The organism is Shewanella indica, assembly GCF_033842865.1.
In the GTDB taxonomy this organism is placed as follows: Bacteria; Pseudomonadota; Gammaproteobacteria; order Enterobacterales; family Shewanellaceae; genus Shewanella; species Shewanella indica.
On the sequence record NZ_JAWXXR010000001.1, the window covers coordinates 342,899 to 400,569 of the forward strand.

The 57,671-nt window shown below is 52.5% G+C and carries 52 protein-coding genes, 1 tRNA gene and 3 pseudogenes (1 of these 56 cut by a window edge); 34 read left to right on the forward strand and 22 right to left on the reverse strand.

What is annotated here, in order from left to right:
• Positions 1 to 1,044 precede the first annotated feature (1,044 nt).
• Positions 1,045 to 1,305, forward strand: a pseudogene (locus SIL79_RS01630) (integrase core domain-containing protein); the annotation flags it as partial.
• Positions 1,306 to 1,597: 292 nt separating this feature from the next.
• Here the strand turns inward: SIL79_RS01630 and SIL79_RS01635 are convergent.
• Positions 1,598 to 2,587 carry a transposase gene (locus tag SIL79_RS01635; protein ID WP_319618918.1) on the reverse strand — a complete coding sequence of 330 codons (990 nt, stop codon included), beginning with the start codon at positions 2,585 to 2,587 and terminating at the stop codon, positions 1,598 to 1,600.
• 103 nt (positions 2,588 to 2,690) lie between these two features.
• Between SIL79_RS01635 and SIL79_RS01640 the strand changes: the two are divergent.
• A pseudogene (locus SIL79_RS01640) lies at positions 2,691 to 2,888 on the forward strand (transposase); the annotation flags it as partial.
• Positions 2,889 to 3,146: 258 nt separating this feature from the next.
• Here the strand turns inward: SIL79_RS01640 and SIL79_RS01645 are convergent.
• The 3 genes from SIL79_RS01645 to SIL79_RS01655 all read right to left on the reverse strand — a co-directional run bounded on the left by SIL79_RS01645 (position 3,147) and on the right by SIL79_RS01655 (position 6,370).
• The gene (locus SIL79_RS01645; RefSeq protein ID WP_039036193.1) at positions 3,147 to 3,749 is read right to left on the reverse strand and encodes a CPBP family intramembrane glutamic endopeptidase; all 603 of its coding nucleotides are present in this window, start codon (positions 3,747 to 3,749) and stop codon (positions 3,147 to 3,149) included.
• 307 nt (positions 3,750 to 4,056) lie between these two features.
• Entirely contained in the window at positions 4,057 to 5,262 is a 1,206-nt protein-coding gene (locus SIL79_RS01650; RefSeq protein WP_117199825.1) for an IS256 family transposase, read from the reverse strand.
• Positions 5,263 to 5,380: 118 nt separating this feature from the next.
• Positions 5,381 to 6,370 (reverse strand): transposase, encoded by a 990-nt coding sequence (locus tag SIL79_RS01655; RefSeq protein ID WP_162207346.1) that lies wholly within the window; start codon positions 6,368 to 6,370, stop codon positions 5,381 to 5,383.
• Positions 6,371 to 6,463: 93 nt separating this feature from the next.
• Between SIL79_RS01655 and SIL79_RS01660 the strand changes: the two are divergent.
• Positions 6,464 to 7,090 (forward strand): annotated as a pseudogene (locus SIL79_RS01660) (IS256 family transposase); the annotation flags it as partial.
• A 95-nt stretch (positions 7,091 to 7,185) separates the two neighbouring features.
• Here SIL79_RS01660 and SIL79_RS01665 read toward each other — a convergent pair.
• The 4 genes from SIL79_RS01665 to SIL79_RS01680 all read right to left on the reverse strand — a co-directional run bounded on the left by SIL79_RS01665 (position 7,186) and on the right by SIL79_RS01680 (position 9,900).
• Entirely contained in the window at positions 7,186 to 8,175 is a 990-nt protein-coding gene (locus SIL79_RS01665; RefSeq protein ID WP_233962698.1) for a transposase, read from the reverse strand.
• 223 nt (positions 8,176 to 8,398) lie between these two features.
• Entirely contained in the window at positions 8,399 to 8,749 is a 351-nt protein-coding gene (locus SIL79_RS01670) for a GIY-YIG nuclease family protein (protein WP_162207362.1), read from the reverse strand.
• A 112-nt stretch (positions 8,750 to 8,861) separates the two neighbouring features.
• Positions 8,862 to 9,284 carry a hypothetical protein gene (locus SIL79_RS01675; RefSeq protein WP_152608406.1) on the reverse strand — a complete coding sequence of 141 codons (423 nt, stop codon included), beginning with the start codon at positions 9,282 to 9,284 and terminating at the stop codon, positions 8,862 to 8,864.
• Positions 9,285 to 9,387: 103 nt separating this feature from the next.
• The gene (locus tag SIL79_RS01680) at positions 9,388 to 9,900 is read right to left on the reverse strand and encodes a hypothetical protein (RefSeq protein ID WP_162206794.1); all 513 of its coding nucleotides are present in this window, start codon (positions 9,898 to 9,900) and stop codon (positions 9,388 to 9,390) included.
• A gap of 530 nt (positions 9,901 to 10,430) precedes the next feature.
• Here SIL79_RS01680 and SIL79_RS01685 point away from each other — a divergent pair.
• Positions 10,431 to 10,622, forward strand: coding sequence for a hypothetical protein (locus tag SIL79_RS01685; RefSeq protein WP_162206795.1), 192 nt, complete (start codon positions 10,431 to 10,433; stop codon positions 10,620 to 10,622).
• 1,803 nt (positions 10,623 to 12,425) lie between these two features.
• Here the strand turns inward: SIL79_RS01685 and SIL79_RS01690 are convergent.
• Positions 12,426 to 14,258, reverse strand: coding sequence for a flotillin family protein (locus tag SIL79_RS01690; RefSeq protein WP_123116802.1), 1,833 nt, complete (start codon positions 14,256 to 14,258; stop codon positions 12,426 to 12,428).
• A gap of 26 nt (positions 14,259 to 14,284) precedes the next feature.
• Positions 14,285 to 14,917, reverse strand: a complete 633-nt coding sequence (locus tag SIL79_RS01695; RefSeq protein WP_039033177.1) for a YqiJ family protein — start codon at positions 14,915 to 14,917, stop codon at positions 14,285 to 14,287.
• Positions 14,918 to 15,311: 394 nt separating this feature from the next.
• Here SIL79_RS01695 and SIL79_RS01700 point away from each other — a divergent pair, with 394 nt between their 5' ends.
• The 5 genes from SIL79_RS01700 (at position 15,312) to SIL79_RS01720 (ending at position 18,515) form a co-directional block, all read left to right on the forward strand.
• Positions 15,312 to 16,802, forward strand: a complete 1,491-nt coding sequence (locus tag SIL79_RS01700; RefSeq protein ID WP_319618919.1) for a carboxypeptidase M32 — start codon at positions 15,312 to 15,314, stop codon at positions 16,800 to 16,802.
• A gap of 66 nt (positions 16,803 to 16,868) precedes the next feature.
• Positions 16,869 to 17,354 (forward strand): GNAT family N-acetyltransferase, encoded by a 486-nt coding sequence (locus tag SIL79_RS01705; protein ID WP_319618920.1) that lies wholly within the window; start codon positions 16,869 to 16,871, stop codon positions 17,352 to 17,354.
• A 3-nt stretch (positions 17,355 to 17,357) separates the two neighbouring features.
• Positions 17,358 to 17,708, forward strand: a complete 351-nt coding sequence (locus tag SIL79_RS01710) for a DMT family protein (RefSeq protein ID WP_025889282.1) — start codon at positions 17,358 to 17,360, stop codon at positions 17,706 to 17,708.
• 26 nt (positions 17,709 to 17,734) lie between these two features.
• The gene (locus SIL79_RS01715) at positions 17,735 to 17,986 is read left to right on the forward strand and encodes a DUF2960 domain-containing protein (RefSeq protein WP_025011397.1); all 252 of its coding nucleotides are present in this window, start codon (positions 17,735 to 17,737) and stop codon (positions 17,984 to 17,986) included.
• 25 nt (positions 17,987 to 18,011) lie between these two features.
• Positions 18,012 to 18,515 (forward strand): RDD family protein, encoded by a 504-nt coding sequence (locus SIL79_RS01720; protein ID WP_039033176.1) that lies wholly within the window; start codon positions 18,012 to 18,014, stop codon positions 18,513 to 18,515.
• A gap of 182 nt (positions 18,516 to 18,697) precedes the next feature.
• Here SIL79_RS01720 and lptG read toward each other — a convergent pair whose 3' ends face one another.
• Together lptG and lptF are read right to left on the reverse strand one after the other, a co-directional pair.
• Entirely contained in the window at positions 18,698 to 19,756 is a 1,059-nt protein-coding gene (gene lptG / locus SIL79_RS01725; RefSeq protein ID WP_028781603.1) for an LPS export ABC transporter permease LptG, read from the reverse strand.
• Positions 19,753 to 20,865, reverse strand: a complete 1,113-nt coding sequence (gene lptF / locus SIL79_RS01730) for an LPS export ABC transporter permease LptF (protein ID WP_039033175.1) — start codon at positions 20,863 to 20,865, stop codon at positions 19,753 to 19,755. Before lptF ends, lptG begins: the two co-directional genes overlap by 4 nt.
• A gap of 238 nt (positions 20,866 to 21,103) precedes the next feature.
• Here lptF and pepA point away from each other — a divergent pair, with 238 nt between their 5' ends.
• The 6 genes from pepA to SIL79_RS01760 all read left to right on the forward strand — a co-directional run bounded on the left by pepA (position 21,104) and on the right by SIL79_RS01760 (position 29,988).
• Entirely contained in the window at positions 21,104 to 22,612 is a 1,509-nt protein-coding gene (pepA, locus tag SIL79_RS01735) for a leucyl aminopeptidase (RefSeq protein WP_039033174.1), read from the forward strand.
• Between the two features lie 489 nt (positions 22,613 to 23,101).
• Positions 23,102 to 23,707 (forward strand): TetR/AcrR family transcriptional regulator, encoded by a 606-nt coding sequence (locus SIL79_RS01740; protein WP_039033204.1) that lies wholly within the window; start codon positions 23,102 to 23,104, stop codon positions 23,705 to 23,707.
• Between the two features lie 92 nt (positions 23,708 to 23,799).
• Positions 23,800 to 24,837, forward strand: a complete 1,038-nt coding sequence (locus SIL79_RS01745) for an NADP-dependent oxidoreductase (protein ID WP_039033203.1) — start codon at positions 23,800 to 23,802, stop codon at positions 24,835 to 24,837.
• 501 nt (positions 24,838 to 25,338) lie between these two features.
• Entirely contained in the window at positions 25,339 to 25,803 is a 465-nt protein-coding gene (locus SIL79_RS01750; RefSeq protein ID WP_039033202.1) for a DNA polymerase III subunit chi, read from the forward strand.
• A gap of 15 nt (positions 25,804 to 25,818) precedes the next feature.
• On the forward strand, positions 25,819 to 28,698 hold the full coding sequence (locus tag SIL79_RS01755) for a valine--tRNA ligase (protein ID WP_039033173.1): 2,880 nt from the start codon (positions 25,819 to 25,821) through the stop codon (positions 28,696 to 28,698).
• Positions 28,699 to 29,028: 330 nt separating this feature from the next.
• Positions 29,029 to 29,988 (forward strand): TerC family protein, encoded by a 960-nt coding sequence (locus tag SIL79_RS01760; RefSeq protein WP_039033201.1) that lies wholly within the window; start codon positions 29,029 to 29,031, stop codon positions 29,986 to 29,988.
• A 139-nt stretch (positions 29,989 to 30,127) separates the two neighbouring features.
• Here SIL79_RS01760 and SIL79_RS01765 read toward each other — a convergent pair whose 3' ends face one another.
• Both SIL79_RS01765 and SIL79_RS01770 read right to left on the reverse strand, forming a co-directional pair.
• Positions 30,128 to 30,661, reverse strand: a complete 534-nt coding sequence (locus SIL79_RS01765) for a GNAT family N-acetyltransferase (RefSeq protein ID WP_233962694.1) — start codon at positions 30,659 to 30,661, stop codon at positions 30,128 to 30,130.
• A 13-nt stretch (positions 30,662 to 30,674) separates the two neighbouring features.
• On the reverse strand, positions 30,675 to 31,850 hold the full coding sequence (locus SIL79_RS01770; RefSeq protein WP_071475827.1) for an acyl-CoA dehydrogenase: 1,176 nt from the start codon (positions 31,848 to 31,850) through the stop codon (positions 30,675 to 30,677).
• A gap of 320 nt (positions 31,851 to 32,170) precedes the next feature.
• Here SIL79_RS01770 and SIL79_RS01775 point away from each other — a divergent pair, with 320 nt between their 5' ends.
• The 4 genes from SIL79_RS01775 to SIL79_RS01790 are packed head-to-tail and all read left to right on the forward strand — an operon-like array spanning position 32,171 to position 35,361.
• Complete coding sequence (locus SIL79_RS01775) at positions 32,171 to 32,926, forward strand: MipA/OmpV family protein (RefSeq protein ID WP_233962693.1); 756 nt, start codon at positions 32,171 to 32,173, stop codon at positions 32,924 to 32,926.
• Positions 32,927 to 32,931: 5 nt separating this feature from the next.
• Positions 32,932 to 33,351 carry a DUF3019 domain-containing protein gene (locus SIL79_RS01780; RefSeq protein ID WP_039033170.1) on the forward strand — a complete coding sequence of 140 codons (420 nt, stop codon included), beginning with the start codon at positions 32,932 to 32,934 and terminating at the stop codon, positions 33,349 to 33,351.
• Positions 33,351 to 34,064 carry a response regulator gene (locus SIL79_RS01785; RefSeq protein WP_039033169.1) on the forward strand — a complete coding sequence of 238 codons (714 nt, stop codon included), beginning with the start codon at positions 33,351 to 33,353 and terminating at the stop codon, positions 34,062 to 34,064. The genes SIL79_RS01780 and SIL79_RS01785 overlap by 1 nt, the downstream gene beginning before the upstream one ends.
• Positions 34,065 to 34,083: 19 nt before the next feature.
• The gene (locus tag SIL79_RS01790; RefSeq protein ID WP_039033168.1) at positions 34,084 to 35,361 is read left to right on the forward strand and encodes an ATP-binding protein; all 1,278 of its coding nucleotides are present in this window, start codon (positions 34,084 to 34,086) and stop codon (positions 35,359 to 35,361) included.
• On the opposite strand, the gene SIL79_RS01795 is transcribed toward SIL79_RS01790, so the two are convergent.
• A complete protein-coding gene (locus tag SIL79_RS01795) occupies positions 35,348 to 35,659 on the reverse strand; it encodes a DUF1289 domain-containing protein (protein WP_039033167.1) in 312 nt (103 codons plus the stop codon). The genes SIL79_RS01790 and SIL79_RS01795 overlap by 14 nt on opposite strands.
• Positions 35,660 to 35,809: 150 nt before the next feature.
• Between SIL79_RS01795 and SIL79_RS01800 the strand changes: the two genes are divergently transcribed.
• Positions 35,810 to 36,337: a DUF4136 domain-containing protein gene (locus SIL79_RS01800; protein ID WP_162206797.1), complete on the forward strand. Its 528-nt coding sequence runs from the start codon at positions 35,810 to 35,812 to the stop codon at positions 36,335 to 36,337.
• Here SIL79_RS01800 and SIL79_RS01805 read toward each other — a convergent pair.
• Entirely contained in the window at positions 36,328 to 37,794 is a 1,467-nt protein-coding gene (locus tag SIL79_RS01805) for an AAA family ATPase (protein WP_162206798.1), read from the reverse strand. The two genes, SIL79_RS01800 and SIL79_RS01805, sit on opposite strands and share 10 nt — an antisense overlap.
• A gap of 184 nt (positions 37,795 to 37,978) precedes the next feature.
• Between SIL79_RS01805 and purT the strand changes: the two genes are divergently transcribed.
• Positions 37,979 to 39,154: a formate-dependent phosphoribosylglycinamide formyltransferase gene (gene purT / locus SIL79_RS01810; protein ID WP_039033164.1), complete on the forward strand. Its 1,176-nt coding sequence runs from the start codon at positions 37,979 to 37,981 to the stop codon at positions 39,152 to 39,154.
• Positions 39,155 to 39,165: 11 nt separating this feature from the next.
• Positions 39,166 to 39,723, forward strand: coding sequence for a class IV adenylate cyclase (locus tag SIL79_RS01815; RefSeq protein WP_039033163.1), 558 nt, complete (start codon positions 39,166 to 39,168; stop codon positions 39,721 to 39,723).
• Position 39,724: 1 nt separating this feature from the next.
• On the opposite strand, the gene SIL79_RS01820 is transcribed toward SIL79_RS01815, so the two are convergent.
• The 5 genes from SIL79_RS01820 to SIL79_RS01840 all read right to left on the reverse strand — a co-directional run bounded on the left by SIL79_RS01820 (position 39,725) and on the right by SIL79_RS01840 (position 43,972).
• Positions 39,725 to 40,678, reverse strand: coding sequence for a D-2-hydroxyacid dehydrogenase (locus SIL79_RS01820; RefSeq protein ID WP_071475824.1), 954 nt, complete (start codon positions 40,676 to 40,678; stop codon positions 39,725 to 39,727).
• Between the two features lie 22 nt (positions 40,679 to 40,700).
• Positions 40,701 to 41,315 carry an outer membrane beta-barrel protein gene (locus tag SIL79_RS01825; RefSeq protein WP_071475823.1) on the reverse strand — a complete coding sequence of 205 codons (615 nt, stop codon included), beginning with the start codon at positions 41,313 to 41,315 and terminating at the stop codon, positions 40,701 to 40,703.
• Positions 41,316 to 41,373: 58 nt separating this feature from the next.
• Complete coding sequence (djlA, locus tag SIL79_RS01830; RefSeq protein WP_039033160.1) at positions 41,374 to 42,147, reverse strand: co-chaperone DjlA; 774 nt, start codon at positions 42,145 to 42,147, stop codon at positions 41,374 to 41,376.
• A gap of 86 nt (positions 42,148 to 42,233) precedes the next feature.
• Positions 42,234 to 42,917, reverse strand: a complete 684-nt coding sequence (gene murU / locus SIL79_RS01835) for an N-acetylmuramate alpha-1-phosphate uridylyltransferase MurU (RefSeq protein WP_144361559.1) — start codon at positions 42,915 to 42,917, stop codon at positions 42,234 to 42,236.
• Positions 42,914 to 43,972 (reverse strand): aminoglycoside phosphotransferase family protein, encoded by a 1,059-nt coding sequence (locus tag SIL79_RS01840; protein ID WP_071475821.1) that lies wholly within the window; start codon positions 43,970 to 43,972, stop codon positions 42,914 to 42,916. Before SIL79_RS01840 ends, murU begins: the two co-directional genes overlap by 4 nt.
• Before the next feature lie 160 nt (positions 43,973 to 44,132).
• On the opposite strand from SIL79_RS01840, the gene lptD reads away from it, so the two are divergent.
• The 11 genes from lptD (at position 44,133) to SIL79_RS01895 (ending at position 56,353) form a co-directional block, all read left to right on the forward strand.
• Complete coding sequence (gene lptD, locus SIL79_RS01845) at positions 44,133 to 46,445, forward strand: LPS assembly protein LptD (RefSeq protein ID WP_039033158.1); 2,313 nt, start codon at positions 44,133 to 44,135, stop codon at positions 46,443 to 46,445.
• 114 nt (positions 46,446 to 46,559) lie between these two features.
• A complete protein-coding gene (gene surA / locus SIL79_RS01850) occupies positions 46,560 to 47,864 on the forward strand; it encodes a peptidylprolyl isomerase SurA (protein ID WP_071475820.1) in 1,305 nt (434 codons plus the stop codon).
• Between the two features lie 5 nt (positions 47,865 to 47,869).
• Positions 47,870 to 48,856: a 4-hydroxythreonine-4-phosphate dehydrogenase PdxA gene (gene pdxA / locus SIL79_RS01855; protein ID WP_071475819.1), complete on the forward strand. Its 987-nt coding sequence runs from the start codon at positions 47,870 to 47,872 to the stop codon at positions 48,854 to 48,856.
• Positions 48,857 to 48,871: 15 nt separating this feature from the next.
• Positions 48,872 to 49,678, forward strand: coding sequence for a 16S rRNA (adenine(1518)-N(6)/adenine(1519)-N(6))-dimethyltransferase RsmA (gene rsmA, locus SIL79_RS01860; protein ID WP_071475818.1), 807 nt, complete (start codon positions 48,872 to 48,874; stop codon positions 49,676 to 49,678).
• 59 nt (positions 49,679 to 49,737) lie between these two features.
• Positions 49,738 to 50,118 (forward strand): Co2+/Mg2+ efflux protein ApaG, encoded by a 381-nt coding sequence (apaG, locus tag SIL79_RS01865; RefSeq protein ID WP_101095426.1) that lies wholly within the window; start codon positions 49,738 to 49,740, stop codon positions 50,116 to 50,118.
• A 13-nt stretch (positions 50,119 to 50,131) separates the two neighbouring features.
• A complete protein-coding gene (locus tag SIL79_RS01870; RefSeq protein WP_071475817.1) occupies positions 50,132 to 50,953 on the forward strand; it encodes a symmetrical bis(5'-nucleosyl)-tetraphosphatase in 822 nt (273 codons plus the stop codon).
• Between the two features lie 97 nt (positions 50,954 to 51,050).
• A complete protein-coding gene (locus tag SIL79_RS01875) occupies positions 51,051 to 53,072 on the forward strand; it encodes a methyl-accepting chemotaxis protein (protein ID WP_162206801.1) in 2,022 nt (673 codons plus the stop codon).
• A gap of 301 nt (positions 53,073 to 53,373) precedes the next feature.
• Positions 53,374 to 54,414, forward strand: coding sequence for an NADP(H)-dependent aldo-keto reductase (locus SIL79_RS01880; protein ID WP_162206802.1), 1,041 nt, complete (start codon positions 53,374 to 53,376; stop codon positions 54,412 to 54,414).
• Between the two features lie 79 nt (positions 54,415 to 54,493).
• Positions 54,494 to 55,708 carry an aminotransferase class V-fold PLP-dependent enzyme gene (locus SIL79_RS01885; protein ID WP_319618924.1) on the forward strand — a complete coding sequence of 405 codons (1,215 nt, stop codon included), beginning with the start codon at positions 54,494 to 54,496 and terminating at the stop codon, positions 55,706 to 55,708.
• A 3-nt stretch (positions 55,709 to 55,711) separates the two neighbouring features.
• Positions 55,712 to 56,164: a SufE family protein gene (locus tag SIL79_RS01890; protein ID WP_039033149.1), complete on the forward strand. Its 453-nt coding sequence runs from the start codon at positions 55,712 to 55,714 to the stop codon at positions 56,162 to 56,164.
• 112 nt (positions 56,165 to 56,276) lie between these two features.
• A tRNA-Pro gene (locus SIL79_RS01895) sits at positions 56,277 to 56,353 on the forward strand.
• Between the two features lie 74 nt (positions 56,354 to 56,427).
• On the opposite strand, the gene SIL79_RS01900 is transcribed toward SIL79_RS01895, so the two are convergent.
• Positions 56,428 to 57,027, reverse strand: a complete 600-nt coding sequence (locus tag SIL79_RS01900; RefSeq protein ID WP_082014226.1) for a HupE/UreJ family protein — start codon at positions 57,025 to 57,027, stop codon at positions 56,428 to 56,430.
• Between the two features lie 335 nt (positions 57,028 to 57,362).
• Here SIL79_RS01900 and trpS point away from each other — a divergent pair, with 335 nt between their 5' ends.
• Positions 57,363 to 57,671, forward strand: partial view of a tryptophan--tRNA ligase gene (gene trpS, locus SIL79_RS01905; RefSeq protein WP_101095433.1) — the start only. 693 nt of this gene lie beyond the right edge of the window; only the first 309 of its 1,002 coding nucleotides appear in the window; the start codon lies at positions 57,363 to 57,365; its stop codon lies beyond the right edge, outside the window.

Consider the following 57,671-nt stretch of genomic DNA (forward strand, 5'->3'; position numbering starts at 1 on the left):
AGGATTTGGATGCCGAAGCAGCGACAGTCGAATCAGGGATGAGCGTCTGAAGCGGTAGTTATTTGCGCCATTAGGCCGAGGGGCTTTCGACAGCGTGTGGGGCGGCGAGGGAGATCCAAGAGGGGATTGCTGTTGATCCCTTCTTGGTCGGGTGTGGGGCGAAGCGACACGACTTTACGCCGCTGGCACAGCGGCTAGCATAGCTTCCAGCTAAAAGCTCCTAAGTTAGTATTGGCGAGCTTCCGGCCACTATGTAGTCCATCACCTGTGGTGCACCTTTCGCACAGGCGATCCTGTGACTCGCTGCAAGTACGTCCTTGTAAGCTCCGCCTCGCCATCCCTGGCTCGGAAGGTCACAGTTCCGCCTGTGCCTAGAATTAGGCGTATATCTGCAGATCTCTCAAATATTTCAAGCTACTCCATTGTCACAGAATTGCACCGGCTCCCGCTCGAAGCGGCCGCAGGGCGTTGATGACAATCGCGTAGCGAGGCATGGATGCCGAAGCAGCGCCAGTCGAATCAGGGATGAGCGTCTGGCGCGATAGCGAATTGACATCATAAGCACAAGGGGTTGTCCGCTGCGTCGCGGGTCGCTGGGGGTTTGGAAAGGGGGCGAGTCGATACAGCCCCCTTTCCTCGGGTGTGGGGCGAAGCTCCACGACTTTACGCCGCTGGCACAGCGACAATCATGGCTTTAAGCCAAAACTCACTAATGAACTTGATCCTAGCGGCTAGCTAAGTTGTAACTCATCACCTGCGGTGCACCTTTCGCACAGGCGATCCTGTGACTCGGCGTGAATACGTCCATGTAGCCTCGACGAAAACGTCCCTGTTTTCGACGGTCACAGTTCCGCCTGTGCCTGGAAAATAGGTGTATGTCTGCAAACTCTTCAGATATTTCAAGCTACTCACAGCTAATAATGGGTGTCTTTGTTGTTTTACGGGCAACGGTCATAACTAACCTCGACTGAGCTTTGATGGGTATTTCAAAGCCTAGTCAAAGCTGTGTAAAGCATCAAAAAGGTATGGCTGTCCTATCTTTCTTATCAGATAAAGCAAAGCATGAGCAGACGAGGAAACTGCTGGGACAATAGTCCGATGGAGCGTTTCTTCAGAAGCTTGAAAACAGAATGGATACCGATGACCGGCTACCGAAGTATCAGTGAGGCTCGGGTTGAAATATCACGATACGTGACGGGGTATTACAGTCAGCTTAGACCGCATCAATATAACGGTGGGCTTACACCGAACGAGTCAGAGCGAAGATACTGGCTTGAATACAAAACCGTGGCCAATTTAACTTGACCACTACAGACTTATATGTATCGGATGTTCAATTCTATATTATATGTTTCACAGGTATTAACTAATTCCTGAAAATATCATTAGCTAAGAAAGAATATACAGGACATCCTAAACACTTTCTGAGCCGCAAGGAAGCTCGTTGCAGGGGTCAGTCTCTGATAAATAACGACGTATTTTTGGAAGTAGACTCTCTAAGACGAGTAATCTGCATGCTTCATACAAAAACTGCAGTTACCAGGCAGGCCAACGGCAGGCTTAAGCCTGTTTCTGCAAAATCACCAAGGGTTTAAGGTTAATGGGGATGTATTGCTTGGCTTTGTTGCTTACCCCGGCACCATTTACCGCCATATTTGGCCTTCATGGCACACATTGCATCCCATCGGCCACTCATGCCACTGTACTGACGGCGAAACTCCTTAGCGGAAGTTATCCAGGCATCGTCACTGATACCAAGCTCAAGCAGTAGTTTGGGCCTGGTAGAGGCAATAAAGCCACGCTTGTCTTCCCGCACCGCCCGGCCTGTCCAATCAATCAGCTCCAGATAGTCGGCAAAGTGAAATGGGATGCCGCTTTGTTCGGCGGTAGTGGCTGCACCATCAAATTGCAGCAGTGGCTTAAGTGAAGCGTTGGCAGTTGCTGGCTCAGCAACTTCTTCTATGCGCTCCTGAATGGATGTGTAATCAGAAGTTTGCAGCGAATCTGCAATACCGGCGCGAATGGGATTTAAATCCACGTACATCATGCAGGCCAGCAGCGCCTGTTCATCGAGCAGCGCCTGCGACTTAAAGCGCCCTTCCCAGAATACACCCTTGCAACTATCTTCTCGATTGGCCTTGCGGGCGATATCTTCGTTTAAACAGCGCATAAACCAACTGATACTGCCAAGGCGTTCCTGCCAATCGCTAATCAGCGTATCCAACAGTATTCGCTCGCCTTCTGAGAGACTATCGCCCTTGAGGAACTTTGCCGCCACAGGATTGCCACTAAAGAGCCCGGTCCAACGCTCGATGACTTCAAATGGCGACAATGATTGTTGCGCAGCAAGGTCGATTTTGAGCACCAAATGGTAGTGATTACTCATGACCGCATAAGCGCAAACGTCGATGCAGAATATTGACGACAACTGCCTGATTTTATCCACTATCCAGCCACGTCTATGCTCGTAACTGCGCCCCGACAGTGCATCTTCACCACACAAAAATGCCCTTCTCACGCAACGGTTAATCACGTGGTAAAAGGGCGTACTTTCAGCATCTATCAACTGGCGACGGGCAGTGGTCATAACCAACCTCGACTGAGCTTTGATGGGTATTTCAAAGCCTAGTCAAAGCTGTGTGAAACATCAAAAAGATATGGCTGTCCTATCTTTTTCGATCTTTTTTCTTTATTCGTCCTGGGAACGCGGACTGAATGAAAACTTCAACGGTTTGCTGCGGCAATACATACGGAAAGGCACCGATTTGCGGACGGTAACAGATAGGCAAATTAGTGAGATTGAACGGGCATTAAATGCCAGACCGAGAAAGTGCCTCGGCTTCAGGCAACCTATTGCGGTATTCAATGAATTACGCAAGGCAGCCTAATTTAGCGAGTGGTGCACTTCGGAGTTGAATTCGCGATTAACTAATTCCTGAAAATATCATTAGTTAAAACTAATTCAGGGATACTTAAGACTCACACATCCCTTTTGCATTTTAATAACTATTAACGTGCAAGTTTAGCGTGTTTATGTGCATATTTGAGCTGTGTCCGGAGCAATTGATTGCAAATAGCTGTTCTGATCTTGTCACGCATGTAAAAATGCATGAATAGTCAAAATTAAATGAGTCATTCCACTACCTCTACTTGTTTGTTTTTTCAGACCAGTACCCTAATTTATCTTTTTGAGCTGATATTAATAAACCTGGTTCAATTAACGCAGAGATGAAAAAATGAGCCGCAATACATGGCGCTAAGCTTCGATCACCTACCCAGTAAACAACCCCTAAAGCTAACCCCAGCATAAATGTAGAGAAAGCGGCATTGATACCGGCTTTGATATTCCTCAAACCCCAAATCAAATGAACAACACCAAAAGCTAGGCCAGATGCAATAATTTGGATAAAGAAAGAGAAGTTTTCAGAAGCTAGGTAATCCATTACCCACTTTCTAAATACTATTTCTTCTACGATTCCTGCACATAAAGCCGCAACGACTACAACCATTTTTAACAAGTCTACTTTGAACATGTATTGTTTAACGTCAGAGATTTTCGAAGCACTGTAGCAGTATAAGACAGTCACAAATAGGGCTAAATTCCAGCTTAAAAAAGTGCCATACCCTTCACTAGTGAAGCCTAAGTATGCAACAAACCCAGGAAAATCTGAAAATACATTAATTACAACAAATGTCCCCATCGTTGATATGATGATGGCTAAAGTTAAATATATAGGTTTATGATTCATGACATATCTATTGAACTATGATGATTTATGGTGCATGGAGGTAGAAAAGGTTGCAGTGATACACTGGTGATTGATCTATCCAAATCAACAATCAAACAGAAGTACACCGCAAAAAACATACAAGAAAAAACATACAAGACATCCTAAACACTTTTCGAGCCACGAGGAAGCATATCATTCGGTCTCAATTGTTTATAAATGACGATGAAATATTGGAAGTAGACTCTCTAAGACGAGTAATCTGCGTGCTTCATACAAAAACAGCGGTTGCCAGGAGGGTGTTCAAAATTCTGTGTCACGTTAAAAATCACAGATCGATGTGAGCATCCAGTCGTCCTTCAAAATGGATGGACAGCTGAGATAGCGTTAAATTCCAGTTTTGAATCGGGTGTGACCACCGCTCCTGAGCCTTCAATATACCGGCGTAGAGCAGTTTGAGTAAACTGTTCTCGTTGGCAAAACCACCCTTGGTTTTCGTCAGTTTACGAAACTGACGATGTACGGCCTCAACCGCGTTCGTGGTGTAGATAGCCTTACGCACGTATTCCGGGTACTTAAAATAGGTCGATAACAGCGCCCACTTGTTGCGCCAGGACTTGATGACCACAGGATATTTGTCGCCCCATTTGGCTTCCAGCTCGTCCAGCGCCATCTCAGCTGCATTGAGGGTTGTGGCTTTATAGACACACTTTAAATCAGCCATAAACGCCTTCTGGTTTTTAGACGCTACGTATTTCATTGAGTTACGAATTTGATGAATGATGCATGACTGCACCTCTGTATGTGGGTAAATGGTTTCAATGGCTTCAGGGAAGCCTTTAAGGCCATCAACACAGGCAATCAGGATGTCTTTAATACCGCGACTATGAAGATCGGTTAGTATACTTAGCCACTGATGTGCACCTTCAGTGTCTGAGATATACAAGCCCAACAGCTCCTTTTTTCCTTCTACATTGAGCGCCAGAATGGTGTACACAGCTTTGCTGACAAAGCGGCCATTCTCTTTGATTTTATAGTGAATAGCATCAAGCCAGAGGATGGGATACAGGGCTTCTAAATCACGTTCACGCCAAGCCTGAAGCTCAGGTAGCAGTTTATCAGTAATGGCGCTGATGGTGCCATTGGGGACTTCAATGCCGTAGATATCGGCGATATGGGCACGAATATCCTGATAACTTGTGCCCAGTGAAAATAGCGCAATGATTTTCCGCTCCATCTCATCGGTCAGGTATGTCTGGTTCTTTTTTACAACCTGAGGCTCGAAGGTGCCATCTCGGTCACGCGGAGTATGCAGCTCAAAGCTACCGGTAGCGGTCTTCAGTGTCTTACTGGTCTTGCCATTTCTGCGATTACCAGGCTGCTTATCTTCAAGATGTTGGTCGAGCTCAACATTGAGGGCCGCTTCAGTAAGCTGTTTAATGAGTGGTGTGAGAATACCATCTTTGCCGGTCAGGTCTTTACCTGCACGCAGAGCTTCAATGGCGGCTTCCATGTCAAATGTAGGTTTGGTCATTTGAATATCCTTTTGGGTGTATATTACTCAAATGACACAGATTTATGAACACTACCGTTGCCAGGTAGGCCAACGGCAGGCTTAAGCCTGTTGCTGCAATATCACCAAGGGGTTAAGGTTAATGGGGATGTATTGCTTGGCTTTGTTGCTTACCCCGGCACCATTTACCGCCATATTTGGCCTTCATGACACACATCGCATCCCATCGGCCACTCATGCCACTGTACTGACGGCGAAACTCCTTGGCGGAAGTTATCCAGGCATCGTCACTGATACCAAGCTCAAGCAGTAGTTTGGGCCTGGTAGAGGCAATAAAGCCACGCTTGTCTTCCCGCACCGCCCGGCCTGTCCAATCAATCAACTCCAGATAGTCGGCAAAGTGAAATGGGATGCCGCTTTGTTCGGCGGTAGTGGCTGCACCATCAAATTGCAGCAGTGGCTTAAGTGAAGCGTTGGCAGTTGCTGGCTCAGCAACTTCTTCTATGCGCTCCTGAATGGATGTGTAATCAGAAGTTTGCAGTGAATCTGCAATACCTGCGCGAATGGGATTTAAATCCACATACATCATGCAGGCCAGCAGCGCCTGTTCATCGAGCAGCGCCTGCGACTTAAAGCGTCCTTCCCAGAATACGCCCTTGCAACCATCTTCTCGATTGGCCTTGCGGGCGATATCTTCGTTTAAACAGCGCATAAACCAACTGATACTGCCAAGGCGTTCCTGCCAATCGCTAATCAGCGTATCCAACAGTATTCGCTCACCTTCTGAGAGACTATCGCCCTTGAGGAACTTTGCCGCCACAGGATTGCCACTAAAGAGCCCTGTCCAACGCTCGATGACTTCAAATGGCGACAATGATTGTTGCGCAGCAAGGTCGATTTTGAGCACCAAATGGTAGTGATTACTCATGACCGCATAAGCGCAAACGTCGATGCAGAATATTGACGACAACTGCCTGATTTTATCCACTATCCAGCCACGTCTATGCTCGTAACTGCGCCCCGACAGTGCATCTTCACCACACAAAAATGCCCTTCTCACACAGCGATTAATCACGTGGTAAAAGGGCGTACTTTCAACATCTATCAACTGGCGACGGGCTGTGGTCATAACCAACCTCGACTGAGCTTTGATGGGTATTTCAAAGCCTAGTCAAGCCTGGGCGAAACATCAAAAAGATATGGCTGTCCTCATAGACAGTTACTGTTGGGCTTGTATATCTCAGACACTGAAGGTGCACATCAGTGGCTAAGTATACTAACCGATCTTCATAGTCGCGGTATTAAAGACATCCTGATTGCCTGTGTCGATGGCCTTAAAGGCTTCCCTGAAGCCATTGAAACCATTTACCCACATACAGAGGTGCAGTCATGCATCATTCATCAAATTCGTAACTCAATGAAATACGTAGCGTCTAAAAACCAGAAGGCGTTTATGGCTGATTTAAAGTGTGTCTATAAAGCCACAACCCTCAATGCAGCTGAGATGGCGCTGGACGAGCTGGAAGCCAAATGGGGCGACAAATATCCTGTGGTCATCAAGTCCTGGCGCAACAAGTGGGCGCTGTTATCGACCTATTTTAAGTACCCGGAATACGTGCGTAAGGCTATCTACACCACGAACGCGGTTGAGGCCGTACATCGTCAGTTTCGTAAACTGACGAAAACCAAGGGTGGTTTTGCCAACGAGAACAGTTTACTCAAACTGCTCTACGCCGGTATATTGAAGGCTCAGGAGCGGTGGTCACACCCGATTCAAAACTGGAATTTAACGCTATCTCAGCTGTCCATCCATTTTGAAGGACGACTGGATGCTCACATCGATCTGTGATTTTTAACGTGACACAGAATTTTGAACACCCTCGTTGCTAGGCATGCCTACGGCAGGCTTAAGCCTGTTTCTGCAAAATTTCCAACGGCTTAAAGTTAATGGGGATGTATTGCTTGGCTTTGTTGCTTACCCCGGCACCATTTACCGCCATATTTGGCCTTCATGGCACACATTGCATCCCATCGGCCACTCATGCCACTGTACTGACGGCGAAACTCCTTAGCGGAAGTTATCCAGGCATCGTCACTGATACCAAGCTCAAGCAGTAGTTTGGGCCTGGTAGAGGCAATAAAGCCACGCTTGTCTTCCCGCACCGCCCGGCCTGTCCAATCAATCAGCTCCAGATAGTCGGCAAAGTGAAATGGGATGCCGCTTTGTTCGGTGGCAGTGGCTGCACCATCAAATTGCAGCAGTGGCTTAAGTGAAGCGTTGGCAGTTGCTGGCTCAGCAACTTCTTCTATGCGCTCCTGAATGGATGTGTAATCAGAAGTTTGCAGCGAATCTGCAATACCTGCGCGAATGGGATTTAAATCCACATACATCATGCAGGCCAGCAGCGCCTGTTCATCGAGCAGCGCCTGCGACTTAAAGCGCCCTTCCCAGAATACACCCTTGCAGCCATCTTCTCGATTGGCTTTGCGGGCGATATCTTCGTTTAAACAGCGCATAAACCAACTGATACTGCCAAGGCGTTCCTGCCAATCGCTAATCAGCGTATCCAACAGTATTCGCTCACCTTCTGAGAGACTATCGCCCTTGAGGAACTTTGCCGCCACAGGATTGCCGCTAAAGAGCAATGTCCAACGCTCGATGACTTCAAATGGTGACAACGATTGTTGCGCAGCAAGGTCGATTTTGAGCACCAAATGGTAGTGATTACTCATGACCGCATAAGCGCAAACGTCGATGCAGAATATTGACGACAACTGCCTGATTTTATCCACTATCCAGCCACGCCTATGTTCGTAACTGCGCCCCGACAGTGCATCTTCACCACACAAAAATGCCCTTCTCACGCAACGGTTAATCACGTGGTAAAAGGGCGTACTTTCAGCATCTATCAACTGGCGACGGGCTGTGGTCATAACCAACCTCGACTGAGCTTTGATGGGTATTTCAAAGCCTAGTCAAAGCTGGGCGAAACATCAAAAAGATATGGCTGTCCTATCTTTTTCTTGGTAAAAGGGCGTACTTTCAGCATCTATCAACTGGCGACGGGCTGTGGTCATAACCAACCTCGACTGAGCTTTGATGGGTATTTCAAAGCCTAGTCAAAGCTGGGCGAAACATCAAAAAGATATGGCTGTCCTATCTTTTTCTATAGGATTCTATTGCTTGAACGAACATTTCAGGCATACCCCCAAAGCACCAATAGTGTGTGAATGGCACTCTGTTTTTATAATGCTGTATGAGCCTGCGATATATAGCGTTTGATACTCCTACATACGCAACCCTATTTTGGTCAATTAAGAAATACACGCCCCCTTTATTTGGTCCATCATTCAGTTCATAGGGCACAGAATTTTGAACAATGTGCTCAGGGGGATATATAAACTTTGGGAAGTTTTCTTTAAACCATTCAATAGGAGCCTGCCCCTTCTGCTTCCATTGTCCCGGAACAAAAGTCAGATATTCATGCCCTTCGATATCAATATCCATTTAGTTATCCATATGTCACGGTAGCTCTAAACGCACCAATAACCGGCAGCTAGAATGAAGCGAAGCGTAGTGTAAGCTGTCCGGCGCCGTAGGCGCGAAGTTGATTGACTTTTTAGGCATTAATTAATTTCACTGTTGGAGGACTTTCAGAAACAACATCTATGATTTGGTTTAAGCAGCAAAAGCCATAGTGAACAAATGGGCCAGGATACTCTGCTGTAGCGAATGTACCTTGGCCAATATAGTTTAGAAACGCTGACTCCGAGTAAACTCGTGCAAGCCTACCCTCGAACTTTTCTTCGATGCCTCCAGCATAGCTTTCATTTGTAACTGCATATGCTATGTAATCATCGAAGATGATTTCATAGTGAGCACTGCTGTCGGTTACCTCTATGGGCTTGCTCGTGTTCAATAACTCTCGCAGTGCCTCATTTGGCTCTTCTTCTGATGTTATTCCCGGTGACGCATCAGATACACCAGCCTCCGCTATTACTATTCTGAGACAGTCTTTATAGGTTTCTTGTATCTCAATCATATCGAGATACTTATGCTGATTCATTGTACTGAACATAGATGCCTAACGCCGTTATAAATTGCCGATAGAAGCGTAGCGTATTGAGGTCAATTTGATAACTTTGTTATGCATTATCTGACTCCTCAAATATCTTATTTGGAAATAGATTTCTAGAAATAATCTTTTCAGATAGCTTTGTCCCTTTAACCCCTGGTGCATTCATATAGAGCCTGAGGCTTTTCCCCTTAGGAGCGACAACAATAACAGTATATACATCTTCCTCAGAACCCTTCTCTCTTATCCTTGCTTCAATCATTTCCATTAGATCAGATCTGGAGAAAAGACATATCTCTCTATCTTGAACGCACACCAATGATATTAATGCTTTTTTTGAGCGTTTTTCAATTTCTTCTATTTCTTCCAAGTGCTCTTTTCTGAAATTAAAAATATATTCTTTATACCTCCCTGTCGGCTTCGATGCGTACTTAAGATAAACAGCGATATCTTGATTAATCAAAAAACTACTTCTAGATATCTTCTTTCCATCCCTGAATGCGTTTATAGCAGTAAACTGAGGGTGTTCAGCTATCTGAGTTAAAGCTGCCCCGTGATAGAGATGATCGTCATTTATACTCATAATTCTCTAACTCCTTGATTCATTGCCTAACAGCTGTATAGTGCGCATGCGCGTTTTAGTCCTCAGATGAGTGTAAACGCGCATCGCTATCTGTTTGTATTAGCTGGATATAATAGAGTTTAGTCCTAATATCCCTTGCAGCTAAACGCGCATGCGTGGTTTCCAAACCTATTATCTACCAGCTGTATTTTTTAACATTATGAATTTGATGCTATTTTCTAAAATGTTACAGAAATAACGCGCAAACTTAGCTACAAATTCCCGGCATTTTTCCTGGAACGGCAATAATACTGTATAAAAATCAGTTCTGAGGTGTTTGTCATAAGCGCGCCAAGCCGTACAACCGAGAGCCCTACAACCCAGGCCTTACAAAAAAAAGTTAAGTAAAGCCATGGCTACCGCACGGGTCCAAACTCTGTTTGTCCCTACATTCCGCTGAAAACGGAAAAGTGCTACTGCTTTCGGCCTTAAGCTTAAGGAAGTGCTAAATCTAAGCTTTTGAATTGGTTATACAATAGCCAGCATTGAATGTGAAAACAATTAGCCAAAGGTCAAGTTTTGACAAAGGCAACAAAACCCTGATTTGGTTTATTTTTGAAGTAGAATTGACTGGGTTTGAAACCCAAAGCGACACGACTTTAAGCCGCTGGAACAGCGGCTATCATAGCTTCCAGCCAAAAGTTCCTAAGTTAGTACTGGCCGAGCTTCCGGCCACGGTGTAGCCAATCACCTGCGGTGCGCCTTTCGCACAGGCGATCCTGTGACGCGCTGTGAACCCATCCCTGGGCGCTCGACGAAAACGTCCCTGTTTTCGACGGTCACAGTTCCGCCTGTGCCTGGAAATGAGGTGTATGTCTGCAGATCTTTCAAATATTTCAAGCTACTCAGCGCTAACAGAATTGCACCAATGCCCCCTTCGGAGCCGCCGCTGGCGTTATTGCAAATTGGCGTAGCCGAGACAGGGATGTCGAGACTCGAAGGTCGAGCAAGGATGCGAGTCCTGAGTGTAGCCAATTTGTTTCATAAGCCAGCGGGGATTTCGGCTACGTCGGGGTGTCCTTGGGGATGCAAGGGGCTTTGGACAAGCAAAGCCCCTTGCCCGGTGTGGTGTGGAACACCACGACTTTAGGCCGCTGCCACAGCGGCTAGCATGGCTTTCAGCCCCAAATAGCCAAATAACGTTGATTGAGCTTCCAGCGACGGACGTCTCCCATTGCCTGCCGCAGGCTTATGCACAGGCGATCCTGTGACTCGCTGCGAGTTAAGCTCTGCCTCGGCATCCATGCCTCGGAAGGTCACAGTTCCGCCTGTGCCTAGAATTAGGCGTATATCTGCAGATCTCTCAAATATTTCAAACTACTCCATTGTCACAGAATTGCACCGGCTCCCGCTCGAAGCGGCCGCAGGGCGTTGATGACAATCGCGTAGCGAGGCATGGATGCCGAAGCAGCGCCAGTCGAATCAGGGATGAGCGTCTGGCGCGATAGCGAATTGACATCATAAGCACAAGGGGTTTCCGCTGCGTCGCGGGTCGCTGGGGGTTTGGAAAGGGCGAGTCGATACAGCCCCCCTTTCCTCGGGTGTGGGGCGAAGCTCCACGACTTTAGGCCGCTGGCACAGCGGCTAGCATGGCTTTAAGCCCAAACTCACCAAAAAACTTGCGCTGAGCTGCTGGTTAATTTGCCCCCCCATCACCTGTGGTGCACCTTTCGCACAGGCGATCCTGTGACTCGCTGCAAGTACGTCCTTGTAAGCTCTGCCTCGCCAGCCCTGGCTCGGAAGGTCACAGTTCCGCCTGTGCCTGGAAAATAGGTGTATGTCTGCAAACTCTTCAGATATTTCAAGCTACTCAGGACTAACAGAATTGCACCAATGCCCCCTTCGGAGCCGCCGCTGGCGTTGTTGCAAATTGGCGTAGCCGAGACAGGGATGTCGAGGCTCGAAGGTCGAGCAAGGATGCGAGTCCTGAGTGTAGCCAATTTGTTTCATAAGCCAGCGGGGATTTCGGCTACGTCGGGGTGTCCTTGGGGATGCAAGGGGCTTTGGACAAGCAAAGCCCCTTGCCCGGTGTGGTGTGGAACACCACGACTTTAGGCCGCTGCCACAGCGGCTAGCATGGCTTTCAGCCCCAAATAGCCAAATAACGTTGATTGAGCTTCCAGCGACGGACGTCTCCCATTGCCTGCCGCAGGCTTATGCACAGGCGATCCTGTGACTCGCTGCGAGTACTTCCCTGTAAGCTCTGCCTCGGCATCCATGCCTCGGAAGGTCACAGTTCCGCCTGTGCCTGGAAATGAGGTGTATGTCTGCAGACACTTCTGATGTTCCAAGCTACTCAGCGCTAACAGAATTACACCGATTCCCCTTCAAAGCCGCCGCTAGGCGTTATTTGCATATTGGCGTAGCCGAGGCCGGCTTGGAAAATTGAAAACGAATTTTCCAAGGCTATACCTGATAAGAACAAGCTATGCCTGATAAGAAAATGCCCTTCGATGGAGGGCATTCATTGATGAGTACAACTGGGCTTAAGCGTTTCTCGGTTGCTCAGGCTTATCTATATCCAAAGTCACTTCATAGGCCACATTGTTTTGGCTGACAGGCTTTACCGTCTCCACTTTGGGCTCGGCACTGGCCTTGGTATCCCGGGCGATTTGCAACGCTTCATGGGTGAGCATGTTGTTGCCGCTCAGCAGATCATTCAGCCCGCCCTTTTCGGCATCTACCAGCCCCAACTCTCTGAGCATGGCATCGACCACAGGCGCATTGGCACGGTAGTTGAGCGCCGCACTGGTAACCTGCTCGGCAATGCCGCCCTTGACACCTGCGCCATCAGAAGCAGTCCCCAGTTGGCCGGTTACGCCGCTGCCATAGCCTTGAAGGATCTTGATGCCTTCGATGTTTTCCAGCGGTTTAACCGCATTGGCGACGATTTCCGGCAGAACTTTGAGGATCGCCAGTGAGCGCTGCAGGGCGACTTGCTCGTCACGCAACACGTTCTCGGCTTCGTGCAGCGCCTGTTTACCGGCCGCTTCCACCGCATACACCTTCTCATCGGCCTCGGCCTTGAGCATCTTGGCATCGGCACTGGCGCGGGCTTCGGTCAGTATCGCTATGGATCTATCTTCGGCGGCGCGTTTCTCGGCTTCAGCCTGAACTGTGACCCCAACGGCTTCCCGCTCTGCCTCTTTACGGGCGTCGATAACTTCAATCTCTTTGCGACGATTAGCCTCAGCCACCTGACGCACTGTGATTACCGCTTCCTCTTTTTCAACCTTGAGCTTTTCGGCCTCGGCGGCGCGGGCCCTGGCGGCAGATTCTTCTTCCGACTTGGCGGCAACCGCAATCTGTTTCTCCTGTTCGGAGACTTCGATATCTCGCAGCTGCTGAATTCTGGCCTGCTCAATTTGCTTACGCTTTTCAATTTCGCGGGTTTCTATGTCTTTGGTCTTTTCTATTTCCGCCGACTCGATGGCGCGTTCCTTGGCGATTTCCGCCTCCCGCTCCTCACGCTGCTTTTGCTCTTTCTGCTTGATGATCTCGGCCTTTTGTTCGGCGCGCTTGAACTCCAGTGCCTGCTGCTGGATCAAACGTGCTTCCTCTTCGGCCTTTTCAATGTTCAGCGACTCTTTTTCGGCTTCCAGGTTACGCAGCTCAATCTGGATCCGGTTGTCCTGCTGAATATCGTTGGTTTCTTTGCGCTTTTCTTCGATGATCTTGGCGAGTCTGGCACGACCTTCGGCGTCGAAGGCGTTGTTCTCATTGAAGAACTCCAGCTCTGTCTGGTCAAAACCTGTCAGAGAAACCGACTCCAGTTCCAGACCGTTTTTCTCGAGATCATTGGCAACGTTGTTCTGCACCCGCTGTACAAAGTCGGCCCGCTGTTCGTGCATCTCTGTCATGTTCATTTCGGCAGCCACGGCGCGCAGCACGTCAACAAACTTGGACTCCATCAGCTTCTTGAGCTCTTCCACCCTATTGGTACGACCGCCCAATGTCTGGGCCGCCATGGAGATACCTTCGGCATTGGGGGCCACCCTCAAGTAAAAGTCGGCCTTGACGTCCACCCGCATTCTGTCTTTGGTGATCAGGGCATCTTTTTGGGTCTTGCCCACCTCGATGCGCAGGGTGTTCATATTGACGTGAATAATTTCATGCAGTACCGGCAGGACAATGGCGCCGCCATCTTTGACTACCTTTTCACCACCGAAACCCGTGCGCACAAAGGCCATCTCTTTGGTGGCGCGGCAATAGAGCTTGGCAAAAATAAACCCTATCACCAACAAACAGAGCACTACTGCGCCTGCGGTAAACAGCAGCATACTGGTGCCGCTGGTATTTAAACCCGGGATGGTTTCCATTCCTGTTGTTTCCTTCTTTGGTTGGATTATTGTTCAAAACGGGTGGCAGACCACACGCGGCCACTGCGTCTTAGCAGCACCACTTGCACCCCTGCCGGGAATTCGGTGTCTTCGTCCTCGGGTTCGACCAGGACATAGTGTTTCTGACGGTATTGATCCTGAACCACGGCCTCGCTGGGATTACCCTTGATGGCGCAGCCGAGTGTTACTGTGCCGACGCTGCCGCTGAGATCTTCGATTGAGACGGCGCTGGATTCATTTTTGGGAAGGATTCTGGCCAACTGCCCACCGAGGAAATGGCAGGCAACCGCCGCCAGCGGCAAGGCCAGCAACAAGGAAAACACTTGCGGCAACAGGGCCGAGGTGAGCAGCCAGGAAAAATAGTTAAGCAGGTAGCCCGTAATACTGAAACATCCCAGTGCCAGTACAAACCAGATGAGCACAGGCAGCCTATCCAGGCAGAGCCAACCGGCCAGCGCTGTCAGTCCCCCCTGAGGCAGGTCAGTATCAAGATCGGCATCGGGAAGCCAGTCATCCATAGCGGCCATCAGGCTGATACCCGCAATTAGTGTGAGTCCCTCTATCACTCCAAGCAGTGCCACTATCGCCAAGGCTACAGCATAGGGCAGATTGGACTGGGCCAGAAAAAAGTCCAGCACAGGATTCCTCCTTGTAGACGACTGTACCTGTCGTCAATATTCCATATAAGCCTGTTTATTTCAGGTCGTTACTGAGTGTACCCCTTGGCAAGCTTTGACTCCAATAGCTTTTATCTGCATTTAACGTCAGAAATCTGCAGCGGCTCACATTAATGTTAGCCACTCCATACTGAGGCTATCTTTGCTTGGGTTAGTGTTGCAACAAACCACAAGGTTTACCCCAGCAACGCCCAGACAAAAACCGAATTGCAAACTTTGTTTTTTATTACAAGGCATTAATTTAATTACATTTCGCAAAAACAAAAACTGCCGAAAAACACTTGAGAACGATCCCTTGGCTTGGTTAGCATAAGAACTGTTCCCTCTGATGCATGCCATTATTTTAGAGCAAACCATGACTGCCAAAACCGAATACCAACATCTTTGCCAGCACTTTCGCACCATCAGCCACTTCGAGCATTTCAGTGCCCTGGGGGACTGGGATCAAGCCACCATGATGCCTATGGGCGGCAGCGAGGCCCGCTCCGAGGCGATGGCCGAGTTGGCATTACACATTCACAGTTTAAAAACCTCGCCCCGGCTTGCCGAATGGCTGGATGGCGCCGAAGCCAAAGCCGCCGAACTCAGTATCGAACAGAGGGCCAATCTCAGAGAAATGCGCTGGCACTACGCCCAAGCCATCGCCGTGCCGGGGGACTTGGTGCAGGCCAAGACGCTGGCGGGTTATCGCTGTGAAAACCAATGGCGCGAACAGCGGCATAACAACGATTGGCAAGGGTTTCGCCCCAATCTCGAGGCGGTAATCGCCTTGGTGCGAGAAGAAGCCCAGGCTCGCTCGGCGCACACAGGCAAGGCAGGTTACGATGCCATGCTGGACAGATTTGAACCCGGCATGACCTGTAAACGACTGGAGAGCACTCTCGGAGCGGTGCGGGACTGGTTGCCCGAGCTTATCCAAAAAGTGAAGCACAAACAGCTGCACCAGAGTTACAAGAGCAGCGCCGGCGACTACCCGATAGCAAACCAAAAGCTGCTGGGACGGGAGGTGATGCAATACCTGGGATTTGATTTCAACCAAGGGCGTTTGGATGTCAGCTCGCACCCATTTTGCGGTGGCGTGCCCGGTGATATCCGCCTCACCAGTCGCTACACGGAAAACGACTTTATCGCTGCCCTCACCTCCACTATTCACGAAACGGGTCATGCCCGTTACGAGCAGGCGCTGCCAAAGGATTGGCGAGGGCAACCCGCCGGAATGTCTCGCTCCATGGGGATCCACGAGAGTCAGAGCCTGTTTTTTGAGATGCAACTCGGCGGCAGCCGCGCCTTTATCAGCAAGCTCTATCCGAGAATTCGCCGACATCTCGACTGCCCGGTATCGGCCCATGAACTGGTCGACAATATCACCCGGGTCAAGCCGGGTCTTATCCGGGTCGATGCCGATGAAGTCACCTATCCGGCGCACATACTGCTGCGATTTGAAGCCGAGCAGGCCTTTATCGACGGCAGCCTGGAAGTGAAAGACCTACCCGATTTCTGGGATCAAAAGATGCAGCAATATCTGGGGCTGAGTACTGCCGGCAATTATAAAGATGGCTGCATGCAGGATATTCACTGGACCTTGGGCGAACTGGGATATTTCCCCAGCTATACCTTGGGCGCCATGTATGCCGCCCAGCTGAGATTTGCCATGGAAGCCGAGTTGGGCCCCATTGAAGCCCTGCTGAGCCAGGATAAGCTGGGGCAGATTTGCGACTGGCTGGATGAAAAGATCTGGTCCAAGGGGTGCCTGCTGGAAACCGATGAACTGATCCGCAGCGCCACAGGGCAGAGTCTGGATCCCAACTTCCTGCAGCGCCATCTGCAGCAGCGCTATCTGGATTAATTTATCTGCAAAAATGGTATAATGGCGCGTTTCTACGAAGTAACTGCAAAGAGAAAGTGAATTCAGATGTTGATACGCGCCATTAGCCAGGATGACTGGCAAGCCATAGGCGAAATTCAAACAGAGTGCTACCACGCTCTGGCCCCCGAACCTTTACATGTGCTCAAGAGCAAGTGGCAGGCATCACCGCAAACCTGCTATGTCCTTGAAAAGAGTGACCAGGTGGTAGGCTATTGTCTGGCTCATCCCTGGACCGAAGACACCCCTCCGCCACTGTACAAGGCGATTACCACACTGCCCAAGGCCGACACCCTTTATCTGCATGATATTGCCATCAGCAACAGAGCTCAGGGATTCGGCGCCGGACGCAAACTGTTTGATACCCTCAAGCTTCAGGCGGAAAAACTGCGCCTGGGTTCCTTGTCACTGGTTGCAGTACAGGGCGCCTGTGGTTACTGGGAAAAGCTCGGCTTTAACCACAAGCGTATCGAAAAATCGCTGGCCACCTATACAGATGACGCCAGTTATATGGTCTATCCGGTAGCCCGCTGACAGATGCAACCCACACTCATCACCATAGGCTTGTTGTGCCTGAGCAATATCTTTATGACCTTTGCCTGGTACGGCCACCTCAAGTCCCTTTCAGGTAAACCCTGGATCATTGCCGCTTTGGTCAGTTGGGGCATAGCCCTGTTCGAATATCTTTTGCAGGTACCGGCCAACCGTATTGGTTATAGTGTGATGAATGTGGGCCAGCTCAAGATACTTCAGGAAGTCATCACCCTGAGTCTGTTTGTTCCTTTTTCATTCTATTACCTTAAAGAACCGCTGAAACTGGACTATCTCTGGGCCGGGTTGTGTATGCTCGGCGCCGTTTATTTTATATTTCGCAGTAAGTTCGCTTGAGCCCACTGCTTTAATGAGGACACAAGATGGCACGTCAGGTCGCCTATGAATACAAGGGGGTCGCGAAAGTGATCAACTTTGCCTATGACAAATACCACGACATGTACGAGGCTGTTGCCGCCGCCGAGGGAATAGATCTCAGCCGTTTTCTGGCGATGGAGCAGCAAGTCGCCATGACAGCCAAAGGCGGTGGAGCCCTGAAGAGCTATCGCACCAGTGAATTCGCCCGTATGGGATTTCGTCATATCCACTTTGTCAAAGAAGAAGAGCAGGGTTAATACCTGCCCAAAAGAGGGTTAAGCCATGATAAATCCAGAGCACGCCAATTTTCCCCGAGCCGGCTTTTTCAAGCGCCTCGGTGCCGCCGTTTATGATCTGTTGCTGGCAGTAGCCGTCTACATGTTTGCCGGCGCCATAGGGTTTGGGATCTTTACCGGCCTGACCGCCTCCGGCCTCATTCCCATGGGGAACTATGAACATGTTTCGGATCTGCTCAATGGCAACAGCCTCTATCACGGCCTCTATCAGCTGTGGCTGGCCTGCTGTGTGGCCGGTTTTTACGCTCTCTTTTGGTCCAAGGGCGGCCAGACGCTGGGCATGCGCGCCTGGCGCCTCAAGGTGCAGCATCCCAACGGCCAAAACCTGAGTTTTATTACCGCGCTGGCACGGGTGGTTTGGTCCTTGCTGGGGATAGGCAACCTGTGGATCCTGTTCAGCGGTGACAAACTGGCACTGCAGGACAGCATGACCCGCTCCGAAGTGGTGCTTCTCAGTAAAGAAGCCAACTCACTGCGCAACTGGCACTGATTCTGAGGTAATGGCCTGAAATACCCAGGTAGCGGTAGCATTAAAATAGAGCTTTTTAGATACTAATACGCAAACCACAGCAAAAAGCCCTGTCAGTGACAGGGCTTTTTCATAGGGTTAATCAACAAGGGAGGCTTTAAACCGCAGCGGCTTTACTCTCAAGCCCTCAATCCTCAGCGTCCTCAGCGGCGGATATAGTAGATAGCCGCGCCGGTAAACAGCACACTCGGCATCATGGCCCCCATCAAGGCCGGCAGCTCATAGACTATGCTCATGGGGCCGAAGATCTCATTACAGATATAGAAGGTAAAGCCGGCTATCACCCCGAGTAATACCCTGGCCCCCATGGTGACGGTTCTAAGCGGCCCGAACACAAAAGAGAGCGCCACCAGCATCATCACAGCCACTGTGATGGGTTGCATCACCTTACGCCACAGCGCCAACTCATAGCGACTGGCATCCTGATTATTGTTCTTCAGATAGTCGAGATAACCGACCAAACCGCGGATAGACAGGGCATCGGGTTTAACCGACACCACACTCAGCTTGTCCGGTGTCAAACTGGAGGGCCATCTGTCTTCCTTGAGGTTATCCAGCACCACTTGCTCATTTTTGAACACAGTGCGGCGAACCTCCAATAAACGCCAATATTCCTTGGTGTAAATAGCCTGCTCGGCGTGCACCACACTGGCCAGCTTCTGCTCAGAGTCAAACTCATAAAGGGTAATATTGCCAAGACGAGTCACATCCTCAATCTCGCCAATATTGACGAACAGGTTTCCATCTCTGGCCCAAATCCCGCGGTGAGACTTAATCAGGTTGCCGCCGGAGATCTTATTGGTCTTCAGCTCATAGGCCTTCTGCTCCGCCACCGGTGCGCCCCACTCCCCCAGTACCATTACCATCAGCATCAAAGGAACCGCCGTCTTCATCGCCGACAGGGTGATCTGCAGCCGCGACATGCCGGAGGCCTGCATCACTATCAGTTCAGAGTTGGAGGCCAGCATGCCCATGCCGATGAGCGCCCCGAGCAACACGGCCATGGGGAAAAACATCTCCACATCTCTTGGGATCAAAAACAGCACATAGACGGCGGCATCCATCATGGTGTAGCTGCCCCGCCCTACCAAACGCAGCTGATCGACCCATTTGATGATCCCGGAAAGCCCGGTCAAAATCAGCAGACACAGGGCAGAAGTGCTGAGCAATACTCTGGCAATATACCAGTCCAGTATCTTCATGCTGCGGCCCCCCGGCGTTTGAACAGACCGGTCAGGCGAGTGCCCAAAGGTCTGCCCTTACCTATCAGCAAGATGCCCATCACCAATGCCGAGGCATGGATCCACCACATTCCCAGCCAGGCCGGGATCACCTCATCCTGCAGCGCCTTGCGCCCGGCGACCATCAAGCCGAAATAACCAAGATAGAGCAATACCGCCGGGAATACCTTGGCAAACTTGCCCTGGCGCACATTGACCCGCGCCAGCGGCACAGCAATCAGCGTCATCAAAGGGATAGCCAGCGGAATCGCCAGTCGCCAGTGGAATTCGGCTACGGCTTCCGGCCCCGGCGTATTGAGCAGCTCCTTGAAAGGCACGGCAGATAACTTGCGATCCCTCTCATCCACTTCCTGCTCTTTGAGCTGCATCTGATAACCGCCGAACTCAATCACCTGGTAATCCACCCGGTTCGGTGCTCCCTGATAACGCACGCCGTCATCGAGCTTGAGCCGCTGGCCACCTGTTGCGTCTTCCACCACCCGGCCACCATGGGCCACGACCAGGTTGGTAACGCCGCTCTCATCTTCCGCATCGGGAAGCTGGGCCACAAAGACTTTTTCCAATTCATTGTCTTTACTGATTTTTTCAACAAAGAGCACTGCCCGGCCATTGGCACTGGTTTGAAAGCGCCCCTGAACCAGGGCGGCTAACCCAGCCTCTGACTGGGCCTTCTCCAAAACCGCGTGCTGTTTGTCCTGGGCCCAAGGCGCAACATAAAGCGCCAGATAACCGGTAAACAAGCTGTTGAGCAACGCCAGGATCAAGGTTACCCGGGTAACATACCATTCGCTGATACCGACCCCGTGAAAGACCACCATCTCGTTTTCTGCATACATGCGGCCGTGGGCGAGCAAGATCCCCAGAAACAGACTCAGAGGCAGGATAAGCACCGTCAATTCGGGCAGATTAAGGCCTATCAGAGTCAGCACCAGGGAGGCGGGAAATTCGCCGTCGGAGGCATCGGCCAGGATGCGAACAAATTGCTGGCTGATAAAAATAGCTAATAAGACTGAAAGCACCGCTATTTGTGCCTTCAAAACTTCGCGGATCAAGTATCTAAATACAATCACAGGCTGAATCCGGTATCCAAACTTATCTTTTTGCTGGTGTCAGTGTTACTTTCATGTAGACTGTCTACTTTTGATAGTTTTCTGACCATAACAGGCGGCATTTTGGTTGTTTCAGGCGTATGATTCTTGTCAGCCAAACCAGCCCCCTGCTGCAGGAAATTTTCCGCCTTTAGGCGGCACAAGCAGACATTATCCAATAAATAAAAAAGTTTGTCTTTAAAAGAATCTAGGAGAGCTCATGGAGTTTAGCGTAAAGAGCGGCAGCCCCGAAAAACAGCGCTCGGCCTGCATAGTTGTAGGCGTTTACGAACCCCGTCGCCTGTCCGGCATCGCCGAACAACTGGACAAAATCAGTGAAGGTTACATCAGCAACCTGTTGCGTCGCGGTGATCTGGAAGGTAAGCCCGGGCAGATGTTGCTCCTGCATCATGTACCCAATGTGCTGAGTGAGCGGGTTCTGCTGGTAGGTTGCGGAAAAGAACGAGAACTAGACGAGCGCCAATACAAGCAGATCATCACCAAGACGATCAACACCCTCAACGATACCGGCTCAATGGAAGCCGTGTGCTTCCTGACCGAACTGCACGTTAAAGGCCGCGACACTTATTGGAAAGTGCGCCAGGCCGTGGAAACCACCAGCTCTACCCTCTACAGCTTCGATGGACTCAAGACCCGTAAGGGCGAGACCCGTCGCCCGCTGCGCAAACTGGTATTCAATGTCCCAACCCGCCGTGAACTGACGGTTGGCGAGCGCGCCATCGAGCACGGTGTTGGCGTTTCCGCCGGTATGCAGTTGTGCCGCGACGTGGCCAATATGCCACCCAACATCTGCAACCCGGCTTATCTGGCCTCACAGGCCCGGCAATTGGCCGAAGTGCATGAGAACCTGAAGGTCAGCACTATTGGTGAAGAGCAGATGGCCAAGCTTGGCATGAACGCCTACCTGGCCGTGGGCCGTGGCAGTGCCAACGAGTCCATCATGACAGTGATGGAATATCAAGGCGCCGTCGACACGACCGCCAAGCCGATAGTGCTTGTGGGTAAGGGCCTCACTTTTGACTCAGGTGGTATCTCACTCAAGCCGGGTGAAGCCATGGATGAAATGAAATACGACATGGGCGGCGCTGCCGGGGTACTGGGTACCATGAAGGCCATCTGTGAAATGAAGCTGCCCATCAATGTGGTTGGGGTACTGGCCGGCTGTGAAAACATGCCTTCCGGCAACGCCTATCGCCCAGGTGATATTCTCACCACCATGAGCGGTCAAACCGTGGAAGTGCTCAACACAGACGCCGAAGGCCGTCTGGTGCTTTGTGATGTACTCACCTATGTGGAGCGCTTCGACCCTGAACTGGTGGTCGATACCGCCACTCTGACAGGTGCCTGTGTTATCGCGCTCGGTAAACACGCCTCAGGTCTGTTCTCTGCCCATAACCCACTGGCGAGTGAGCTACTCAATGCCGGTGAGCAGAGTGGTGACCGCGCCTGGCGCCTGCCAATATGGGATGAGTACCAGGAGATGCTGGACAGCCCATTTGCCGATATGACCAACCTGGGCGGACGCCCTGCCGGTTCTATCACGGCGGCCTGTTTCCTGTCGCGCTTTACCAAAAAGTACCACTGGGCTCACTTGGATGTAGCGGGTACAGCCTGGAACAGCGGCGCCAACAAGGGCTCAACCGGTCGTCCGGTTCCTATGCTGGCGCAGTTCCTGCTCAACCGCGCCGGGGTCGAGCAAGGCGAATAAGCGCCTGACTCCCTGCTAATAAAAAGCGAAGCCCAGTGCTTCGCTTTTTCTTTTTGTGGGCTATTTTATAAAGCCAAGCTTCCCTTTGTCCTGCTCCTTCCCCGTCTTTTGATTATCGCCCCCGCCTTTTGATTATCGCCGAAAGCGTCGGCGCTTGGGCAAAATAGTATTCATCCACGGTTCAAACCACAGAGCGAAGCCACAGAGCTAAGCCACAATAAACCGCCCTGTTGAAAGGCAGTGGCTCAAAACAGCCCCCATAAAACTCGGCTTCAGACTAAGTTTGCACAGCTGAGTTTGCCAATACAGTTCCAGCCGACATGACTCCGTTTACTTTAACTCTGAACGCTTTAATTCATTGCTTTTCATCCAGTTACTTCCTGTCACTTTTTTTTGTCACTTGGTATTGCCGTTGAGATTCCAAGCCAAACAACTGCTGTTCAAATAAAATACTAGACGACTGGTCTAATGGTGATTATACTGGCCGCCATGAACACACAGACACAAAGCACACGCCAACACATACTGGACACGGGTTACCAGCTCGTCGTAACCAAAGGCTTTTCCAATGTTGGCCTGTCACAACTGCTGCAACATGCAGAAGTCCCCAAGGGCTCCTTCTACCACTACTTCAAATCCAAGGAGCAGTTCGGCGAAGCCCTGATAAAGGACTATTTCAACGATTATCAGAATAAGCTGCAGGCACTTTTGGGCCATGAACGCACTCCGGCGCTGCAGCGGCTGCAAAGCTACTGGCAACTCTGGCTGGATTGCGACGCCGATGTCTGCGGCGCACAAAAATGCTTGGTGGTGAAGCTGAGCGCCGAAGTAGCCGATCTCTCTGAACCTATGCGTATGGCGCTGCTGCAAGGCGCCAAGCGGATCATTGCCACCATTGCCGAATGCATCGAAGCCGGAAACCGGGATGGCTCTGTCAAGGTCGGCAACAGTGAACAGACGGCGCAGCTACTTTACAACCTCTGGCTGGGAGCCAGCCTGATGAGCAAGCTGACCCAGGATAAAAACGCCCTCAACCTGGCGATGCAAACCACTGACAGCATACTCGCAGGCAGGCTGGACAACAGCGGCCAATAACAGATACTCCCCGCCACACAGGTGGCGGGATTTTTTTAACCGAGCACTAGACGACCGGTCTAATCAAGCAATAAAACCCAATGGAGCCTATTATGACTGCCAATCAAACCCCACATCAGCGCATTGTGCTGGCCTCTCGCCCGAGCGGCGCTCCCAACGCAGAAAACTTCCGTCTGGAAAGCAGCAGCAAGCCGGTGGCAAACGACGGCCAGGTGTTGCTGCGCACCATCTACCTGTCGCTGGATCCATACATGCGCGGCCGCATGAGTGATGCAGAATCCTATGCCGAGCCGGTAGCCGTGAACGATATCATGGTCGGCGGCACAGTTTGCCAGGTAGAAGAGTCCCGTCATCCTGACTTTGAAGTCGGTGAGTGGGTGCTCGCCTACACCGGCTGGCAAAACTATGCCCTTTCAGACGGTGAAGGATTGTTGAAACTCGGCAAAGCGCCTGCTGCCCCTTCATACGCCCTCGGAGTCTTGGGTATGCCGGGTTTCACCGCCTATATGGGACTGCTGGATATTGGCCAGCCCAAAGCGGGAGAAACTCTGGTGGTTGCCGCCGCGACCGGACCGGTTGGCGCAACCGTAGGTCAGATAGGCAAACTCAAGGGCTGCCGGGTCATAGGTATTGCCGGCGGCGCTGAGAAATGTCGCCACGCCAAAGAAGTACTGGGTTTCGATGAGTGTCTGGATCACAAGGCAGAGGACTTCGCCGAGCAGTTGGCCCGAGTCTGCGACCAGGGAATAGACATCTATTTCGAGAACGTCGGCGGCAAGGTGTTTGATGCCGTATTGCCCCTGCTGAATACCAGCGCCAGAGTCCCCGTATGTGGTTTGGTGTCTCAATATAACGCCACTGAGTTGCCGGCCGGTCCGGATCGCCTGTCACTGCTGATGAGCACCATTCTGGTGAAGCGGATCAAGATGCAGGGCTTTATCATTATTGACGATTATGGCCACAGATATGAAGAGTTCGCCAAGGATATGGATGCCTGGGTATCTCAGGGCAAAATTCAATACAAGGAGCAACTGGTCGAAGGGCTGGAGCAGGCCCCACAAGCCTTTATCGGCCTGCTTGAAGGTAAAAACTTCGGCAAGCTGGTGATCAAGGTTGCCGAGCCGCTGTGATAAAAACTGATGGCTGCACTAGATTGATTGCTGCGGCCATTCGGTAACCAGCAAAGCAAGACCTGCGGCCCTCTTAAGCATAAACGCCAAGAGGGCCGCCAATTTTAACGGCTTAATTCAGGCTATTCACGCCATCTTTAACAAAGCCTTGGCTCCAGCTTAAACCGGGATTCAAAGACAATCCGGGCACTTCCTTTAATTTGAATCTTGCATTCAGGCCTGTAGGCCGACGCAGAGCACACATGGGACTTGTTAGCGCCTTCCTTAGGTTTCCTTAAAATCACCTCACGCTTAACATCAAACAGCAGCTCAATATGGTTGGCAGCAAGACAACGCCAAACTGAATCTTGATCCATTTTATGCACGTATGACTTATTAGCTAATAGCTCAAGAGCCTTATCGGGATGGCGCTGACCATTTCAACCTTTGGCCAAAAGGTGTAAAATCCTCCTCTTATGTCAAATGGCTACCAGTGTTCTGTGCAGGGGTGAGATGCAGGCGATGAGCAAGGCAACTTTTTATCTGCTGCCAAATGCAGCACAGCAACCAAGCGCCGAGCAGTTGCAACTGCTTGCCTGTCAGTTGGCCGGGCAGCATTATGCCAAGGGTGAATGGCTCTATATTCACTGTGAGGATCAGGCGCAGGCCCATGGGATTGATGAACTGCTTTGGCAGTTTGAACCCAGTGCTTTCGTGCCCCATAACCTTAAAGGGGAAGGCCCTGCCGCCGGTGCACCGGTTGAAATCGGCTTTGACAAGCTGGGGCCCAACCAACGCCGCCCGATACTGATCAATCTGGCCACAGAAGCCCCGGCATTTGCGGTAAACTTTGGCAGGATCATAGATTTTGTTGCCGGTGATGAGCAACACAAGGCCCTGGCCAGGGACAGATACCGCCAGTATCGTAATCTGGGAGTCACGCTCAGCACCCAGGATTTGGCAACACAACCACTTAATTTTGTTTGAGAAACGACAGTTCCCATGGAAAAAACATACAATCCGCAGTCTATTGAACAAGCGCTCTACCGTGTATGGGAAGAGAAAGGTTACTTCAAGCCCCACGGTGACGAGTCCCAGGGCAACTATTGCATCATGATCCCGCCGCCGAATGTCACCGGCAGCCTGCATATGGGACACGCCTTTCAGGATACCATTATGGACACCCTGATCCGTTACCAGCGGATGAAAGGCAAGAATACCCTCTGGCAAGTGGGTACCGACCATGCCGGTATCGCCACCCAGATGTTGGTGGAGCGCAAAGTCGCCGCCGAAGAAGGCAAGAGCCGCCACGACCTGGGCCGTGAAGCCTTTATGGACAAGGTATGGGAATGGAAGAACCAGTCCGGTGGCACCATTACCCGCCAGATGCGTCGCCTGGGCGCCTCGGTAGACTGGGACCGTGAGCGTTTCACCATGGACGAAGGCCTGTCGGAAGCCGTGCAGGAAGTGTTTGTTCGCCTCTATGAAGATGACCTCATCTATCGCGGTAAGCGCCTGGTTAACTGGGATCCCAAGCTGCACACTGCAATTTCCGATCTGGAAGTGGAAAACAAGGAAAAGCAGGGCCACATGTGGCATTTCCGCTATCCACTCGCCGATGGCGCCCTGACCGCCGACGGTAAAGACTATCTGATTGTCGCCACCACACGTCCGGAAACCATGCTGGGTGACAGTGCCGTTGCCGTGCACCCTGACGATGAGCGTTATCAATCCCTGATTGGCAAAGAGATCATTCTGCCAATCGTTAACCGCCGTATTCCTGTGGTGGCCGATGACTATGTAGATATGGAGTTCGGTACCGGCTGCGTGAAGATCACTCCGGCCCACGACTTCAATGACTATGAAGTCGGCAAGCGTCACAATCTGCCTATGTTCAACATCCTTACCCAGGATGCCGCCATCCGCACTGTGGCCGAAGTAGTGAATGTCGACGGTAGCCTCAACACCGAATTGGACGCCTCTTTGCCAAGCCGTTATGCCGGTATGGACAGATTCAAGGCCCGCGATGCCGTTGTCGCCGAATTCGAGACCCTGGGTCTTTTGGAAAAAATCGAGCCCCACGGCCTGAAAGTGCCTTATGGCGACCGCAGCGGCGTGGTGATTGAACCGCTGCTGACCGACCAATGGTATGTGTCTGTCAAACCACTGGCCAAGACAGCCATAGAAGCGGTGGAAAACGGCGATATCAAGTTTGTACCTCAGCAATACGAGAACATGTACTTCTCCTGGATGCGTGACATTCAGGACTGGTGTATTTCGCGCCAGCTGTGGTGGGGTCACCGCATTCCGGCCTGGTATGACAACAGCGGTAAGGTCTATGTCGGCCGTAACGAAGCCGAAGTACGCGCCAAGCACAACTTGGCAAGCGATATTGCTCTGCGTCAGGACGATGATGTACTGGATACCTGGTTCTCCTCTGCCCTGTGGACCTTCTCAACCCTGGGCTGGCCACAGCAGACTCCTGAGCTGAAAACCTTCCACCCCACAGACGTGCTGGTGACAGGTTTCGACATCATCTTCTTCTGGGTAGCCCGGATGATCATGATGACCATGCACTTCATCAAGGATGAAGACGGCACACCTCAGGTACCCTTCAAGACTGTCTATGTGACCGGGCTTATCCGTGATGAGCAAGGCAACAAGATGTCCAAGTCCAAGGGCAATGTGCTGGATCCTCTGGATATGATCGATGGCATAGATCTCGAGTCTCTGGTTGGCAAGCGCACCGGCAACATGATGCAGCCGCAACTGGCCGCCAAGATTGAAAAGAGCACCCGCAAGGAGTTTGCCGACGGCATCGAAGCCCACGGTACCGATGCGCTACGCTTTACCCTGGCTGCCATGGCATCCACCGGCCGTGACATCAACTGGGACATGAAGCGCCTGGACGGTTACCGCAGCTTCTGTAACAAGCTGTGGAATGCTTCCCGCTATGTACTGATGAACACGGAAGATCAGGATTGCGGCCCCAACTCACCTAACGGCAAGGCCGGCGGTGAGATGCAGCTGTCGCTGGCGGATCGCTGGATCACAGGTCTGTTCAACCAAACGGTCAAGACCTTCGAAGAGCATATGGGCGCCTATCGTTTCGACCTGGCCGCCAATACCCTGTACGAATTCACCTGGAACCAGTTCTGTGACTGGTATCTTGAGCTGACCAAGCCTGTGCTGCAAAACGGCTCTGAAGCCGAGCAGCGTGGCACCCGTCATACTCTGGTGACTGTACTCGAGCAGCTGTTGCGCCTGATGCACCCATTGATGCCATACATCACTGAAACCATCTGGCACCGTGTCAAACCACTTGCCGGTGTAGAAGGTGAAACCTTGATGCTGGCCGCCTTCCCTGAGTATCAGGCCGACAAAGTCGATACCGAGGCCATGGCCGACTTGGAATGGGTCAAGCAAGTGATTGTTGCCGTGCGTAACATCCGCGCCGAGCTGAACATAGCTCCGTCCAAGCCGCTCAACGCCTTGCTGCGCAGTGTCAGTGTTCGCGACAAGGCCCGTGTAGAGGCCAACCAAACCTTCTTCACTACCCTGGCTAAGCTGGAAAGCATGACGATTTTGGCCGATGGCGACAACGCGCCCATGTCCACCACCCAACTGGTAGGCGAGATGGAACTGTTGATCCCTATGGCAGGGCTTATCGACGTAGCGGCCGAAATGGCCCGTATCGACAAACAGCTGGAGAAGCTGAGTGGCGAAGTGGCCCGCATTGAAGGCAAGCTGTCCAATGAAGGCTTTGTCGCCAAAGCCCCGGCAGCCGTTATCGACAAAGAGCGCAGCAAGATGGCTGATCTCAAGCGCGATATGGACAAGCTCAAAGAGCAACAAGCCGAGCTGGCCAAACTGGAAGCCTAACGGTTAACCCAAGAGCCATAAAACCCAAGGGCAGTCAATCGACTGCCCTTTTTTACTATTCGCTTGCCCTCGACTCCAAATGGCCCCCGAATTCAGATAATTTCATCAGCTAAGTCTGGCTATCGGAACAACATATTGTTAGATTGAAGAATATTCCAAGGGGAGTAACTTCTCGCCGGCTTGTCGTCATTACGGTGTTTGCGCACCCGGCAACCGGGCAAAGCCACTGAGCTGTGCTTTGTAAGTGAGACCTTGCCGACAGGCAAGATCCGCGCTCCTTCAGCTGGCCTGCCGTCGGTGGCAGGCTTTGTTGTATTTGGAGAAAATGAAATGGGTACCTGGTGGTTATGGAGCGGATTTCTGGTAATAGTACTGGGGATCCTTTGGATAGACCTTAAGTTTGTCGGCGGTGGTCACAGCCATAAAGTCTCTATCAAAGAGGCGGGGATCTGGACCCTGGTATGGATAAGCGTCGCCATGCTGTTCAACTTAGGGATTTGGTTCTACCTGAAACAGACCGCAGGTCTCGAAGTCGCCAATCAACAAGGGCTGGAGTTTCTCACCGCCTACCTCATCGAGAAAGCCCTGGCCGTGGACAATGTGTTTGTCTGGCTGATGCTGTTTAGCTATTTCGCTATCCCCGCCGAACTGCAAAGACGGGTGCTGCTCTACGGAGTACTGGGCGCCATAGTGATGCGTACCGCCATGGTATTTGGCGGCACCTGGCTGATTAATCAGTTCCATTGGGTGCTGTATCTTTTCGGGGCATTTCTGCTGTTTACCGGCGTCAAGATGCTGTTTACCAAGGAAGATAATGAAACCGACCTCTCCAACAACAAGCTGCTCGGCTGGCTCAGAAAACACCTGAGGGTGGTGAAAAATCTTCAAGGTGAGCATTTTGTGGTGCGTCGCCACGGCGTATTATTTGCCACCCCCCTGCTGCTGGCGTTGATCGCTGTGGAGATCAGCGACATCATCTTCGCGGTGGACAGTATCCCGGCCATCTTCGCGGTCACCACAGATCCCTTTATCGTACTGACGTCCAACATCTTCGCCATCATGGGCCTCAGGGCCATGTACTTTCTGTTGGCGGGCGCCGCCGAACGTTTTGTACTGCTCAAATATGGCCTGGCGCTGATCCTGATGTTTATCGGTATCAAGATGCTTCTACTGGATATCTATCATCTACCTATCATGCTGGCACTGGCGGTCATCGCGATTATTCTACTGGTCAGCATACTGGGCAGTCTGTGGCTGACCCGGGATAAGGGGAAGCAGCCACAGGCATAATACCTGTCTTTTGTCCGTCACTCGAAGGGGGCACAAGATAATGAAAAATGATCCTGAGTGTAGTGGTCGCACCCATGCGCTGCACGGGGCGACTCACCTGGTGTTGTTTGTGGTCTATCTGTTCTTGATGTTTGAGTAATCATTCGCGGATGTTGGCCATGAAAAACACATCCACATACTCGCCATCGCGAAAAGCATAGTCCCGCGCCTCGCCCTCAATCACAAAGCCATGGCGTTTGTAGAGCGTTATAGCGGCGTGATTGTCGGTATAAACCGTCAGCTCAAGGCGTCTCACCGCCAACCAGTTATGGGCCAAATCCACTGCGGCCGCCAGCAGCGCAGAACCCACGCCGATACCGCGGCACTCTTCACTCACCGCCATCCCCAGGTCGGCCACATGCTTACGTCTGGGGTTGGTTTGCACCTGCAAGGAGAGCTGACCTGCCACCTCCCCTTGCCACTCTGCAACCAGCGAATAATAACCATCCGGCAGTTCGCCCAGGCGCTTATACCACTTTTCGAGTGACGGAAAGGGCTGCTGCAAGGTGCCGGCATAACAGCTGGGCTGAGTAAATAGCGCCCGTATTGCCGGAATATCCGTGTGCTCGCTGTGGCGCACCACTACCTCTTGTTGTGACTGACTCACCTTGGGTTCAAACTCTGTTACCTGCACTCTGTTGTTCTCCTTAACTAAAAGCCGCCAAGCCTGTCTGGGCCCGTCCCAGGATCAAGGCATGAATATCATGGGTCCCCTCATAGGTATTGACCGCTTCCAGGTTCATCAGATGCCGGATGACATGAAACTCGTCACTGATACCATTACCACCATGAATGTCCCTGGCCTGGCGAGCAATTTCCAGCGCCTTGCCGCAGGAGTTACGCTTGATTAGCGAGATGGCCTCGATAGCCAAACTGTCCTGATCCAGCAAGCGACCGGCCTGCAAGCAGGCAAACAGCGCCGTGGTGATATCTGTTTGCATATCCACCAGCTTTTTCTGGATTAGCTGATTGGCCGCCAATGGTCTGCCGAACTGGACTCGGTCCAGACTGTATTGCCGCGCGGCGTGCCAGCAAAACTCGGCCGCGCCCAAGGCGCCCCAGGCGATGCCGTATCTGGCCTTGTTGAGACAACCAAAGGGCCCCTTGAGCCCCTCGACATTGGGCAGCAGAGCATCGACACCCACTTCAACTCCGTCCAGCACGATTTCGCCGGTTATCGAAGCCCTGAGAGAAAACTTGCCCTCTATCTTGGGCGCCGACAGCCCAGGGGTGCCCTTTTCCACTAAAAAGCCACGAATGACCCCATCAAGCTTGGCCCAAACCAGGAAGAGATCGGCAATCGGTGAATTGGTGATCCACATCTTGTTGCCATGGAGCCGATACCCTCCGGGGATGGCTTCGGCGCGAGTCTTCATACCGCCGGGATCTGAACCTACATCCGGCTCGGTCAGCCCAAAACAGCCAATCAGTTCACCCCGGGCCAGCCTTGGCAGATATTTCTGTTTCTGCTCTTCACTGCCGTAGGCAAAAATCGGATGCATCACCAAAGAGGACTGCACACTCATGGCGGAACGATAACCACTGTCGACCCGCTCTATCTCACGGGCAATCAGGCCATAGCTGACATAGTTGACCCCGGCGCCGCCATATTCAGTCGGCAGAGTCGCCCCGAGTAACCCCAGAGCACCGAGCTCTGTCATGATCTCGGGATCAAAGTATTGCTCGCGATTTGCCTGCAGGATCCTGGGTTGCAATTTGCTTTGGGCATATTCATGCACAGTATCGCGGATCATCCTTTCTTCCGGCAGCAACAGGCTGTCAAACTGCAAGGGATCTTGCCAATCGAAGGGGTTACGGGCCATAGCTTTGTCCTTTTTTTCAGCTGATTTTCATCATGCTAACTCAGTCCCGGATTTCTGCCCAGCGCTGAAACCTCCGCCAAACAAAGATTACGTCTGTATCAAATTGCTACTTTCATGAAAGAAATCTCTGAATTTGCGCCGCACAAATGTTAGTCTTCAGCACTATTCTTGGTCATAGCTTTTAGTAATATTTTCGGTATTCAATGTCTGTACGGCTCTGCTTATTCATAATCGGCCTCTTGTCTCTCAATGCCTGGGCACATCCCTATTGCAAAGAGACAGAATGCATCCCTATTGATAAATGGGATCTAGGACTGGCCTTGGGTTACGGTCAAAAAACCAACCCCTTACGCCAGCAGGACGATATTCCCCTCTATGTCATTCCCAGTATTGCCTACTATGGTAAAAACTGGTTTTTTGATAACGGTAATCTGGGACTAACCCTGGCCGAGTCGGAAAACTACACCATTAATCTGGTGACGGCCTACAGCAAAGAGCGGGCTTTTTTCTATCGCTGGGACCCCAGTAATGTATTTACTTTCGGTGGCAGCTCTCAGATCTCCAAGGCCACCGAGAGTCGCGCGGCACCCATGATGTTAATGCAAGCCAATGAACCACCAAAAGTATTTAATGAATTGGAAGACAGACACTTTACATTTCTTGGCGGAGCCGAGGCTTTTTTTTACACTCAATACGGTATACTGAATCTTTCGCTTACTCATGATATGTTCAATGTTCACCAGGGCACTGAGGCCAAAGCCAGGTGGTTGTATCAGCTGAATTTGGAACGCTGGAAACTTGAGTTCGCCCTGAATATAGAGTGGAAGAGTAAAGAAATAGTCGATTATTACTTTGGCGTAAGACCAAGCGAGAATGCCTATTGGAGTCAGGCTTACCAGGGGAGTTCAGGCTTTAACCGCGGGCTGGAGTTTACCGGCCGTTATAGCCTCAACGAGGACTGGGATCTTATATTGGGACTGCGTTATACCAAACTTGCCGATGAAATAGCCAAGAGCCCTCTGCTGGATGAAGATGATGTCAGGGCTTTTTTCATTGGTGCTGCCTATAGGTTTTAAACAAGGTGCGCATAGCAAACAGCTGGCGTTGGCTGTTCCTGCTGCTGATGTTGTCAATGATATTTGCAACCAAGGTGCAGGCTGACCCAGATAATAACAATCAAGAAATCAAGCTGGCTATCACACCTCAGCTCTGTATTCTCAAGAGTGAAGAGGACACCTGTTCGCTTGATGTCAGTTTAAGCTGGACTAATACAAATGGTGCGGTTTGTATCCTTTCTGATTATGAAGGGTTACAACGTTGGTGCAGTGAAACTGAAGATGTGCACAGCCTCACATTCCGGCTCACAACCAGTGAGGACATTCATTTTGTCATGGTAGATAAAGACACATGGCAAACCTTAGCCGGCGTTTACTTTAGAACGACCCCCGTATCTGACACCAATGTCAGGCGCAGATATCGCAACCCTTGGAGTTTATTCTGATGACCTCAGCGCAATCGACTCACCGAGTTTTATTGGTAGAAGACGACATTCGTCTTGCCAACCTTATTGTGGATTATCTCAAGTCCCATGGCATGCATGTAGAAGTTGAGCGCCGCGGTGACACAGTTTTGACCCGACTGCTCAACTACAAACCTGATATTATCTTGCTGGACATCATGCTACCAGGCATGGATGGACTGTCGCTGTGCGAAAAACTGCCGGATTACTTTGCCGGCCCTATCCTGCTGATGAGCGCACTTGGCTCCAATGAAGATCAAATCAAAGGCCTGGAACTGGGAGCCGATGACTATGTGGTTAAACCGGTTGACCCGGCACTCCTGGTCGCGCGGATCAACAATCTGCTGAGACGTCATACCAAGCCACCTATGGCAGAATCTCACTGCCTGAGCTTTGGCAAGCTGAGCATAGATCCTCACACCCAGGCAATTCGTCTGGGCGATAAAGAGGTGGATCTCACCAGTCACGAATTTGAACTCCTGTGGCTGCTGGCATCCCAGGCCGGCCAAGTACTGAGCCGCCAATATATCTATCAGTGCCTGCTGAATATCGACTTCGATGGCAAGGATCGTAAGATAGACGTACGTATCTCCCGCCTGCGTAAAAAACTGGGCGATAACATAGAAACGCCATTCAGGATCAAGACGGTTTGGGGCCAGGGATATCTATTTGCCCCCGAAGCCTGGAACAGCTAATCCCCAAATAGGTTACCGCGTGAAACGCCTCTTCATCAGTTTGTATCTACTGATCAGCCTGAGCTTTCTCGGGCTGGGATGGACCCTAGACGCCCTTTGGCAGCAACACGATGACGAGGCGGAACTCTTGGCCGATGCGCCACTTATGGCCATGGCAGCCATCTTGAAGCCCATGAGCCCAGAACAGCGGCAACAGGCGATCGCCACCGCCAATGTCAATGCCACCTATCCATTGCGTCTGTTCAGTGCCGACAAGATCACCCTGGCCGATGATGGCGAGTTAGCTCCCGGTGAAGTCTTCACTACCCTGACCAACTCAGGTAGACAGATGCAGTTTATCCGCCTGGACCAACAGGTGCTGATGACAGGCCCGATAGACACAGATCCCAGAGCCAGACTGCGTGGCCTATTCACCCTGTTTTTCTATCTGTCGCTGGCCGGTGTGGCCTTGGTTTGGGTCTGGCCGCTATCGAGAGATCTTAAAGTGCTCAAACAAGCAACTGAAGCCCTCGGACAAGCCAAATGGGATACCCGTATCAAGCTGTCGCCCCGCTCTCAGGTAAAGCCCCTGGCGCACACTTTCAATGAGATGGCACGGCATATCGGTGCTCTTATCGACAACCAACGACACCTGGCCAATGCTGTATCCCACGAGATCCGCACGCCGCTGGCCAGGCTCAAGTTCGCCCTGGCGCTGATCCCCAACTATTGCCGTAAAGGAGCCGATGAAACCGCCAGAGCCGACTTTATTGCCGGCATGACAGAAGATGTCAAAGAGATGGAATCCTTGCTGCAGGAGATGCTCACCTACGCCAGCCTGGAGTCGGCCCAAACAGGGCTGAGACAGGAGAGCTGCGATCTCACCGCCCTCTGCCGCCAGGTGATAGACAGACTGCAGAGCCTGAGCCCGATTCCAATAACCCTGGATAGTTCCGTCGCCAAACTGCCCTTCACCTGTGAACCGGCCTTGATTGAAAGAGCACTGCAAAACCTGCTCACCAATGCCCAGCGCTTTGCCGAAAGCCAAATTCAGGTGACTCTGAGTGATGAAAAAGACAGGGTGACTATTGAGGTTAAAGACGATGGTGAAGGGATCCCCGAAGAGGAACAACGCAAGATATTCGAGCCCTTTGTCCGCAGCGATACCTCACGCAACAACAATAAAGGCTTTGGGCTGGGGCTGGCAATAATCAAGCGTATAGCCGAACGCCATCATGGGGAAATCCTGCTATTCAGCCGCCCCGGGGAAACCCGTTTTTGCATCAGCCTGCCCAAGCGTGAACTCAATCGAGACTGAAATCACTGAAGTCCAGAGGCTCGTCTGCGTCGTCTTTGGCATCAAAGTCCAGGCTGTGATTCAACTGCAGCTCTTCCACCTTTAGCTGCGCCCTGCGCGCCTTTATTTGCGCCAGTTGCCAACGCCGTTTACGCGCCTTGCACAGGCGAATAACATCCAACTTGCGGGCGTTGGAAAAATTGAGCCAATCAAACCTCTCTTCACGGTTACGGAAACAACCTTTGCAATAGCCCTTGGCATCTGTCTGGCAGACACCGATACAGGGGCTGGGGATATCAAAAAAGACCAGTTGTTCCATAGGGGCGTAAATGCAGGCTCTATCTGATGGGTAAACCTTAGGTATATCATCTCATTCTTAAAAAGGCGATTTTTTATCCGCTTCTTGCACTAACGGCCGCTTTGGCACAAAGTCACAGGGTAAGGTATATCCTTTCACGGAGGACAAGCGATGACATTCAGGACACTTTTGCTGCTGTTACCCCTGCTGCTGACGGCCTGCGCCCAGCAGCCGAAACAGGACTACGACCCAGGATACAGCTTCGCCAAGCTACAAAAGTTCACCCCCCTGCCGATTTCCAGCAGTGATGATCCCCTGAGCGCCGAGCGGATCAATCAGGCAATTGTCGACACGCTGAAAAGCAAACAATTTACTGAAGTCACTGAGTCAGCGGACTTCAAGGTTTCCTTTGCCTTTCGCACTACAGATAAGCCGAAAGACTCAGGCCTCTCCATCGGCCTTGGCAGCGGCACCTGGGGCTCTGGCGGCGGCATTGGCGTAGGCACCAGTGTGGGTGTGCCCTTGGGCGCCGATGCCAAACTCCAAACCATACAAATCGATATCATAGAAGCGAGTAGCAACCGCCTCATCTGGCGCGGCAGCGATCAGTTCAGCTTCAGCGATGGCGGTGAAGGTAAGGCAGAGGCAACTCGGGAAACCGTGATACGGATCCTGAGCCAGTTTCCGCCTCAACCGTGAGCCATCACAGTGCGGCCGTTGGCCCATTGACGCAAAGCGTTGAGCTTTTCGGCCATCACCACAGATAAGGGGCGGGTCCGACTCAGGGCATCGAGCAGCCAGGCCTGATTGGCCTCCTGCCTAGCTGCCCTCGCAGCATAACGGGCGGAAATAACCGCCTGCTCTATCTCGGCGCCGGAGAAACCTTCACTGGCGCTTGCCAGACTCGCCAATTCCAGCGCGGCCGGATCGATATTGCGCTTACGGCAGTGGATACGGAAGATCTCCTCCCGGGTGGAGCTGTCCGGCAGGTCGACAAAAAATATCTCATCCAGGCGTCCCTTACGCAGCAGCTCGGGAGGCAGCGCGCTGATATCATTGGCGGTCGCCACCATAAAGACTTCGGACTTGCGCTCTGCCATCCAGGTCAGCAGGGTGCCGAGGATCCGCTTCGAGGTGCCTTCATCGCTGTTACTGCTGCCCAGCCCCTTTTCAATTTCATCTATCCAGAGTACGCAGGGCGCCATCAATTCCGCCATCTCCAGCGCTTTCTTGAGGTTGCGCTCCGTCTCGCCTATGTACTTATTGTAGAGTCCGGCCATATCCAGGCGCAGTAAAGGCCGCTGCCAGATCCCGGCCACCGCCTTGGCCGCCAGGCTCTTGCCGCTACCCTGCACCCCGAGCAGCATCACGCCCTTGGGCGTATCGAATGCTTGCGCATCGCTGCCAAGGCGCCTGTGATTCAGCCACTCCTTGAGTCTGGACAGCCCGGCAACATCGGCAAAGTCACAGGTGTCGTACTCAAATTGCAGCACACCTTCCATATCCAAAAGCGCAAACTTGGCCTTGTTGACCACGGGAATATCCGAGTGACACAAGGCGCCATCATCCCAGATGGCCTTACGGGCAAGACGGCGGGCATCGGCATGGCTCAGACCGCGAAGATTACCGGCAAGCAGTGGGATCACGGCTTCATCGAGACGATTCAAGGCCCCTTTGGCTCGGGCCAGGCGCGCTTCCTCTATGATGAGGTTTTCCAGCTGGGCCTGCCCTGGCATGGAAAGGGAGAAATGAGCGCAGTAACGGCTCAGTTCAGGGGGAACATCAAAGGCGTGGCTGACCATCACCAGGGTGTGCTGCAAGGTTTCGTGCTCAAGGGCAATCTCCTTGATCATTCTCACGTTACGCGGCGCCTCAACCACATAAGGGTGAAAGTCACAAAGCACATAGATCCCCTGCTGCTGGCTGGCCTTGATGTGCGCCAGAATATCGGTCGGTTCGGCATTGAATTTCTGCACCCCAACTTCCCTGTCCAGCCGCTTGAGCCCCTGGGTAACACTCCAGCCATACAGGGGCTGCATCAGCACACCGGCCACTCGTTTGAGCAGTTCCAATACCCTGGGCTCCTCATACGTTTCAATTATCACCAAGGGCGTACCGCCCCTGAGCACCCCGGTTAAGTCTTTGACATCCTGCATTCTGGCTTCCCGCACGATAATAACGGACTTAAGAATAACAAAATTCCAACATTCGCCACAGCAACGCAAGCAGTGATCCAGCGCACAATTTATCAAGCCTTCCGCCCAAGTCGATTACCAAAGGGTAAACTAGCAAAAAAATCCGCTGCCACAGGCAGCTACAATAACCAAAGGTACCCACACTATGTTAGGCACTCCCCTTAGCCAAGGCGCCGTGCGCGCCATGCTGCTCGGCTGCGGCGAACTGGGCAAAGAAGTTGCGATTGAACTGCAGCGCCTGGGCGTCGAAGTCATCGGCGTCGACCGCTACCCCAATGCCCCGGCCATGCAGGTCAGCCATCGTTTTCATGTGGTCAACATGCTCGATCCCGAGGCGCTGCGCGCCGTCATCGAGCTGGAAAAACCCCATCTGGTCATTCCGGAAATCGAAGCCATAGCCACAGCGACGCTGGCGCAAATGGAGGCCGAAGGCCTGAAGGTGGTACCCACCGCCAGAGCCACCCAGTTGACCATGGACAGAGAAGGCATTCGCCGTCTGGCGGCAGAGACGTTGGGGATCCCCACCTCGCCCTACGTCTTTTGTGACACTGAAGCAGAATTCAATCAGGCGGTGGCCAAAATAGGTTTGCCCTGCGTGGTCAAGCCTGTGATGAGCTCATCGGGCAAGGGCCAGAGCGTGATCCGCGAACAAGCTCAGATAGCCGCGGCCTGGGAGTATGCTCAGCAAGGTGGCCGCGCCGGGCAAGGCCGGGTGATAGTCGAAGGCTTTGTGCCTTTCGACTACGAAATCACCCTGCTCACCATAAGTGCAGTCAACGGCATTCATTTCTGTGCGCCTATAGGCCACAGGCAGGAAGACGGTGACTACCGCGAATCCTGGCAGCCACAGGCCATGAGCCAAGTGGCCCTGGAAAAGGCGCAACAGATAGGCGCCAAAGTGGTTGAGGCGCTCGGCGGCCATGGTTTGTTTGGGGTAGAACTCTTTATCAAGGGCGATGAAGTCTACTTCTCTGAAGTCTCGCCCCGGCCCCACGACACCGGCATGGTGACCCTGATAAGCCAGGATCTGTCCGAGTTTGCCCTGCACGTGCGTGCCATTCTTGGATTGCCGATCGCCAATATCCGCCAGCACGGCCCCAGCGCTTCGGCTGTGGTGCTCAAAGAAGGCGACTCAAACAACCTGCGCTACACGGGCCTTGCAGCAGCGCTGAGCGAAGCCGACACCCAGCTGCGACTGTTCGGCAAGCCGGAGATCCATGGTCGCCGCCGTCTGGGAGTTGCCCTGGCAAGGGATCTGGATATCCAAAGTGCCATAGACAAGGCGCTACGCAGCGCCGCCAAAGTAGAAGTAATTTTTTAAAAGAAGCCGCCATGAGCCAGCATTTTCAGGGTAAGTATGAAGTGGAACTCAAGTTCCGTCTGAATGAATCTTGCAGCAAACAACAACTGCTTGAGCGCCTCAATGCCATGGAGCATGAGTGCATGTTTGCCGATAATCAGGAGGACGACTGCTACTTCGATACCCCGGATGGTCAACTGGCCGCGGCGGACAAGTCTCTGTGCATCCGGGAGATGCAGCCATCCAACAATCTGCTGTGGATCCTCAAGGGCCCGGGAGCGGATTGCTGTGAGGCGGTCAATATCTCGGATGCCGCCAGGGCCCGCAGCATGCTCAGCGCCATGGGCTATGTGCCGGTGCAGCGGCTGCAAAAACGCCGCAGCATCTACTTTATCGGCAAGTGGCATATGACGCTGGACAGCCTGGCGGGGCTCGGCGATTTTGCCGAGCTGGCGATCATGACCGACGATAGCGATAAGCTGGAGCAGCTTCGCAGCGAGCTTTGGCAACTGGCGGCCCGGTTCGGGCTGACCCAAGCCATGTTGGAGCCCTGCTCCTATCGGCAACTGTGCCGCACTATACCTTATTGAGTTAAACCTGGTTAACTGAGTCTCCGTCAATAAAGGCGCGCAGGTTGTCCACGGCAATATCCAACAGCTTCTGCCTGGCTTCTATTGTCGCCCAGGCATTGTGCGGACTTATGCTGACTCCTTTGGCATTGAGTAAGGGGTTGTCTGGCATTGGAGGCTCACTGGAGAGCACATCCACTCCGGCCCGCAACTTGCCCTGATTGAGTGCTGTGGCAAGCGCAATTTCATCCACCAGCCCACCACGGGCGGTATTGATCAAAATCACCCCGGGCTTTAACAGCTGTAGCGAGTCTTGATTGATCATCTTCTCGGTCGCCGCGGTCAGCGGGCAGTGCAGCGAGATCACATCGGCTTCACGATACAACTGCTCCAGTGGCGCCCAGTTGATGCCTTCGGCCAGGTCATGGCGCTCAGTTCGGGTATGCAGCAGCACCCGCATCCCCAGCGCCCTGGCAATATTCGCCACTCGCGAGCCTATATCACCATAACCGACTATTCCCATCACCTTGCCCGTGAGTGACATCAGCGGTGACAAAGTAAAACAGAAGTCGGCGCACTGGCTCCAGGCCCCCGCCGCCACAGCCTGGTGGTGCTGCGCCACTTGTTGGGTGTGATACAAGAGATGGGCAAAAACCATCTGCGCCACCGCATCCGGACCATAGCCAGGCACATTGGTGACTGTGATGCCAAGGTCGCCGGCGGCCTGTAAGTCGACCACATTGGTGCCCGTGGCAAGAATGCCTACGTACTTGAGCCCGGGCAGCGCCGCCAGTTGCTGCGCCCCGAGCACTGTCTTGTTGGTGAGCAGAATATCGGCGCCTTGGGCGCGTTGCTGCACAAGCTCAGCCGGAGTTCTGTCATAGACGCTAAGCTCCCCAAGCGCCTTGAGTGGCGACCAATCGAGATCGCCGGGATTGAGACAAAAGCCATCCAGAACTACTATTTTTAAGCTCATACTCACCTCTTTGTTACCCCACTCAGAAACGGTATCTTAACCCCAGATTGACCTGTCCCTGCCACAGGGTATCGCCCTTGATATGCCATAAGCACTGATTGGCATCGCAAAACAGGCTGCTGTCACTGTTTATCAGGGTCGCATAACCGCGCACATCGGCAAACAGGGATAGCTGCTCCAGCAGTTGGTAATCCAGCCCCAGCCCAAGTCCCATGGAAAAACGCGTCTCATTACTGCCATACTCGGGACGCAGTTGCGTCAAACCGGCACTGGCGGTGACATAGGGCCGCAGCTTGCCTTTAGGGAAATAGAGCGTGCCCCCCAGATGCAGATAATCAACGCTGAGGTCCATCAGCTTGTCAGCGCCCGGAAAACCATTGCCACTGAGCTCAGTGCCCTGATGGGAGTAAAGCAGATACATGTCACCCGGCTCTGACGTCGTCAGCCCCAACATAAAGCCAAAATGACCGGCCTCGGTAATATCCGCACTATTGTTGTCATTAACTGCGCTTTCGCTGGACCTATAGTCCAGATCATTGCCGCCAAAGCTGTAACCGCCGAACGGCGCAACAAACACTTCGGCCTGAGCCTGACCGCTCAGGGCCAAAAGCAAGGGAATTGAATAAGCAAGTTTCATGGCGCTCTCCTTGGGTGAACCCTCTTTAACAGTATGAGCCGCCCCCCAAGGGCTAGGCTCAGCGCATTCCTCTACTGCTCTTGACCCTGTCGTAAGCCGCCTGAATATCCTGAGCCTTACGCTTGGCCAACTCCATCATCTCTTCCGGTAAGCCCTTGGCTACCAATTTATCCGGATGATGTTCATTCATCAATTTACGATAGGCGCGTTTGACATCCTGATCGCTGGCGGACTCCGACAGCCCCAAGACTTCATAGGCATCGGCAACCGATGGTCTATGATCGCCGGGCGCTTGCTGAAAGCGAAACTCTGCCTGCCAACGCTTGAGCAGCTCATCGAGCTGAAAGCTGCTGAATCCCAGCTCTCTGGCAATCACCTGCAGTATTGCATATTCCTTGTCCTGCAGCTCACCGTCAGACAGGGCTGTCTGGATTTGAATTTCCAGAAACATCTGCTGTACTTCCCGGCGACCAAAGGTGATGCGCCGAAAACGGCGCAGGCTGGCTTCCAGTTCAAAGTCCGGCTCCTTGCCCTCGCGAAACGCCTGCTGGGCATCTTTTCGCGCCGCGCCGCTGAGGCGCAACATATCCATCAGACTGGTGGCCATGCGGATATCATTTTCAGTCACCCGTCCAGAAGCCTTGGCGATATGCCCCATAACGGCAAAAGTGGTGTTGAAAAACTCAGCCTGCCGACTGCCGGCACTTTCCCCCTGAGCAGCTGCCATCCGCTTGTCATATAGATGTCCAAGCCAGATCCCCAGTAAGGCACCGAAGAAACGCCCGAACATAAAGCCGATGACACCGCCGAAAAATTTACCCCAAATACGCATCTGTTATCCCATAGTGTGCCCGCCCTTGGCCGGGCCAATATTCAATCTTGAACTGTCTTATCTTGTGTCTGCTTGCGGGGTCGTGGTTAAACAGCCCCTTTGGCCTGCCTCAGCTCCAGCTGTTGCAACCTGTCCAGTGTGCCGACATCACACCAATAACCGGTGAAATGACTGCCGCTGATAAGCCCCTGCGCCATCTTTTGCCGCAGCAGCGGCGCCAAGGCAAAATGTGTTTGGGTTACCCCATCGAATAATTCGGGGCGATATATTCCCACCCCGGAGAAAGTGTACCTGGGCGCGCCCCTGTCACTGACCCGCGAATAGCCGAATGTTTGCGGCAGCAAGGCGAAGTCTCCCTCGGGATGCTGCGCCGGGTTATCCACCAGAAACAGGTGCGCCAGAGTATCGGCCGCCAAATTGGGCAGCTCAGGCATGGCATCGATAAACACATCGCCGTTAATCACCAAAAAAGGTGCATTACCCAGCAGTGGCAGGGCTTTCTTGATCCCGCCGCCGGTTTCCAGCGCTTCAATCTCACGGCTGTAATGAATCGTCACGCCAAAACGGCTGCCGTCTCCCAGGTGTTCAATCAGTTTGTCTGCCTGCCAGGCGCAGTTGATCACCAACTCTGTCACGCCCATGGCGGCCAAACGTTCAATGTGATACTCAATCAAGGGCTTACCGGCCACGGGCACCAGGGGTTTAGGTAGCTTATCGGTCAAAGGGCGCAGACGCTCCCCTCGACCGGCAGCCAGAATCATCGCCTTCATTTTTGCTCCTGTGCCTCTGCTTGTGGTCTGGACTGTAATTGAGACTGGGTTTGAGCCTGTTGCTGAGTCAGCGGCAATAACTTCAGTCTTACCCAGGAGGAAAGCGCCTGCAACTGAGGATAACGCTCACAGATATCTGCCACATAGCCGAGTGTAAGCGGTATATCCTTGAGATAACCTGACTTGCCATCTCTGTGATGCAAGCGGGCAAAGATACCCGCCGCCTTCAGGTGTCGCTGCACTCCCATAAGATCGAACCAGCGACTGAAAGTGGCATAATCAACATCTTTGCCAACCAACCCCAGCTCGCGACACTGTTCAAAGAAGGCTTTGAGCAGCGGCTCGACTATCGCATCCGGCCAACGTATATAGCAATCTCTCAGCAGCGAGACTGCATCATAGGTCACAGGTCCCAATACGGCATCCTGAAAATCTATTACCCAAAGCTTACCTTCTTTAAGCATCAGATTACGGCTGTGAAAATCCCTGTGCATACCGACTTGGGGTTGCGCAAGCGCGCTGGCAGTCAGAATAGCAAAGCTTTCGGCCAACATAGTATGCTCAGCGGCTGTCAGGGAGACTTGCCAGTGTTTTTCCAGTAGCCATTCGCTGAAAATCGCCAGCTCGCGCTCGACAAAGGCCGCATCATAGTCGGACAAGGGACCAAGCTCACTTTCCCGCACCGCCGCGATATCCGGCAAAATCGCCAGCGCCTTGAGATACCAAGCACTCACATTGGTTTCAGTCAACTCAGGCAACAACAAGTTATCGCCAAGATCCTGCTGCAGGATAAAGCCCTCCGCCTCATTGAACTCAAGCACCTTGGGCACTCGGATACCCGCTTGATGATATGCCCGTGCCAAAGCAATAAAGGGTTTGTTATCCAATAAGTTGGGCGGAGAGTCTGTGACTATGTAATCACGACCATCCACATTGAGGCGAAAATAACGCCGGAAGCTGGCGTCACCGGAAATCAGCTTGGCTTGCAAGGGCTTACCGAAAAGTTGCTGCAACCAGCACGACATGGAAAGAAATCTGGGGTCAGACAAGGTCATCTCATGGCTCTTGACGAAAAATTGCTTTATTATACCGAGGTAAAAAACAGGAAACAGCCAATAAATACAGAGTTTTTTATGGCTGCGTTGCCCGAGGCAGGATGCAACTTTTCCCTCCGAATACTTGTCCAGACAAAGAAATCTAAATAATTGACCTAAGATGCAGATCCGATATTTTCTGGCACTGAGCCTTTTACCCCCCCTGACGCTGGCTGAACCCCTTTCTCAGGAGGGCGGCAACAACGCTCAATGTGTTATCTTGCCTCCGGTTCCCTACCATCAGGTTGGGGAAAGCAGCGGCCCTTTGGCCGATCAAAAAATACAGATCCATTCGGATGCTTCTTCGGCACAATTGGGGCTCGAGGCCAGCTTTGAAGGCAATGTGACCTTTTCTCAGGCCGGGCGCAGAATTTCCGCTGAAAGAGCCACGGTCAACCAGCAGGAGCAGCAGTTAACCGCTCAGGGCAATCTGGTGTTTCAAGACCCGCTGTTTACCGTGACCGCCGACTCGCTGATGGCGCAGATGCGTTCCAATAACGCTACCCTTGAAGGGGCACAGTACTGGCTTCACGGTCAGCAGGTTCACGGGGATGCCCAGAAACTGGAAATTACCCAAAACAACAACCTGATCCTGAACAACACCAACTTCACCACTTGCCCACCGGATAATGTCTCCTGGCTGCTGGAAGCCGAGAAGATCAAAATCGACAGCAAAGAAGAGTGGGGGGAGATCTGGGATGCCAAACTCAGAATAGGCGGGGTGCCGGTATTCTATATTCCTTACATGACAGTGCCGGTTTCGGAGAAACGCAAGACAGGTTTCCTGTTCCCCAGTTTCAGTTCCAGCACCACCAACGGGGTGGAATTTGCCGCGCCGTTTTATTGGAACATAGCCCCCGAATACGATCTGACCTTCACCCCACACTATATGTCGTCGCGGGGCTTGTTTACCAAGACAGAATTCCGCTATTTGTTGGGTGATGCAGGTAATCGACAAACGCCTACAGGCCAGTTCAACCTGGAATACCTGGGCAGCGATAACATGCTTGATGGCAGCCCCAACCGCTATATGTATCACTGGGAACACAGCGACGCTCTGGATGAAAACTGGCGGGTGTTAGCCAACTATACCGATGTCTCGGACAACAACTACTTCAACGATCTCAACTCTGATGTCAATCGTGCCACGGACAACCAGTTGTCCCGGGTTGGTGAAATCGCCTATTTCACCGACAACTGGGACTTCAGTGCCAGAGTGCAGGACATCAAAGTATTGGGCAAGGAAGAACGGCCCTATCAGGTGATGCCGCAGTTGAACTTCAACTACCGCACTCCGGGAATGTGGCAAGGCTTGGATTTCAACTTCGCCTCAGAGATAACCAACTTCCGTCACAAAGAAGATATCTACACCACGGCAACACGGGTACATATGGAGCCCAGTATCCTTCTGCCTATTCACGGCCCGGCAGGCTCACTGACCAGTGAAGTCAAGCTGATGCAAACCAACTACTGGCAGCACAATATTCAGCAGTCCGAGCAGGAGAGTAGTATAAGCCGTACCTTGCCTCAGGTGAGAATTCACGGTCAGATAAACTTCGAGCGCTATACCGACTACTTTAACCAGAACTATCGCCAGACATTGGAACCTCAATTCCAGTATCTGTATGTCGGCTATGAAGACCAGTCCAAAATCGGTCTTTATGACACGGGTGAACTGCAACAGGACTATTTCGGCCTGTTCCGCGACCGCCGCTTTTCGGGGCTGGACCGCATCGCCGATGCCAACCAGTTAACCCTGGGTCTGACCACCCGCCTGTTTGATGAGCGTAACCTGGAACAACTGAAGTTCAGCCTAGGCCAGATCATCTATTTCGATGACAGCAAGGTCAGCCTCTATGAAGATGACCTCACGGAGCAACCATCAACTTCGGTACTGGCCGCTGAGCTGGATGCCCGAGTCTACAAAGACTGGTTTGTCAGTGGTGCTATTCAATACGATACCCGTAACAGCTCCAACAAGAAGAGCGAAGCATCTCTGGACTACCGCCCCGGCCCCAACAAGCTGCTACAGTTCAGCTATCGTTATGTGCCGGATCTGCTCAACAGTAACACCAACGACAGAGTGGATATCTCCCAGGCTGGTTTCCGTACTACCTGGCCTATTACCGATGAACTCTATTTTGTCGGTAACTGGTATTACGACCTTAAAGAGGAACGCTCGGTGGAAAGCTATACCGGCTTCCAGTACGAGTCATGCTGCTGGGCAGTGCGTTTGAGCTACCACTACCGTATCAAGACCAACTATGAAGACGACCTCAGGACTGCCGCCCCCAACGAGCGCGAAATGTTCGAAACCGGCGTCTACCTCAACTTTGTAATCAAAGGTCTCGGTGGCTCAGGTCCTCTGGGGGTCAACGACATGTTGGATGAAGGTCTGTTCAACTACCGCAAACCACTTTATCTGAGGAATTAATCAAGATTTGTGGTAGATTGCTGAACCTCGGACAGGACAGAGAGTCCAATCTGGACAACCCGGGCCGCTGCCATCGGCGGCCAACGAAACGAAAATGTGGCAAGGATTTTGTGGATGAAACCCTGTAAGAAACTGATTTTTGGATTTTTTGCTCTAGTCATGAGCCAGGCTTCCCTGGCGGCACCACAACTGCTGGATCGCGTTGCGGTGCAAATCAACGACGGCATAGTGCTGGAAAGTGAAGTCCAGAACATGGTCGACACAGTCAAGGCCAACGCCAAGGCCGCCGGCCAAAGCCTGCCTTCAGATCAGGCACTGCGCACCCAGGTTATTGAGCGTTTGATCCTGACCCGTCTGCAACTGCAGATGGCCGACCGTATCGGCCTGCATATCGGGGATCTGCAGCTGGACCAAACAATAGAGAATATCGCCAAGCAACAGAACATGACGGTCGCCCAGATGCGCGCCGAAATTGAAGCCGATGGCAACAGCTTCAGTCAATACCGCGAGCAACTGCGTGAAGAAGTGACTCTGGGTGAAATCCAGCGCATTCAAGTACAACGCCGAATCCAGGTTTCGCCCCAGGAGATCAACAGCCTGGTGAAACTGATCAAGGAACAGGGCCTGAAAGACGTCGAATATCAGGTTGGCCACATACTGATCGAAGTGCCTTCCAACCCCAGCTCAGAGCAATTGGAAGCGGCCAGTAAACGTGCTAATGCCGTATTGGAACGTCTGAAATCCGGTGCAGACTTCCGTGAAACTGCCATTGCTTCCTCCGCAGGCCCCAAGGCGCTGGAAGGCGGTATCTGGGACTACATGAACATCAATGAGATGCCGACCCTGTTTGCCGAAGTCATTACTGATGCCAAAACAGGCGACATCATAGGCCCCATTAAGAGTGGTGCCGGTTTCCATATCATCAAAATTATGGACGCCCGCGGCCTACAGACTCAGGAAGTTGAGGAAGTCAGAGCCCGCCATATTCTGCTCAAGCCATCACCAATTCTGTCTGAAGATAGAGCTAAAGCGATGTTGCAGCAGTTCCTCAAACAGATCCGCAGCGGTGAAGCCAAGTTTGAAGATCTGGCGCGCCAGTATTCGGAAGATCCCGGCAGCGCCACCAAAGGCGGTGAGCTGGGATGGGCTGCCCCAAGCATTTATGTGCCCGAGTTTGCCCAAACACTCAACAGCCTGAAGCAAGGTGAAATCAGTGAGCCCTTCCGTTCAACCCACGGCTGGCACATCACTCAGCTGGAAGAGAGACGCAAAACCGATGCCACGGATCAGTTCAATACCAACCGTGCGCATCAGTTGATCTTCCGCCGCAAATTCAACGAAGAGTTACAAAACTGGCTGGACGAAATGCGGGCCGACGCATACATTGAACTCTTCGACCCAGAAACTGACAGAGGTTAAGTCGCTTGGATATTAAACGTATTGCCATTACCCCCGGAGAGCCTGCCGGCATAGGTCCGGATCTGGTAGTACAGCTGGCGCAGCGCGACTGGCCGGCCGAGCTGGTTGTGTGCGCGGATCCTGCCTTACTGCAGGCGCGCGCCAAGATGCTGGGGCTCAGTCTCCAGCTCAAGCCTTATCAACCAAGCCAAGCGGCCAAGCCACAGCAAGCCGGTAGTTTGACCATAGTGCCCTTTCCCATGGCCTGTGAGCCGCGCTGCGGCGTGCTCAATGAGCAAAACAGCGCCTATGTGGTCGACACCCTGCGTTATGCAGGTGAAAAGAACATGAACGGCGAGTTTGACGCTGTAGTGACAGGTCCGGTTCACAAGGGCATTATCAATCAGGCCGGGATCCCTTTTTCCGGCCATACCGAGTTTTTTGCCCATCAGGCCGGTTGCCAGGATGTGGTGATGATGCTCGCCTGCCCAGGTCTGCAGGTAGCCTTGGTGACCACTCACATTCCACTGGCTTACGTTTCCAAGGCGATCACCCGTGAACGCCTGCATCAGATCATCAAGATACTGCACCAGGACTTGGTGAATAAGTTTGCCCTGGACAACCCCAAGATTTATGTCTGTGGCCTCAATCCCCATGCCGGTGAAGATGGTCATCTGGGTCGGGAAGAACTGGATGTGATCATCCCGGCGCTGAACGAGCTCAGAGAACAGGAGCAGATGCGCATTATAGGCCCTCTGCCTGCCGATACCCTGTTCCAACCCAAATATCTGCAAGACGCCGATGTGGTGCTGGCCATGTACCACGACCAGGGCCTGCCCGTGCTCAAATCACAAGGCTTTGGCAAATCGGTCAACATTACGCTGGGCCTGCCCTATATCCGCACTTCGGTGGATCATGGCACGGCACTGGAACTCGCAGGCACAGGCAAGGCCGATATCGGCAGCTTCGTCTGTGCACTCAACAAGGCCATAGAACTGGCCGGTAAAAACTGATCCAACTGAGTATCAATGAGCAATAAAGTACACTTAGGCCATACCGCCAGAAAACGTTTCGGACAAAACTTCCTGACCGACGACAATGTGATCAACCGTATTGTGGCGGCTATCGCCCCGGATAATGAGCATGTCATGGTCGAAATCGGCCCGGGTCTTGCGGCCCTGACCGAACCTGTGGCCAGTGCCATAGACAAGCTGACCGTGGTCGAGCTGGATAGAGATCTGGTGGAGCGTCTAAAGCAGCACCCGGTATTGAAAGACAAGCTGGAAATCCATCAGGGTGATGCCCTGCAGTTTGACTTCAACAAACTCATGGTCGAGGGCAAGAAGCTCAAGGTCTTCGGTAACCTGCCATACAATATCTCCACGCCGCTGATGTTCCATCTGTTTGAATATGCCGAGCAGATCACCAACATGCACTTCATGTTGCAAAAAGAGGTGGTACTGCGGCTTTCAGCCAGCCCGGGCAGCAAGGCCTATGGCCGCCTCACCGTCATGGCCCAATACTATTGCCAGGTAGTGCCGGTACTGGAAGTGCCTCCGGGCAGCTTCACGCCGCCACCTAAAGTAGATTCCGCCGTAGTGCGTCTGGTGCCCTATGAAACCAAACCCTGGCCGGCCAAAGACGTTGCCATGCTCAGCAAGGTAACCAGCACCGCCTTCAATATGCGCCGCAAGACCCTGAGAAATAACCTCAAGGGGCTGCTTGATGATGCCGATTATGAGACCCTGGGAATCGATCCCGGCCTCAGACCCGAGCAGATCAGCGTCGAGCAATATGTCGCCATCGCCAACTTACTGAGCGACCGCCAGGCATAACATCCGGACGCCGGTCGGCGTCCTTCCTTTCCATCAGAGATTTTGGCCAGGAACTTAAGATGAACCCCCAGAAAAGCCGTATCAGAGTCGAGGTGCAGACCCAGTATATAGAACACCAGTCTGCGCCGGATGAAGACAAGTATCTTTTCAGCTACACCATCACAATTATCAACCTGGGTGATGAGGCGGTGACCCTCAAGAGTCGCCACTGGGTGATAACAGATGGCAATGGTCAACAAAGCGAAGTTCAGGGTGCTGGTGTCGTCGGCGAAACTCCGAGGATCAAGCCCAATACCGCCTACCAATACAGCAGCGGCACAGTGCTGGAAACGCCGCTGGGCTTTATGGAAGGCAGCTACCTGATGGAAACCGATTCGGGCGAGAGTTTCTACGCCCAGATCCCTCCTTTCCGCCTGGCTGTACCCGGCCAGGTGCACTAATGGGCAGATAACTGTGGCTCACTATTTTGTCGGCGATATTCAAGGCTGTTTCAACGAGTTGCAACGCCTGTTGGAGAAAGTCGATTTTAATCCCTCCAAGGACGAGCTGTGGGCGGTCGGCGATCTGGTCGCCCGCGGTCCGGATTCTCTCTCGACCTTGAGATTCTTCCGCGATCTCGGCGACTCGGCCAAGTCTGTGCTGGGTAATCATGACCTGCATTTACTGGCCGTCAAGGCCGGGCTCAAACGCGCCAAACCCAGCGACAAGCTACAACCGCTACTGGACGCTACAGATATAGACAGTCTCATCGACTGGATTAGAAACCAGCCTTTGATGCGTGAGTTGCCCGAACACAAACTCATCATGACCCACGCAGGCGTGCCGCCCCAGTGGGACATCCAAACCTTGCGACAGGAAGCGGACGCCGTCAGCCAGGCATTGCAAAGAGCCGACTATTTAGACAGTCTCATCGCCCGGATGTACACAGAAGAGCCGGAAGACTGGTCCGGTGCGCTCAGTGGCCTGCCCAGACTCAGGTACTGTATCAACGCCCTGACCCGAATGCGTTACCTCTATCTCGACGGCGCTCTGGACTTCAGCTGCAAGGTGCCGCCGGCCAAATGCGAAGATCCCAATCTCAAACCCTGGTTTTTATTCCCATCAAACACAGCTGACTACACCCGGGTCTTTGGTCATTGGGCCGCCCTGATGGGCAAGGTCGATGGCGAAAGACTGCAGGCGCTGGATACCGGCTGCTGTTGGGGAGAACACCTAACACTCTGGCACCTGGAAACCGATCAAAAAATTACCCAATCCAGGTTAAAAAAAGGTTAAGCTTAGCTGACATACGCCGATAACCATTTGGTAACGTGCCTATGAAAACTAAAAGATTTTTCCAAGAGAAAAACCACAACCTTATCCGGAGTAGCCTATGAAGTTGAATGTAGCAACCCGGGTCATAGCAGGATTTGCCGTAGTCACCCTGCTATTGATCCTGCTTGGTGCTGTTTCCTGGTTCACCAACAATGAACTGAAAAACACGACAGAAGTTCTACAACAACTGAGTATTCCGGCACTGAAATCAACCGGCGAACTGAGTGAGACCCTCAGCGAGCAGCAAAGGTTGGTTCTGGTGGGTTACCATGTCCCCAAGGCCAATAAGCTGCCGCCGATCCAACAGCTGTTTGGTAGTCAAAAGCAAAGCTTCAAGGCGCAATTTGCCAGTCTGTCGAAACTGGTACAGCACGAACCCGGACTCAAAGAGATCCTGCCCCAAGTAGAGCGCAATTATCAGGCCTTTATCAACACCAGCGAACGCATGATGGCCGACCACCTCAGTGCGCTGGAACAGCAGGAAAGCCTCAATAAACAGCGGGATCAATTGGAGACAACCGCCGATGATGCCGCCAGTCTGCTGCTGGACCTGATGGATCTTGAGCAAAGTGAAAACACCACAGAGCGGGAAATTGCCGCTTCTGCCGCAGCACTGGACAGCAATGTCACAAATCTGATCAGCACGGTTTACGATCTGGTGGCCACCGAAGACCGCAGCAAATACGAGATCATAGTCAAAGAACTTAGCTATATCAGCAACGAAGCCGAGGCCAAACTGGAATACATCAGTCGTCACGGCACAGGTGTCATTGATACCGACATGCTCAATAAGTTGACCAGCGAGCTTGGCAAACTCAACCAGCATCTTAAAGGCAAAAACTCGATTCAGGCCCAGAAAGCAATCCAACTTGAACTCAAGGCCAGTACTCAGGTGGCACTGTCTCAAGTGGAAACCGACAAACAAAATGCCAATCAGGCAATGGCAGCCCTTTCCGGGGCCATCGAAACCCTGACCAACGAGATCAATGCCAAAACCCTGGCCAGTATCGACTCGGCCAGTATGCAGACCCTATTGGTGGTGCTGGTAGCTATTGTGGTAGCCATAGCCGTGAGTATTGCCGTGGTGAAACCACTGACCGCATCACTCAACCGTATCAATCAAGCATTGAATATCCTCGCTTCCGGTGACTTGACCCATAAACTGGATGACTCAGGCGAGGATGAGTTTGCCGAGCTTTCCCGCAACTGCAACCGCCTTATCGACAGTCTCAGAGGTCTTATTCGCGGCATTTTGGATAGATCCAACCAGTTGGCAGCCGCCGCCGAACAAACCTCGGCAGTCACCTCACAAACCACTATCGGGATCCAGGAGCAAAAGAGTCAGGTAGATCAGGTAGCCACAGCCACCACAGAGCTGAGCTCAAGTGCCCAGCAGGTATCCCACAGCGCAGATCACGCCCTGAGCCAGATAAAACAGGCCGATGAAGAAGCTCAGAATATGCGGATCATTGCTGAGGAAAACCGCCGCACCATAGAAGCACTGGCCGACGAAGTCGCCAAGGCGGGACAGGTGATCAACAAGGTGCACTCAGACAGCGACGCCATTGGCTCGATTCTGGATGTTATTCGCGGCATTGCCGAGCAAACCAATCTACTGGCTCTCAACGCCGCCATCGAGGCCGCCAGGGCCGGTGAACAGGGACGCGGCTTTGCCGTTGTGGCCGATGAGGTACGCAACCTCGCCTCCCGCACCCAGGAATCGACCCAGGAGATCCAGCAGATGATCCAGGTGCTGCAAACAGGCACCCAAGAGGCGGTCGCTGTCATGGAACAAGGCCGCGCCCAGGCCAACTCCTGCGTCGCCAAGACAGAGCAAGCCAATCAGGCTCTGGAAGCCATCAGCGAATCTGTTCATCAGGCCTTCGATGCCGGCACCCAAATCGCCAACGCCGCTCAGGAGCAGAACCTGGTCAGCCAGCAGGTTTCAGAAAAACTGGAACATATTGCACTGATCTCGGAAGAAACCGCCTCAGGCGCCGATCAGACCGCCCAATCCAGCCATCAGGTGGCGCAACTCGCCGAAGAGTTGCAGGCTTCGGTTGGCGAGTTTAAAGTTTAACGCCAATGGTTGGCCGGAGCCGAGAATGTTTCACCGTCTGAATAGAGAGAAAACTCGGCGCTCAAACCAGAGGTCAGTGGATTGACGCCCCAAAGACTCCAAAGCAGAGCCAGGCTTTGGGGCTCAAAGAAGGCATAAATCCACCATTGGTTATTCCCCTCATCGATTACTTCTGTGTTTCACCTCTACCTACAGCAACAGGCACAAGCAACAAAAGTGACACAAAAACCTGTTTTATTTATTGACAATCAACCTCTGTCGCTTGTTAGCTTGCAGATAAGGAAATTAGCGGGAGCTTTCAATGGAATACAGACGTATCCCCCACTCTACTCTGGAAGTAAGCAAACTGTGCCTCGGCACCATGACCTGGGGCGAGCAAAACAGCCAGGCCGAGGCCTTCGCCCAGTTAGATATGGCCCTAGCCGAAGGGATTAACTTTATCGACACTGCCGAGATGTATCCGGTGCCGCCAAAACCCGAGACTCAGGGTGAGACCGAACGCATTCTTGGCGCCTATCTCAAGGCCCGCGGCAACAGAGACAACCTGGTGATAGCTTCCAAGGTGGCGGCTCCCGGCGGCAAGAGTGACTATATCCGCAGCAAGATGGCACTGGACTGGCGCAACATCCAGCTGGCGGTGGATGCATCATTGCAGCGCCTGGGCGTAGACTGTATCGATCTCTATCAAATCCACTGGCCCCACAGAAACTGTAACTTCTTCGGCGAACTCTTCTATGAGCAGCAGGAGTCGGAGTCGATGACCCCCATCCTGGATACCCTAGAAGCCTTGAGCGAAGTGATCCGCGCCGGCAAGGTGCGCTATATCGGGGTCTCCAATGAAACCCCATGGGGCCTGATGAAATACCTGCAACTGGCCGAGAAACATGGCCTGCCGCGAATTGTCAGCGTGCAAAACCCCTATAACCTGTTGAATCGCAGCTTTGAAGTAGGCATGAGTGAAATAAGCCACCGCGAGGAGTTACCGCTGCTGGCCTACTCGCCATTGGCCTTCGGTACCCTCACAGGCAAGTACTTAAATGGCCAATGGCCGGCAGGCGCCAGGTTGACCCTGTTCAAGCGCTTCGCCCGCTATACCGGCACCGAGTTGGCGCTTGAGGCCACCGAGGCTTACGTCAAGCTGGCCCAAAAATTCCACCTAAGCCCGGCGCAGATGGCACTGGCATTCGTCAACTCCCGTCCCTTTGTGGGCAGCAATATCATAGGCGCCACCAATCTGGAGCAATTAAAGGAGAACATTGCCGCCTCGCAACTTAAGCTGAGTGATGAACTGCTCGGTGAGCTCAACTCGCTGTCGAGCCGATTTCGCCTGCCCTGTCCTTAAGGGTTGAGATATTTCGTCTTGCATTGGGCGCACAAATCCATAAAGATCTGTGCGCCCTTTTGATTGAAGATCCACAGCAATGAGCACTCCACAATTGCGCGCCCAGTTTCCCGCGCTCACCCAGATGTTGGGGGATTATCCCCTGGTCTATCTCGACACGGCCGCCACCAGCCAAAAACCCCAGCGGGTGCTGGAAGCGATGGCGCGTTTCTACCGTGAAGATTGCGCCAATGTGCACAGAGCGGCCCATCAGCTTTCCGCCCGGGCGACCCAGGCCTACGAAGCTGTGCGTGATGCCTTGCAACATTTTATCCATGCCGCCCGGCGGGAAGAGATCATCTTCACCCACGGCACCACCGAAGCCATCAACCTGCTGGCCTGGGGCCTTGGCGAGCGCTTTGGCAAAGATGACCTCATTCTGGTCGACAGCTGCGCTCATCACGCCAATCTGCTGCCCTGGCAACAACTGGCCAAACGCAGTGGTGCCAGGCTGGAACCCATTCCGCTGGATAAAGAGCTGCGCCTCGATAAGGCGGCCTTTGGCCTGCTGCTCCAGCAAAAGCCCAAATTGGTGGCCCTCAGCCATGTCTCCAATGTATTGGGTACAGTCAATGACATAGCAGGCCTGTGTCAGGATATTCGCGCCGCCGGTGCCATCAGTGTGGTGGATGGTGCCCAGGCCGTTGCTCACCTGCCGCTGGATATGCAGCAACTGGGGTGCGACTTTTATGCCTTTTCCGGCCACAAGATGTATGGCCCCAGCGGCATAGGCGTACTCTGGGGCCGCTATGAGTTGCTGGACACCCTGGAGCCACTGCTGACCGGCGGTGAGATGATAAAAACCGTCAGTTTCCAAGACAGTACATTTGGCGACTTGCCCAACCGCCTCGAGGCCGGCACCCCGCCGATCGCCGAGGTCATAGGTCTGGGAGAGGCCATCGCCTTTCTCGAACAGCAGGACAGACAAGCCCTGGCGCTTGCCGAACAAAAACTGCTGAACGAGCTGCAACAGGGGTTATCCACCATTGCCGGGGTCGAGCTTTACGCCGCCCACGGGGATAATCTGGGCGCCGTGGCCTTTAATCTCAAGGGGGAGCATCACCAGGATGTAGGCATACTGCTGGATCAACAAGGCATAGCGGTACGCTGCGGCCATCATTGCGCCATGCCACTGATGTCGCTGATGGGTATCAAGGGCTGCTGCCGGGCCTCTGTGGGGATCTACACTGATGAGCAAGATATCAAACGTTTTCTCGATGCCCTGAAGGCAAGCGCCGAACTACTGGGATACTGAACCATGACAGAGCAAACACTCACTGCTGCCGACTTTATCCAGTTTGCCAAGCAAACCCAGGCGCCACTGGCCGACTTATTTGAAGCCGTCTCCTCGGCCAATAATTGGCAGGACAGATACCGCCAGTTAATGCAAGGCGCCAAGCTGTTACCGGCCCTGCCACCCGAGCTGCAAACTGAAGCCGCCCGGGTACGCGGCTGTGAAAGCGCCGCCTGGCTCTATTACTGTCAAATCGATGGTAAGCATCTGTTTATTGCCGACAGCGAGGCCCGCATCGTCAAGGGGCTGATCGCCCTGTTGCTGCATGCTGTGAATAACAGCGACAGCCAAACCCTGGCGCAATTTGAGCCCAAGGCTTATCTCAAGCAACTGGGTTTGGAGGGGCAACTGAGCCCATCACGCAGCAACGGCCTCTATGCCCTGATAAGCAGAATCATCGAGCTCAGCCGAGGGTAATGCCATGATGCTTTTTTCAGCGCTTCAACTGTCAAGCTCACATCGGAGAATAATTTTGCGGCCTGGTTGGCATTTTTCCAATTAAGCTTCACTTACCATCTGGTTCCAGAGTCGGAGCGTAGCTCAGCCCGGTAGAGCGCTGTCTTCGGGAGGCAGGGGTCGCAAGTTCGAATCTTGTCGCTCCGACCAATCAAACCGCTATCCAAGCGGCATAAAGACTCAAGGGCAGGTTCATCGAACTTGCCCTTGTTGTTTCTGCCCCGTCACACTGCCACAACCATCATCAAGCCGGCCAGCAACAGACAAGTGCCGAGCACGTATTGCAGCTGTTTCTTAGCCAGCACTTTACAGGTTACCTCCCCTACCATGCTGAGGATCAACACCGTCGCGCCAATCCCCACCAGATAGCCCAAGAACAAGTTGGAGCCACTGAGGGTCCAGTCGGCTACACCCAGATTGGCGCTGCCCAGGGTGTAGCCATGAGCAAATGCCAACATGCCAACCATTGCCGCAGCGATATGGGTGGCAAAACAGATATTACCGGCAATCAACATGCCGAGCACAAACATGGACAAGAGGACAAAGGATTTACTGACGATAAGCGCCACCGAGGTTTGCGCCATCAAAGTACCGGCCAACATCACCAGCACAAAGGAGAGAGGTACTGCCCACAAGGCTTTACCACCAAGCTGCGCCGACCAGACACCGACGCCCACGGCCACCAGCAGACTGGCCAACAACATCAGTGGGTTGAGTTGCATCACCTGCTCGGGAAAGCGTCCCACAACCCCCAACGACAACAGCAGACTGGCGCCAACACCCAAGAACAGCCAAGATCTGCCAGCAAACAAGGACCGCATCATAAGCACCTCTCACTTGCCGAGTGACTATGCTTTAACCTTATACCTTACAGTTAAAAAATGCTTGACCTGGCACAAACTCCTGACAAATAACCTCACTTTAATTGACTTGCATAACACAGACTCAGGACTTACTATCCTTGGGTCTTTAAATGTATTTTTGATTAATCCTATGTATTCCCCAATCGACTCATTGCTCATGCAACAGACTTGGTGGCGCAGCCCAAACCGGCGGCGTCAGGATTAAACATAGGTAAAATCATATCTTCCGGGCCGCCATAAGGCGGCCTTTGTGTATCTGTACGTCTTATGGCTCCGGCAATCTCAAGGAGAACAAGATGAAACAGATCATACTCACAGGCGACAGACCCACAGGCAAACTGCATATCGGCCACTATGTTGGTTCGCTCAGGCAAAGAGTCCAGGTTCAGGACGAATTCGATCAGAACGTAATGATCGCCGACTATCAGGCTTTGACCGACAACGGCCATAACCCGGCCAAGGTGACCGACAATATTCTCGAAGTCATGGCCGACTACCTGGCGGCCGGGTTGGATCCGGCCAAGACACGTTTTTGCCTGCAAAGCGCACTACCGGCGCTGTCGGAACTCACCTGTATCTACTTGAACTTGGTGACGGTTGCCCGG

Coding starts and splice junctions, on each gene's coding strand:
- SIL79_RS01635 (WP_319618918.1), bottom strand. CDS start 2,587: ATGACCACTGCCCGTCGCCAGTTGATAGATGCTGAAAGTACGCCCTTT.
- SIL79_RS01645 (WP_039036193.1), bottom strand. CDS start 3,749: ATGAATCATAAACCTATATATTTAACTTTAGCCATCATCATATCAACG.
- SIL79_RS01650 (WP_117199825.1), bottom strand. CDS start 5,262: ATGACCAAACCTACATTTGACATGGAAGCCGCCATTGAAGCTCTGCGT.
- SIL79_RS01655 (WP_162207346.1), bottom strand. CDS start 6,370: ATGACCACAGCCCGTCGCCAGTTGATAGATGTTGAAAGTACGCCCTTT.
- SIL79_RS01665 (WP_233962698.1), bottom strand. CDS start 8,175: ATGACCACAGCCCGTCGCCAGTTGATAGATGCTGAAAGTACGCCCTTT.
- SIL79_RS01670 (WP_162207362.1), bottom strand. CDS start 8,749: ATGGATATTGATATCGAAGGGCATGAATATCTGACTTTTGTTCCGGGA.
- SIL79_RS01675 (WP_152608406.1), bottom strand. CDS start 9,284: ATGATTGAGATACAAGAAACCTATAAAGACTGTCTCAGAATAGTAATA.
- SIL79_RS01680 (WP_162206794.1), bottom strand. CDS start 9,900: ATGAGTATAAATGACGATCATCTCTATCACGGGGCAGCTTTAACTCAG.
- SIL79_RS01690 (WP_123116802.1), bottom strand. CDS start 14,258: ATGGAAACCATCCCGGGTTTAAATACCAGCGGCACCAGTATGCTGCTG.
- SIL79_RS01700 (WP_319618919.1), top strand. CDS start 15,312: ATGACTGCCAAAACCGAATACCAACATCTTTGCCAGCACTTTCGCACC.
- SIL79_RS01705 (WP_319618920.1), top strand. CDS start 16,869: ATGTTGATACGCGCCATTAGCCAGGATGACTGGCAAGCCATAGGCGAA.
- SIL79_RS01710 (WP_025889282.1), top strand. CDS start 17,358: ATGCAACCCACACTCATCACCATAGGCTTGTTGTGCCTGAGCAATATC.
- SIL79_RS01715 (WP_025011397.1), top strand. CDS start 17,735: ATGGCACGTCAGGTCGCCTATGAATACAAGGGGGTCGCGAAAGTGATC.
- SIL79_RS01720 (WP_039033176.1), top strand. CDS start 18,012: ATGATAAATCCAGAGCACGCCAATTTTCCCCGAGCCGGCTTTTTCAAG.
- lptG (WP_028781603.1), bottom strand. CDS start 19,756: ATGAAGATACTGGACTGGTATATTGCCAGAGTATTGCTCAGCACTTCT.
- pepA (WP_039033174.1), top strand. CDS start 21,104: ATGGAGTTTAGCGTAAAGAGCGGCAGCCCCGAAAAACAGCGCTCGGCC.
- SIL79_RS01740 (WP_039033204.1), top strand. CDS start 23,102: ATGAACACACAGACACAAAGCACACGCCAACACATACTGGACACGGGT.
- SIL79_RS01745 (WP_039033203.1), top strand. CDS start 23,800: ATGACTGCCAATCAAACCCCACATCAGCGCATTGTGCTGGCCTCTCGC.
- SIL79_RS01750 (WP_039033202.1), top strand. CDS start 25,339: ATGAGCAAGGCAACTTTTTATCTGCTGCCAAATGCAGCACAGCAACCA.
- SIL79_RS01755 (WP_039033173.1), top strand. CDS start 25,819: ATGGAAAAAACATACAATCCGCAGTCTATTGAACAAGCGCTCTACCGT.
- SIL79_RS01760 (WP_039033201.1), top strand. CDS start 29,029: ATGGGTACCTGGTGGTTATGGAGCGGATTTCTGGTAATAGTACTGGGG.
- SIL79_RS01770 (WP_071475827.1), bottom strand. CDS start 31,850: ATGGCCCGTAACCCCTTCGATTGGCAAGATCCCTTGCAGTTTGACAGC.
- SIL79_RS01785 (WP_039033169.1), top strand. CDS start 33,351: ATGACCTCAGCGCAATCGACTCACCGAGTTTTATTGGTAGAAGACGAC.
- SIL79_RS01795 (WP_039033167.1), bottom strand. CDS start 35,659: ATGGAACAACTGGTCTTTTTTGATATCCCCAGCCCCTGTATCGGTGTC.
- SIL79_RS01800 (WP_162206797.1), top strand. CDS start 35,810: ATGACATTCAGGACACTTTTGCTGCTGTTACCCCTGCTGCTGACGGCC.
- SIL79_RS01805 (WP_162206798.1), bottom strand. CDS start 37,794: ATGCAGGATGTCAAAGACTTAACCGGGGTGCTCAGGGGCGGTACGCCC.
- purT (WP_039033164.1), top strand. CDS start 37,979: ATGTTAGGCACTCCCCTTAGCCAAGGCGCCGTGCGCGCCATGCTGCTC.
- SIL79_RS01815 (WP_039033163.1), top strand. CDS start 39,166: ATGAGCCAGCATTTTCAGGGTAAGTATGAAGTGGAACTCAAGTTCCGT.
- SIL79_RS01820 (WP_071475824.1), bottom strand. CDS start 40,678: ATGAGCTTAAAAATAGTAGTTCTGGATGGCTTTTGTCTCAATCCCGGC.
- SIL79_RS01825 (WP_071475823.1), bottom strand. CDS start 41,315: ATGAAACTTGCTTATTCAATTCCCTTGCTTTTGGCCCTGAGCGGTCAG.
- djlA (WP_039033160.1), bottom strand. CDS start 42,147: ATGCGTATTTGGGGTAAATTTTTCGGCGGTGTCATCGGCTTTATGTTC.
- murU (WP_144361559.1), bottom strand. CDS start 42,917: ATGAAGGCGATGATTCTGGCTGCCGGTCGAGGGGAGCGTCTGCGCCCT.
- SIL79_RS01840 (WP_071475821.1), bottom strand. CDS start 43,972: ATGACCTTGTCTGACCCCAGATTTCTTTCCATGTCGTGCTGGTTGCAG.
- lptD (WP_039033158.1), top strand. CDS start 44,133: ATGCAGATCCGATATTTTCTGGCACTGAGCCTTTTACCCCCCCTGACG.
- surA (WP_071475820.1), top strand. CDS start 46,560: ATGAAACCCTGTAAGAAACTGATTTTTGGATTTTTTGCTCTAGTCATG.
- rsmA (WP_071475818.1), top strand. CDS start 48,872: ATGAGCAATAAAGTACACTTAGGCCATACCGCCAGAAAACGTTTCGGA.
- apaG (WP_101095426.1), top strand. CDS start 49,738: ATGAACCCCCAGAAAAGCCGTATCAGAGTCGAGGTGCAGACCCAGTAT.
- SIL79_RS01875 (WP_162206801.1), top strand. CDS start 51,051: ATGAAGTTGAATGTAGCAACCCGGGTCATAGCAGGATTTGCCGTAGTC.
- SIL79_RS01880 (WP_162206802.1), top strand. CDS start 53,374: ATGGAATACAGACGTATCCCCCACTCTACTCTGGAAGTAAGCAAACTG.
- SIL79_RS01885 (WP_319618924.1), top strand. CDS start 54,494: ATGAGCACTCCACAATTGCGCGCCCAGTTTCCCGCGCTCACCCAGATG.
- SIL79_RS01890 (WP_039033149.1), top strand. CDS start 55,712: ATGACAGAGCAAACACTCACTGCTGCCGACTTTATCCAGTTTGCCAAG.
- SIL79_RS01900 (WP_082014226.1), bottom strand. CDS start 57,027: ATGATGCGGTCCTTGTTTGCTGGCAGATCTTGGCTGTTCTTGGGTGTT.